Origin of the sequence: Luteimonas sp. RC10 (assembly GCF_014192745.1) — a bacterium.
In the GTDB taxonomy this organism is placed as follows: domain Bacteria; phylum Pseudomonadota; class Gammaproteobacteria; order Xanthomonadales; family Xanthomonadaceae; genus Luteimonas.
Genome location: NZ_JACHYJ010000010.1, coordinates 1 through 55,057, shown reverse-complemented (window position 1 = coordinate 55,057; position 55,057 = coordinate 1). Strand labels below are relative to the sequence as shown.

General features: G+C 69.5%; 57 protein-coding genes (1 of these 57 cut by a window edge). 19 read left to right on the top strand and 38 right to left on the bottom strand.

Translation table 11 applies throughout. From position 1 onward, the window contains the following. Both FHW73_RS16350 and FHW73_RS16345 read right to left on the bottom strand, forming a co-directional pair. On the bottom strand, window positions 1–580 hold the 5' portion of the coding sequence (locus tag FHW73_RS16350; RefSeq protein ID WP_183427825.1) for an ABC transporter permease. Its footprint begins 203 nt before the window's first position; 580 of the gene's 783 nt are visible here — the first part of the coding sequence; its start codon is at window positions 578–580; its stop codon lies off the left edge, out of view. Then, window positions 577–1,518, bottom strand: a complete 942-nt coding sequence (locus FHW73_RS16345) for an ABC transporter ATP-binding protein (RefSeq protein WP_255493064.1) — start codon at window positions 1,516–1,518, stop codon at window positions 577–579. The genes FHW73_RS16350 and FHW73_RS16345 overlap by 4 nt, the downstream gene beginning before the upstream one ends. 228 nt (window positions 1,519–1,746) lie before the next feature. Between FHW73_RS16345 and FHW73_RS16340 the strand changes: the two genes are divergently transcribed. The 5 genes from FHW73_RS16340 to FHW73_RS16320 all read left to right on the top strand — a co-directional run bounded on the left by FHW73_RS16340 (window position 1,747) and on the right by FHW73_RS16320 (window position 6,779). Then, on the top strand, window positions 1,747–2,976 hold the full coding sequence (locus FHW73_RS16340) for an efflux RND transporter periplasmic adaptor subunit (protein ID WP_183427824.1): 1,230 nt from the start codon (window positions 1,747–1,749) through the stop codon (window positions 2,974–2,976). A 93-nt stretch (window positions 2,977–3,069) separates the two neighbouring features. After that, window positions 3,070–3,765, top strand: a complete 696-nt coding sequence (locus tag FHW73_RS16335; RefSeq protein WP_183427823.1) for an ABC transporter ATP-binding protein — start codon at window positions 3,070–3,072, stop codon at window positions 3,763–3,765. Window positions 3,766–3,971: 206 nt separating this feature from the next. Continuing rightward, window positions 3,972–5,138 carry an ABC transporter permease gene (locus FHW73_RS16330; RefSeq protein ID WP_183427822.1) on the top strand — a complete coding sequence of 389 codons (1,167 nt, stop codon included), beginning with the start codon at window positions 3,972–3,974 and terminating at the stop codon, window positions 5,136–5,138. A 10-nt stretch (window positions 5,139–5,148) separates the two neighbouring features. Then, entirely contained in the window at window positions 5,149–6,477 is a 1,329-nt protein-coding gene (locus FHW73_RS16325) for an ABC transporter permease (RefSeq protein ID WP_183427821.1), read from the top strand. Continuing rightward, window positions 6,474–6,779: a hypothetical protein gene (locus tag FHW73_RS16320; protein ID WP_183427820.1), complete on the top strand. Its 306-nt coding sequence runs from the start codon at window positions 6,474–6,476 to the stop codon at window positions 6,777–6,779. The genes FHW73_RS16325 and FHW73_RS16320 overlap by 4 nt, the downstream gene beginning before the upstream one ends. 25 nt (window positions 6,780–6,804) lie before the next feature. On the opposite strand, the gene FHW73_RS16315 is transcribed toward FHW73_RS16320, so the two are convergent. The 16 genes from FHW73_RS16315 to FHW73_RS16240 form a co-directional block, all read right to left on the bottom strand. Then, the gene (locus FHW73_RS16315; RefSeq protein WP_183427819.1) at window positions 6,805–7,464 is read right to left on the bottom strand and encodes an NTP transferase domain-containing protein; all 660 of its coding nucleotides are present in this window, start codon (window positions 7,462–7,464) and stop codon (window positions 6,805–6,807) included. Window positions 7,465–7,523: 59 nt separating this feature from the next. After that, window positions 7,524–8,435: an EamA family transporter RarD gene (rarD, locus tag FHW73_RS16310; protein ID WP_183427818.1), complete on the bottom strand. Its 912-nt coding sequence runs from the start codon at window positions 8,433–8,435 to the stop codon at window positions 7,524–7,526. Continuing rightward, on the bottom strand, window positions 8,432–9,355 hold the full coding sequence (gene yedA / locus FHW73_RS16305; RefSeq protein ID WP_183427817.1) for a drug/metabolite exporter YedA: 924 nt from the start codon (window positions 9,353–9,355) through the stop codon (window positions 8,432–8,434). Before yedA ends, rarD begins: the two co-directional genes overlap by 4 nt. Window positions 9,356–9,684: 329 nt before the next feature. After that, window positions 9,685–11,874 (bottom strand): carboxy terminal-processing peptidase, encoded by a 2,190-nt coding sequence (locus tag FHW73_RS16300; RefSeq protein ID WP_183427816.1) that lies wholly within the window; start codon window positions 11,872–11,874, stop codon window positions 9,685–9,687. A 200-nt stretch (window positions 11,875–12,074) separates the two neighbouring features. Beyond that, the gene (gene lipA / locus FHW73_RS16295) at window positions 12,075–13,079 is read right to left on the bottom strand and encodes a lipoyl synthase (protein WP_183427815.1); all 1,005 of its coding nucleotides are present in this window, start codon (window positions 13,077–13,079) and stop codon (window positions 12,075–12,077) included. Between the two features lie 81 nt (window positions 13,080–13,160). Further along, complete coding sequence (lipB, locus tag FHW73_RS16290; protein WP_183427814.1) at window positions 13,161–13,844, bottom strand: lipoyl(octanoyl) transferase LipB; 684 nt, start codon at window positions 13,842–13,844, stop codon at window positions 13,161–13,163. Beyond that, window positions 13,841–14,308 carry a BLUF domain-containing protein gene (locus FHW73_RS16285; RefSeq protein ID WP_183427813.1) on the bottom strand — a complete coding sequence of 156 codons (468 nt, stop codon included), beginning with the start codon at window positions 14,306–14,308 and terminating at the stop codon, window positions 13,841–13,843. Before FHW73_RS16285 ends, lipB begins: the two co-directional genes overlap by 4 nt. A gap of 34 nt (window positions 14,309–14,342) precedes the next feature. Further along, window positions 14,343–14,621, bottom strand: coding sequence for a DUF493 family protein (locus FHW73_RS16280; protein WP_183427812.1), 279 nt, complete (start codon window positions 14,619–14,621; stop codon window positions 14,343–14,345). 178 nt (window positions 14,622–14,799) lie between these two features. After that, entirely contained in the window at window positions 14,800–16,020 is a 1,221-nt protein-coding gene (locus FHW73_RS16275; RefSeq protein WP_183427877.1) for a D-alanyl-D-alanine carboxypeptidase family protein, read from the bottom strand. A gap of 84 nt (window positions 16,021–16,104) precedes the next feature. After that, window positions 16,105–17,370: a septal ring lytic transglycosylase RlpA family protein gene (locus tag FHW73_RS16270; protein ID WP_183427876.1), complete on the bottom strand. Its 1,266-nt coding sequence runs from the start codon at window positions 17,368–17,370 to the stop codon at window positions 16,105–16,107. Window positions 17,371–17,402: 32 nt separating this feature from the next. Beyond that, on the bottom strand, window positions 17,403–18,533 hold the full coding sequence (gene mltB, locus FHW73_RS16265) for a lytic murein transglycosylase B (protein WP_183427811.1): 1,131 nt from the start codon (window positions 18,531–18,533) through the stop codon (window positions 17,403–17,405). Between the two features lie 66 nt (window positions 18,534–18,599). Then, a complete protein-coding gene (gene rodA / locus FHW73_RS16260; protein ID WP_183427810.1) occupies window positions 18,600–19,709 on the bottom strand; it encodes a rod shape-determining protein RodA in 1,110 nt (369 codons plus the stop codon). Beyond that, entirely contained in the window at window positions 19,706–21,724 is a 2,019-nt protein-coding gene (gene mrdA / locus FHW73_RS16255; RefSeq protein ID WP_183427809.1) for a penicillin-binding protein 2, read from the bottom strand. The genes rodA and mrdA overlap by 4 nt, the downstream gene beginning before the upstream one ends. 6 nt (window positions 21,725–21,730) lie before the next feature. Continuing rightward, window positions 21,731–22,210, bottom strand: coding sequence for a rod shape-determining protein MreD (mreD, locus tag FHW73_RS16250; RefSeq protein WP_183427808.1), 480 nt, complete (start codon window positions 22,208–22,210; stop codon window positions 21,731–21,733). Next, window positions 22,207–23,229: a rod shape-determining protein MreC gene (mreC, locus tag FHW73_RS16245; RefSeq protein ID WP_183427807.1), complete on the bottom strand. Its 1,023-nt coding sequence runs from the start codon at window positions 23,227–23,229 to the stop codon at window positions 22,207–22,209. Before mreC ends, mreD begins: the two co-directional genes overlap by 4 nt. 157 nt (window positions 23,230–23,386) lie before the next feature. Next, the gene (locus FHW73_RS16240; RefSeq protein WP_183427806.1) at window positions 23,387–24,427 is read right to left on the bottom strand and encodes a rod shape-determining protein; all 1,041 of its coding nucleotides are present in this window, start codon (window positions 24,425–24,427) and stop codon (window positions 23,387–23,389) included. A 241-nt stretch (window positions 24,428–24,668) separates the two neighbouring features. Here FHW73_RS16240 and FHW73_RS16235 point away from each other — a divergent pair, with 241 nt between their 5' ends. Continuing rightward, window positions 24,669–25,616 (top strand): carbohydrate kinase family protein, encoded by a 948-nt coding sequence (locus FHW73_RS16235; protein ID WP_183427805.1) that lies wholly within the window; start codon window positions 24,669–24,671, stop codon window positions 25,614–25,616. A 75-nt stretch (window positions 25,617–25,691) separates the two neighbouring features. Here FHW73_RS16235 and FHW73_RS16230 read toward each other — a convergent pair whose 3' ends face one another. Next, window positions 25,692–26,459 (bottom strand): hypothetical protein, encoded by a 768-nt coding sequence (locus tag FHW73_RS16230; protein WP_221187613.1) that lies wholly within the window; start codon window positions 26,457–26,459, stop codon window positions 25,692–25,694. A 216-nt stretch (window positions 26,460–26,675) separates the two neighbouring features. Beyond that, a complete protein-coding gene (locus tag FHW73_RS16225) occupies window positions 26,676–27,236 on the bottom strand; it encodes an NAD(P)H-dependent oxidoreductase (RefSeq protein WP_183427875.1) in 561 nt (186 codons plus the stop codon). A 512-nt stretch (window positions 27,237–27,748) separates the two neighbouring features. On the opposite strand from FHW73_RS16225, the gene FHW73_RS16220 reads away from it, so the two are divergent. The 3 genes from FHW73_RS16220 (at window position 27,749) to FHW73_RS16210 (ending at window position 31,042) form a co-directional block, all read left to right on the top strand. After that, window positions 27,749–28,858 carry a GGDEF domain-containing protein gene (locus tag FHW73_RS16220; RefSeq protein ID WP_345776205.1) on the top strand — a complete coding sequence of 370 codons (1,110 nt, stop codon included), beginning with the start codon at window positions 27,749–27,751 and terminating at the stop codon, window positions 28,856–28,858. Window positions 28,859–28,963: 105 nt separating this feature from the next. Continuing rightward, window positions 28,964–30,448 carry an MATE family efflux transporter gene (locus FHW73_RS16215; protein ID WP_183427803.1) on the top strand — a complete coding sequence of 495 codons (1,485 nt, stop codon included), beginning with the start codon at window positions 28,964–28,966 and terminating at the stop codon, window positions 30,446–30,448. A 93-nt stretch (window positions 30,449–30,541) separates the two neighbouring features. Next, on the top strand, window positions 30,542–31,042 hold the full coding sequence (locus FHW73_RS16210) for a hypothetical protein (protein WP_183427802.1): 501 nt from the start codon (window positions 30,542–30,544) through the stop codon (window positions 31,040–31,042). A 7-nt stretch (window positions 31,043–31,049) separates the two neighbouring features. Here the strand turns inward: FHW73_RS16210 and FHW73_RS16205 are convergent, their stop codons facing one another. The 5 genes from FHW73_RS16205 to FHW73_RS16185 form a co-directional block, all read right to left on the bottom strand. Further along, on the bottom strand, window positions 31,050–31,298 hold the full coding sequence (locus FHW73_RS16205; protein ID WP_183427801.1) for a hypothetical protein: 249 nt from the start codon (window positions 31,296–31,298) through the stop codon (window positions 31,050–31,052). Window positions 31,299–31,335: 37 nt separating this feature from the next. Beyond that, the gene (locus FHW73_RS16200; RefSeq protein WP_183427800.1) at window positions 31,336–32,070 is read right to left on the bottom strand and encodes a hypothetical protein; all 735 of its coding nucleotides are present in this window, start codon (window positions 32,068–32,070) and stop codon (window positions 31,336–31,338) included. A gap of 194 nt (window positions 32,071–32,264) precedes the next feature. Beyond that, window positions 32,265–32,906, bottom strand: a complete 642-nt coding sequence (locus FHW73_RS16195; protein WP_183427799.1) for a DsbA family protein — start codon at window positions 32,904–32,906, stop codon at window positions 32,265–32,267. 50 nt (window positions 32,907–32,956) lie between these two features. Then, entirely contained in the window at window positions 32,957–33,601 is a 645-nt protein-coding gene (locus FHW73_RS16190) for an NAD(P)H-binding protein (protein ID WP_183427798.1), read from the bottom strand. 92 nt (window positions 33,602–33,693) lie between these two features. After that, entirely contained in the window at window positions 33,694–34,314 is a 621-nt protein-coding gene (locus FHW73_RS16185) for an NAD(P)H-dependent oxidoreductase (protein ID WP_183427797.1), read from the bottom strand. 81 nt (window positions 34,315–34,395) lie between these two features. Between FHW73_RS16185 and FHW73_RS16180 the strand changes: the two genes are divergently transcribed. Continuing rightward, on the top strand, window positions 34,396–34,791 hold the full coding sequence (locus tag FHW73_RS16180) for a helix-turn-helix domain-containing protein (protein ID WP_183427796.1): 396 nt from the start codon (window positions 34,396–34,398) through the stop codon (window positions 34,789–34,791). A 184-nt stretch (window positions 34,792–34,975) separates the two neighbouring features. Here FHW73_RS16180 and FHW73_RS16175 read toward each other — a convergent pair whose 3' ends face one another. Continuing rightward, window positions 34,976–36,970, bottom strand: coding sequence for a M1 family metallopeptidase (locus tag FHW73_RS16175; RefSeq protein ID WP_345776204.1), 1,995 nt, complete (start codon window positions 36,968–36,970; stop codon window positions 34,976–34,978). A 113-nt stretch (window positions 36,971–37,083) separates the two neighbouring features. On the opposite strand from FHW73_RS16175, the gene nfi reads away from it, so the two are divergent. Continuing rightward, window positions 37,084–37,779 carry a deoxyribonuclease V gene (nfi, locus tag FHW73_RS16170; RefSeq protein WP_183427794.1) on the top strand — a complete coding sequence of 232 codons (696 nt, stop codon included), beginning with the start codon at window positions 37,084–37,086 and terminating at the stop codon, window positions 37,777–37,779. A gap of 90 nt (window positions 37,780–37,869) precedes the next feature. On the opposite strand, the gene ubiE is transcribed toward nfi, so the two are convergent. Together ubiE and FHW73_RS16160 are read right to left on the bottom strand one after the other, a co-directional pair. After that, on the bottom strand, window positions 37,870–38,631 hold the full coding sequence (gene ubiE, locus FHW73_RS16165; RefSeq protein WP_183427793.1) for a bifunctional demethylmenaquinone methyltransferase/2-methoxy-6-polyprenyl-1,4-benzoquinol methylase UbiE: 762 nt from the start codon (window positions 38,629–38,631) through the stop codon (window positions 37,870–37,872). Between the two features lie 7 nt (window positions 38,632–38,638). Beyond that, window positions 38,639–40,183, bottom strand: coding sequence for a TerC family protein (locus FHW73_RS16160; protein WP_183427792.1), 1,545 nt, complete (start codon window positions 40,181–40,183; stop codon window positions 38,639–38,641). A gap of 138 nt (window positions 40,184–40,321) precedes the next feature. Between FHW73_RS16160 and FHW73_RS16155 the strand changes: the two genes are divergently transcribed. Continuing rightward, window positions 40,322–40,777: a nucleoside deaminase gene (locus tag FHW73_RS16155; RefSeq protein WP_183427791.1), complete on the top strand. Its 456-nt coding sequence runs from the start codon at window positions 40,322–40,324 to the stop codon at window positions 40,775–40,777. 24 nt (window positions 40,778–40,801) lie between these two features. Here FHW73_RS16155 and FHW73_RS16150 read toward each other — a convergent pair whose 3' ends face one another. Continuing rightward, window positions 40,802–41,962, bottom strand: a complete 1,161-nt coding sequence (locus FHW73_RS16150) for a DUF1176 domain-containing protein (protein WP_183427790.1) — start codon at window positions 41,960–41,962, stop codon at window positions 40,802–40,804. Window positions 41,963–42,124: 162 nt separating this feature from the next. On the opposite strand from FHW73_RS16150, the gene FHW73_RS16145 reads away from it, so the two are divergent. Both FHW73_RS16145 and FHW73_RS16140 read left to right on the top strand, forming a co-directional pair. Then, entirely contained in the window at window positions 42,125–43,816 is a 1,692-nt protein-coding gene (locus FHW73_RS16145; RefSeq protein ID WP_183427789.1) for an MFS transporter, read from the top strand. Then, entirely contained in the window at window positions 43,813–44,934 is a 1,122-nt protein-coding gene (locus tag FHW73_RS16140) for an HlyD family secretion protein (protein ID WP_183427788.1), read from the top strand. Before FHW73_RS16145 ends, FHW73_RS16140 begins: the two co-directional genes overlap by 4 nt. Before the next feature lie 103 nt (window positions 44,935–45,037). On the opposite strand, the gene FHW73_RS16135 is transcribed toward FHW73_RS16140, so the two are convergent. The 4 genes from FHW73_RS16135 to hslV form a co-directional block, all read right to left on the bottom strand. After that, on the bottom strand, window positions 45,038–45,673 hold the full coding sequence (locus FHW73_RS16135) for an AAA family ATPase (protein WP_183427787.1): 636 nt from the start codon (window positions 45,671–45,673) through the stop codon (window positions 45,038–45,040). A 128-nt stretch (window positions 45,674–45,801) separates the two neighbouring features. Next, window positions 45,802–46,158 (bottom strand): type II toxin-antitoxin system prevent-host-death family antitoxin, encoded by a 357-nt coding sequence (locus FHW73_RS16130; RefSeq protein WP_183427786.1) that lies wholly within the window; start codon window positions 46,156–46,158, stop codon window positions 45,802–45,804. A gap of 209 nt (window positions 46,159–46,367) precedes the next feature. Continuing rightward, window positions 46,368–47,753 carry an ATP-dependent protease ATPase subunit HslU gene (gene hslU / locus FHW73_RS16125; protein ID WP_183427785.1) on the bottom strand — a complete coding sequence of 462 codons (1,386 nt, stop codon included), beginning with the start codon at window positions 47,751–47,753 and terminating at the stop codon, window positions 46,368–46,370. Between the two features lie 99 nt (window positions 47,754–47,852). Further along, window positions 47,853–48,404 (bottom strand): ATP-dependent protease subunit HslV, encoded by a 552-nt coding sequence (gene hslV / locus FHW73_RS16120; protein WP_047135539.1) that lies wholly within the window; start codon window positions 48,402–48,404, stop codon window positions 47,853–47,855. Window positions 48,405–48,621: 217 nt separating this feature from the next. On the opposite strand from hslV, the gene FHW73_RS16115 reads away from it, so the two are divergent. Continuing rightward, entirely contained in the window at window positions 48,622–48,822 is a 201-nt protein-coding gene (locus tag FHW73_RS16115) for a DUF3079 domain-containing protein (protein ID WP_183427784.1), read from the top strand. A 74-nt stretch (window positions 48,823–48,896) separates the two neighbouring features. Here the strand turns inward: FHW73_RS16115 and xerC are convergent, their stop codons facing one another. The 4 genes from xerC to FHW73_RS16095 are packed head-to-tail and all read right to left on the bottom strand — an operon-like array spanning window position 48,897 to window position 51,625. Beyond that, window positions 48,897–49,799: a tyrosine recombinase XerC gene (gene xerC, locus FHW73_RS16110; RefSeq protein ID WP_183427783.1), complete on the bottom strand. Its 903-nt coding sequence runs from the start codon at window positions 49,797–49,799 to the stop codon at window positions 48,897–48,899. A gap of 8 nt (window positions 49,800–49,807) precedes the next feature. Next, window positions 49,808–50,479, bottom strand: coding sequence for a DUF484 family protein (locus tag FHW73_RS16105; RefSeq protein ID WP_183427782.1), 672 nt, complete (start codon window positions 50,477–50,479; stop codon window positions 49,808–49,810). Beyond that, window positions 50,476–51,321 (bottom strand): diaminopimelate epimerase, encoded by an 846-nt coding sequence (dapF, locus tag FHW73_RS16100; protein WP_183427781.1) that lies wholly within the window; start codon window positions 51,319–51,321, stop codon window positions 50,476–50,478. Before dapF ends, FHW73_RS16105 begins: the two co-directional genes overlap by 4 nt. Before the next feature lie 40 nt (window positions 51,322–51,361). Further along, window positions 51,362–51,625 carry a hypothetical protein gene (locus FHW73_RS16095; protein WP_183427780.1) on the bottom strand — a complete coding sequence of 88 codons (264 nt, stop codon included), beginning with the start codon at window positions 51,623–51,625 and terminating at the stop codon, window positions 51,362–51,364. Window positions 51,626–51,784: 159 nt separating this feature from the next. Between FHW73_RS16095 and FHW73_RS16090 the strand changes: the two genes are divergently transcribed. Beyond that, window positions 51,785–52,894 (top strand): DNA/RNA non-specific endonuclease, encoded by a 1,110-nt coding sequence (locus tag FHW73_RS16090; protein ID WP_183427779.1) that lies wholly within the window; start codon window positions 51,785–51,787, stop codon window positions 52,892–52,894. A gap of 25 nt (window positions 52,895–52,919) precedes the next feature. Further along, complete coding sequence (locus tag FHW73_RS16085) at window positions 52,920–53,354, top strand: hypothetical protein (RefSeq protein WP_183427778.1); 435 nt, start codon at window positions 52,920–52,922, stop codon at window positions 53,352–53,354. Window positions 53,355–53,382: 28 nt separating this feature from the next. On the opposite strand, the gene FHW73_RS16080 is transcribed toward FHW73_RS16085, so the two are convergent. Beyond that, window positions 53,383–53,778, bottom strand: a complete 396-nt coding sequence (locus FHW73_RS16080; protein WP_183427777.1) for a YbaN family protein — start codon at window positions 53,776–53,778, stop codon at window positions 53,383–53,385. Window positions 53,779–53,887: 109 nt separating this feature from the next. On the opposite strand from FHW73_RS16080, the gene queD reads away from it, so the two are divergent. After that, window positions 53,888–54,244 carry a 6-carboxytetrahydropterin synthase QueD gene (queD, locus tag FHW73_RS16075; RefSeq protein WP_183427776.1) on the top strand — a complete coding sequence of 119 codons (357 nt, stop codon included), beginning with the start codon at window positions 53,888–53,890 and terminating at the stop codon, window positions 54,242–54,244. 213 nt (window positions 54,245–54,457) lie between these two features. Beyond that, on the top strand, window positions 54,458–54,865 hold the full coding sequence (locus FHW73_RS16070; protein ID WP_183427775.1) for a phasin family protein: 408 nt from the start codon (window positions 54,458–54,460) through the stop codon (window positions 54,863–54,865). Window positions 54,866–55,057 lie beyond the last annotated feature (192 nt).

Below are 55,057 nucleotides of genomic sequence, written 5' to 3'. Positions count from 1 at the left end.
CCGACAGGAAGGCCATCGGCAGGAACAGCACGTTCGCCCAGGCCGGCGCGGCATTAGCGCTGGCGACGCTGCCCAGCAGCAGGCCGATCGCGCAGAACGGCAGCGCGCCGAGCACGGTGACGGTCCACAGTTGCGCCCATTGCGCCGGCGCCAGCGATACACCGCCGAACGCCGTCGCCAGCGCCGCCAGCTCCAGCACGATGACCAGCGAGAACAGCAGCGCGATCGCGGCACGCGCCACCAGCCAGGCGCCGCCGGGGGCCGGCAGCGCACGCTGCAACGCGAAGAACCCGCGCTCGCGGTCGATCGCCAGCGTCACCGAACACCCGAACAGGCCCGCGCCCATCGCACCGAACACGCCGTACGTCGCCAGCAGATAGCGGGCGGCCTCGGCACTGCCCCGGTTGCCGCCGAGCACGAGTCCGAACATCGCGTAGAACGCGGCAGGAAACAGCAAGGTGGGCAGCACGTACATCGGCTCGCGCAGCAGCCGCAGCAGTTCGCAGCGCACCGTCTGCGCCACTGCGCGTACGACCCGGGCCCGCCCGGCCGACGCGCCGATCCGTGTCTGCGCGCTCATGCGCCTGCTCCCGCCAGGGGCTGCCCAGGTCCAGCCGTCAGCGCCTCGGCCAGGTCCGCGCGGCGGACCTCGAGCCCGCCGGCCTGCGGATCGGCCTGCAGCAGTCTGCGCACCACCGCGTCGGCATCGTCGGTCACGATCGCCAAACGCCCTGCCGTCCGGGCCACCGATACCACACCCGGCCAGGTCGCGATCTCGCCTTCCGGCAGCGCGCTGTCGCAGGCCACGTGCCGTTGCGCGACCCGCGCCCGCACCGCATCGACGCTGCCGGTGACACAGACACACCCGGCGGCCAGTACCACGACGCGATCGGCCAACGCCTCGGCCTCGGCCATGTCGTGCGTGGTCAGCAACACGCCCGCCCCGCCGGCCACCAGGGCGCGGACCGCCTGCCAGACCTGCCGTCGAGCGTCATAGTCCAGACCGGTCGTCGGTTCGTCGAGGAACAGCAATTGCGGACGGCCGCACAGCGCGAGCGCGAACTGCACACGGCGTTGCTGCCCGCCCGACAGTCGACCATAGCGCCGCGACAGCAGCCCCTCGAGCCCGGCCAGGGCGACGCAGTCCGGCAGGCTGCGCGGCGCCGGATACCAGCTGCGCACCAGTGCCAGCAGTTCGCCGACCTGCAGCCGTTCCGGCAATTGCGCCTGTTGCAGCATCACGCCGATCCGCCATCGTGCGTCCGGGTCGGTGGGCGGGCGGCCGAACAACCGGGCCTCGCCCCGGTCGGCAGGTTGCAGGCCGAGCAGAACGTCGAGGGTCGTGGACTTGCCCGCACCGTTGACCCCGAGCAGCGCGGTGACCTGGCCGGGCGGCACCGCCAGGTCCACGCCATCGAGCACACGGACGCGCCCGCGGGTGCGCACGACACCGCGCAAACGCGCGAGCGGCTCGGCGGCGGCGGGTGTGGGCGAGTGGGCGATCGCAGGCATGGACATCATCGCGTCTCCTTCGGGCCGGGAGCCGCCAGTCTTGGCGCTGGACCCGCGTGGCAGCAGGCGCAAACGTCAGTACGATCGCCTGACAGCTGTCACGTGCTCCCGGGCTATGGGCGGCGGCAGACTGTGCCGATGCGGCGCACCCGCCCACCGGCCTTGGCCGCCGGCAGATTGGAAACCCTCGTCCCCCGCGGTCACACTGGCCGCAGTTCTCCCGTCCAGGCTTCGATGAACACGAACGCAGACCTGCTCAAGGAACTCCGCATCGACCGCAGCGCCCCGCCGCCGCCGTCGCGTCGCCGCCTGTGGATCGGGCTGGGCATCGCCGCTGTGGTCGCGATCGTCCTGCTGCTCGCAGCCTGGCTGCTGGCGCCGCGCGCGATCGAGGTCGAGACCACGGTGGTGGCCGCGCCCAGCGCGCCGGGCAGCGCCGGCGGCTCGGTGCTTGATGCCAGCGGCTACGTCGTCGCCCGCCGGATGGCGACCGTCTCGGCCAAGATCACCGGCCGCGTGCGCGAAGTGCGGATCGAGGAAGGCCAGCACGTGCAGGCCGACGAGATCCTCGCCACCCTCGATCCGATCGACGCCGATGCCCGGCGCGATCTGTCGGCCGCGCAGCTCGAGGCCGCGCGCAGCCAGGTCGCCGGCGTGCAGGCGCAGCTGACCGAGGCCGCCGCCAATGCCGAGCGTCTGCAGGCGCTGGTCGGCCAGCAACTGGTGTCCAAGGCGCAGTACGAACAGGCGGTCGCCCAGCGCGATGCCCTGCGTGCGCAGCTGGCCACCGCGCGCCGCAACGCCAACGTCGCCGACGAGCAGTTGCGGATCTCCACGATCGGCGTCGACGACACCCTGGTCCGCGCACCGTTCGCCGGCGTGGTCATCGCCAAGGCCGCGCAGCCGGGCGAAATCGTCTCGCCGTTGTCGGCCGGCGGTGGCTTCACCCGCACCGGCATCGGCACCATCGTCGACATGGACTCGCTCGAGGTCGAAGTCGATGTCGGCGAGTCGTACATCGGCCGGGTGTCGCCGGGCATGCCGGTCGAGACCACGCTCAACGCCTATCCCGACTGGAAGATCCCCGGCAGCGTGATCGCGATCGTGCCGACCGCCGACCGCGGCAAGGCGACGGTGAAGGTACGCATCGCGCTCGACGCCAAGGACGCGCGCATCGTGCCGGACATGGGCGCGACGGTGAGCTTCCTCGAACAGGCGCGCCCGACCCAGGACGCCGATGGGCCGCGGCGGTCGCGTGTGCCGGCGACCGTGCTGGCCGAGCGCGACGGTGCCCAGGTGGTGTTCGTGGTCGACGGCGACGTCGTGCGCCAGCGCGCCGTCGAACCGGGCCAGCGCATCGGCGGCAATGTCGAGATCGCATCCGGGGTGACGCCCGGCGAGGTGCTGGTGGTCGATGCCCCCGACGCACTCGCCGACGGCAGCCGCGTCCGGGTCAAGGGCTGATCCACTGCAACGCGCGTTCGCGCGGATGGCGCGATCGGTCACAACACGCTGCGCCCACTGCGCAGCACCGCAGGTCCAGATCACGAAAGGGGAATGACGATGGCACTGGTGTCGATCCGCAATCTCACCAAGTCCTACCAGCGCGGCCCCGAGCGGGTCGAGGTGCTGCACGGCGTCGATCTCGATATCGCCGAAGGCGATTTCGTCGCGCTGATGGGCCCCTCGGGCTCGGGCAAGACCACGCTGCTGAATCTGATCGGCGGGCTCGACACGCCCACCGGCGGCGAGATCGCCGTCAACGGCGAACGCATCGACCGCATGGGCGGCGGACAACTGTCGAGTTGGCGCAGCCGCAACGTCGGCTACGTGTTCCAGTTCTACAACCTGATGCCGGCACTGAGCGCGCAGAAGAACGTCGAGCTGCCGCTGCTGCTGACCAGACTCTCGGGCGCGCAGCGCAAGCGCAACGCGCAGATCGCATTGACCCTGGTCGGGCTGTCGGACCGCACCTCGCACAAGCCCAACGAGCTGTCGGGCGGCCAGCAACAGCGCGTGGCGATCGCGCGCGCGATCGTCTCCGACCCGACGCTGCTGATCTGCGACGAGCCCACCGGCGATCTCGACCGGCAATCGGCCGAGGACATCCTGGGCCTGCTGCAGACGCTCAACCGCGAACACGGCAAGACCATCGTCATGGTCACCCACGACCCGAAGGCCGCCGAGTACGCCAGCCACACGCTGCATCTGGACAAGGGCACGCTGGTCGACGAACACGCGGCAGCGGCGTGATCTGAAAGCCCTCCCCCGCCTGCGGGGGAGGGTTGGGTGGGGGCAACGATCAATTCGACGAAGAACACGCGCACGCATTGTGCGGCACGCACTTCTCCGCGATCCGAGGCCTCGCCCCCATCCCGGCCTTCCCCCGCGTGCGGGGGAAGGAGAAGCGCCGACTCGCTGCGATACCGAATTCCTGAACTCCACCGGCAGGACATCCCATGAAATACCTGCATCTGGTCTGGGCCGCGCTGATGCGCCGCAAGACCCGCACCGCGCTCACCGTGGCGTCGATCGTCGCCGCCTTCCTGCTGTTCGGCCTGCTCGACGGCATCCGGGTGGCGTTCGCGCAGCTGGGCAAGAACGCCGACGGCGCGCAGCGCCTGCAGACCGCATCGCGGCTGTCGTTCATCGAGACGCTGCCCAAGGCACTGGGCAAGCGCATCGAACTGGTCGACAACATCGAGGCGGTCACCTACGCCAGTTGGTTCGGCGGTACCTACCAGGGGCCGCGCAACCAGATCTTCAGCTTCGCGGTCGCACCCAACTACCTCGACCTGTACCCCGAGATCGAGGTCGCACAGGCCGAGCGCGATGCGTTCGCGAACACGCGCACCGGCATCCTGGTCGGCGAGAAGCTGATGCAACGCTTCGACTGGAAGGTCGGCGACCGCATCCCGCTGCAATCGTCGATCTTCCCCAACAGCGACGGCTCGATGAACTGGTCGTTCGACATCGTCGGCGTGCTGCGCAATCGCGGCGGCAAGCAGGGCGGATTCAACGACCAGATGCTGCTGATGCACTACGACTACTACGCCGAGTCCACGCCGTACGTGGACAACGAGGTGGGCTGGTATGTCAGCCGGGTATCGGACGTGCGCCGCGCCGATCGCGCGGCCAAGGCGATCGATGCGCTGTCGGCCAACTCGCCCCACGAAACCCGCACGATGACCGAAGGCGCGGCGATCGCCTCGCAGCTCAAGCAGATGGCCGACATCGGCATGATCGTCAGCGCGATCATGGGCGCGGTGTTCTTCACCCTGTTGCTGCTGACCGGCAACACGATGGCGCAGGCGGTGCGCGAACGCACCTCGGAACTGGCGGTGCTCAAGACCATCGGCTTTTCCAGCCCCAGTGTGCTGATGCTGGTGCTGGCCGAATCGATGGTGCTGGTGGTCTTTGGCGGCGTGCTCGGCCTGGGCCTGGCGGCGGCGGCCAGCGCGGTGCTCAACCTCGTGGCCGGCGACATGATCCGCCTGCCGGGGATCGAATGGCGCAGCTGGCTTCTGGGGCTGGGCCTGATGGCCGCGATCGGCCTGGTCGTCGGCGCGCTGCCGGCGCTGCGCGCGATGCGCCTGAACATCGTCGATGCCCTCGCGGGCCGCTGAGGAGACCGCCATGCATCCGTTGCTCAAAACCCTGTTGCAGAACGCCGGTCTGGTCGCGGCCCTGGTCGTCGCGCTTGTCGTCTGGATCCTGGCGCCGTGGTATGTGCTGCTCGCCGCCGCGCTCGCGGTTGCGCTGTGGATGATGCTCAGCCACGGCGGGCGCCAGGCGGCGTCGGTCAGCCAGGTCGGCATCAGCACGCTCGGCCAGCGACTGGGCGCCTCGTCAGTCGTGGTGATCGGGATCGCCGGCGTGGTCGCCGTCCTGGTCGCCCTGCTGTCGATGGCCGAGGGCTACCGGCAGACCGTCGGCGGCACCGGCGATGCCACCAATGCGATCGTGCTGCGCGGCGGCTCGGTCGCCGAGGTGATGTCCACCCTCGACCGCGCGACGATCAGCACGGTCGTGCAAGCGCCGCAGATCGCCCGCAGCGCCGACGGTCGGCCGCTGGCCTCGCCCGAGCTGGTCGTCGCCGCGACGCTGCCGCTCCGCGGTGGCGCGCCGGACGAGGACGGCAGCGTGCAGTTCCGTGGCGTCGGCGACATGGCCTTCCAGGTACGGCCGAAGCTGCGGATCGTCGAGGGCCGGATGTTCGAGACCGGCAAGCGCGAGCTGGTGGTCGGCAAGGGCGCACGCAAGCAGTTCGCCGGGCTCGATCCGGGGCAGTCGGTCCGACTGGGCAGCGACACCTGGCAGGTGGTCGGTGCGTTCGAGGCGGGCGATGCGACCGACTCGGAGATCTGGGCCGATGCCGAGGTCGTCGCCACCACCTACCGCCGCGGTTCGACGCGTGCATCGATCACTGCGCGGTTGACCGATCCGGGTGCCTTCAACGCCTTCAAGGCCGGCCTCGATGCCGATCCGCGCACCCAGGTCGAGGTCAGTACCACGCTGGACTACTTCGCCAAGCAGTCGGAGGGCATGTCCAAGGTGCTGCGCGTCATCGGCATCGTGGTGGGCTCGATCATGGCGGTCGGCGCGGTGTTCGGCGCGCTCAACACGATGTTCGCCACGGTCGCGGCGCGCGCGCGCGAGATCGCGACGCTGCGCGCGATCGGCTTCCGCGGCCTGCCGGTCGTGGTCGCGGTCATGCTCGAAACGATGTTGCTGGCCTTGCTGGGCGGACTGCTCGGCGGCGCGATCGCCTGGCTGCTGTTCGACGGCTACGGTGCCTCGACGCTTGCCGGCGGCGTCGGTCAGATGACCTTCGAGTTCCGGGTCACGCCTGCGCTGTTGTGGGGCGGGCTGAAGTGGGCGTTGGCGATCGGCTTCGTCGGCGGCCTGTTCCCGGCAGTACGCGCGGCGCAACTGCCGGTGACCACCGCGCTGCGCGCCGGATGAGCGGCAGCGACCCGACTACGCTGTCGAATGCGGACCTGCTGCGCGAGATCCAGGCGCTGCAGGCCCGCGCGTTCGAGCGTTATGAGGACGCAGCGCTGCAGGCCGAGGCCGCCCCTGACCGCGCCGAGGCCATCTATGCCCGCGCCGAGCGCGAGACCGCGCCATGGATCGAGCGTGCCAATGCGCTCAACGCCGAACGCATCGCGCGCTACCGGCGACGCGCGGCGCGCTGGCGTCAGGCCGCGATCGCGGTGGCGATCGTCGGCAGCGCCGTCGTCGCCTGGCTGGTGGCGACGCGCTAGTACGGCATCGCGCGACGGGGCGCACTCAGCGGTCGCGGTCCAGCAGGCCGTCGGCCTGCGCCTGCCGGACAGCCTCAGGCGTGTCGAGATCGCGCTGCAACGCCGGCGCCTCCAGCCGGAACAGCGCGGCCTGTGGCAGCGCCGCAAGCAACCCGCCAAAGCCCCGATCGCCGCGCAGCGCTTCCACCTGCGCGAACAACGCCGGCGACAGCACCGCCGGAATGCCCGGACGATCGCCGTGCAGTGTCGCCGCGCAGCGCGACGGCGCCGTCGCCGCGCCGTCGAGCAGCGCACGCAGATGCGTCGCCTCGAGCGCCGGCTGATCGACAGCAACCACCAGCACCGGCCCGGCATGCCCCTGCAGCGCACGCGCCGCCGCGGCCAGGCTCGCGGCAAGCCCCGTGTGCCAAGCGGGCACATCGCAGCGCTCGCCGGGGGCGGACGTCAGGGCGGCGGCGACCGCGTCGCGATGCCCGCCCAGCATCACCACCAACCGGTCGGGCGCGGTGCCTGCCGCGAGCCGCACCGCACGGGCGACCAGCGGCTCGCCCGCACGACACAGCAGTTGCTTGGGAAAGCCCAGCCGCGTGCTACCGCCGGCGGCGAGCACGACGGCGGCATGGCCGGCCGGTTTGCGCGGAACGGCGGCAGGGCCCGTGACTGCAGTCGTATCGGAACAGGACATCGCGTCACTGTGCCAGAGGTCGCGCCTCGGACGCCGGACGCAAGCCAGGGCCCGCGCAGTCAGGCCTGCTGCGCAACAATGCGCCGACGCGCCTGCAGGTAACCGTCGACCGCGAACACCGCCAATCCCGCCCAGATGAAGGCGAAGCCGGCAGCGCGGTCAGCGCCGAACGGCTCGCCGAAGAAGAACACGCCCAGCAGCAGCTGCAGCGTCGGGCCGATGTACTGCATCAGCCCGACCACCGTCAGCGGCACGCGCCGCACGGCATAGGCGAAGCAGATCAGCGGGATCGCGGTCAGCGCGCCGCCCATCACCAGCAGCACGTCGGTGACGCCGCCCCAGCGCAACGAGAAGAAGCCGCCACCGCCGCGCAGTTCCAGCCAGGCCAGCGCGAGCAGCGCCGGCCCGAACACGAACAGGTTCTCCACCCCCAGGCCCTTGACCGCCTCGACTGCCGCGAACTTGCGGATCAGGCCGTACAGCGCGAACGAGCCGGCCAGGCATAGCGCGATCCACGGAAAGCTGCCGTAGTTGAAGGTCAGCCACAGCACACCGCAGGCCGCCAGCACCACAGCGATCCACTGCGGACGCGACAGCCGCTCGCGCAGGAACAGCACGCCGATGACCACGTTGAGCAACGGGTTGATGAAGTAGCCCAGGCTTGCCTCGACCACGTGGCCGCTGTTGACCGCCCACACGTACAGGCTCCAGTTGCCGGCGATCAACACACCCGACAGCGCCAGCATGCCGGCCAGGCGCGGCTGGGCGATGGTCTCGCGCAGCCAACCGCGTCCATGGCGCAGCGTCAGCCACGCGGCCACGAGGATCGCGCACCAGATCGCCCGGTGCAGCACGATCTGCAGCGACGGCACCTCGCGCAGCAGATGCCAGTACATCGGCATCAGCCCCCAGATCACGAAGGCCGCGGCGGCGATCCAGGTGCCGCGACGGGCCTGCACCGCGTCGTTCATGCCTCGTCTCCAGCTGCGACCGGCGCGGGCGCCTTGCGCGCGCGGCCCAGCGTGATCGCCACCACCGCCGCCAGGATCACCGCCATCGCGCCCAGATCGTGCGCAGTGAACCGCTCGGCGGCCAGCCAGGCGCCGAGCACCACGGCGATCGCTGGATTGACGTAGGCGTAGCTGCTGGCCAGCGTCGGGCGCACGTTGTGCAGCAGCCACACGTAGGCGGTGAAGCCGACGATCGAGCCGAACGACGCCAGGTAGGCGAGCGCGAGGTGGCCCTTGGGCGTCGGCGGCACGTCCAGCCGTTCACCCAGCAACAGGCCCGTGGCAAGGATCAGCACGCCGCCGGCGAGCATCTGCGCGGCCGCGGCCATGAACGGCGACGGCAGGTCACGGCCGCGGCTCCAGACCGAGCCGAAGGCCCAGGCCAGCGGCGCGATCAGCAGCGCGATCAGCCCGGCGGGCGTCGAGGTCAGCGAACTGCCGGCGTTGAGCCACAGCACGCCGACGAAACCGATCGCCAGGCCCGCCCATTCGATCGGGCCGGGCCGCTCGCCGCGCATGACCGAGAACAGCGCCACCCAAATCGGCACCGACGCCACCGCGACCGCAGCCAGTCCCGACGACACGCTCTGCTCGGCGATGCAGACCATGCCATTGCCCAGGCCCAGCAGCAGCACGCCCATCACGATCACGTTCGGCCACTGGGCGCGCGTGGGCGCCGGCACACCGCGCAGGCGCAGCACCGCGTACATCAGCGCACCGGCGGCGATGAAGCGCGTACCGGCCATCAGCAGCGGCGGATAGCCACCTTCGAGCGCGAAGCGGATCGCCAGATAGGTCGAGCCCCAGACCAGATAGACGGCCGTCAACGCCAGGCCGATGGCCAATACCGACGCCGGACGCGCACTGGACGCGTTGCTCATGGGGGCAGTTCCGAGAAAGGGGGAAGACCCGCATCAGCGGGCCGCAGATTCTACGCCCGGCGCCCGTTGCATGGCTGGAATGGCGGTGTTGCAGGGCGTGATGCCAACCTCTGCACGCACCAGCAGCGCCCGGTCACTGGACCTGTGCATCCGGTGCACCGACGGCGACAGGCATCCGCCTGTCGCGGCTTACGCGCCAATGCACGCGTCGTGGGACGCGTTCTCCATCGCGGCGTCGTTTCGCACGGGCAACCCGCTGCCAGCGCCGGAGCAAAAAAAACCGCCGCGACAGGGCGCGGCGGCTTTCTGGAACCGGTTGCGAGCGTGGCTCAGCGCGCCCAGCGGCCAGGGCCGGTCGATTCGGGCAGCACCGAGGCCGAGAGCTTGCGGTCGTTGTTGAGCAGCCGCACGGCATCGGCCAGGATCGCCGAGGCCTCGCGCAGCAACGGGTCCGGACGCTCCTCGGCCGCCTTCTCCAGACGGGCCTGCTGCGCGATCGCACGCTCGCTCGCCTGCAGGCCGTCGTCGTCGGAGTCCTCGGCCAGCGGATCGAGCTCCAGGCCCAGCGCCTTGCGCTCTTCCTGGCGCTGCGCGCGCTTGGCGGTCTGGCGATCGCGCTCGGCGCGCCGCTCAGCCTCGTTGAGCGAGACCCACTTCTTCTCGCGCTCGGCCCGGAACTCGGCGATGTCCTCGGCCCACCACTGGAATTCCTTGTCGGTGGCGACGCGGGTGTCGTGGAGCTGTTCGAGCTGCGGCAGCAGTTCGCCGAAGTTGCCGTACTGGGTGTGCGGCACGGCGGCGATACGCGACCACGGCAGGGCGTTGTCGTAGGTGCTCTCGCCGAACTCGGTGGCATCCACCGTCACCGGGAAGTGGATGTCCGGCTCGACACCCTTGTTCTGGGTGCTGCTGCCACCCGGCAGGAAGAACTGCGCGATCGTCAGCTTGACCTGCCCGTAGCGCTTGTTCTCGTTGGCCGGCCACCGGTCCAGATCAACCAGGTTCTGCACCGTGCCCTTGCCGAACGTGGTCTCGCCGATGATCAGGCCCCGCCCGTAGTCCTGGATGGCGCCGGCGACGATTTCCGAGGCCGAGGCCGAACCGCGGTTGATCAGCACCGCCAGCGGGCCGTCCCAGGCGACGCCGGGATCGCGATCGGCCTGCACGCCGACACGGCCGCCCGACTCGCGCACCTGCACCACCGGGCCCTGGTCGATGAACAGACCGGTCAGTTCGACCGCCTCGTTCAACGATCCACCGCCGTTGTTGCGCAGGTCCAGCACCACGCCGTCGACCTTCTCTTGCTTGAACTGCTCGAGCAGGCGGGCCACATCGCGCGTCGCCGACGCGTACTCGCCGTTGCGGCTGCGACGCCCTTCGAAGTCCTGATAGAACGCCGGCAGCTTGATCACGCCGATGCGCTTGTCGACACCGCCCTCAGTCGCCGGCAGCGTCAGCGTCTCGGCCTTCGCGGCCTGCTCTTCCAGGCGCACGCGGGCGCGGGTGAGCGTGATGCGCACCGGCTCGCTGTCGAGCGTGGCCTCGGCGGGGATCACATCCAGGCGCACCTGGGTGTCCTTGGGGCCCTTGATCTTCTCGACCACGTCGTCGATGCGCCAGCCGATCACGTCCTCCATCGGCCCGTTGGTGCCCTGGCCGACGCCGACGATGCGATCGCCGGGCTTGAAGCGGTTGCTCAGCGCCGCCGGGCCACCGGCGATGACCTCGCGGATCACCACCACATCGTCCTGCTTCTGCAGCTGCGCACCGATGCCTTCGAGCGACAGCGACATGCTCTGGTTGAACAGACGCGCGGCGCGCGGGTTGAAGTAGTCGGTGTGCGGATCGATGACGCCGGTGTAGGCGTTGAGGAAGCTGCTGAACGCGTCCTCGTCGTTGTACGCGGCGACCGTGTTCGCCTGGTTGAGATAGCGCCGATCGAGCGTCTTGCGGATCTCGTCAGGCTGCTTGCCGGCCAGCTTCAGGCGCAGCCAGTCGTTGCGCACCGACTGCCGCCACAGCGCGTCGAGCTCGGCGCCGTCGGCCGCCCACGCAGCGTCCTTGCGGTCGTATTCCCAGCGGTCGTTACCGCTGAAGTCGAAAATGTCCTGCGACAGCAGGTTGCGGGCCTGCGCGGTGCGCTCGGCGACGCGGGTCTTGAACAGTGCGAAGATCTCCAGCGCCGGCGCGATGTCGCCGTCGCGCACCGCCGCGCCCATCTTCGGCCGCAACGCCTCGAAGCGCGTGATGTCCTGCTGGGTGAAGAAGACCTTGCCCGGATCCAGATTCTCGAAGTACCGGTCGAAGATCTCGCTTGACATGCCCGCATCGAGCGGACGCGGCCGGTAGGCGTAGCGACTGTCGGACAGCAACCCGTAGACGAGCTTGGACGCCGCGACCTGGTCCACGTTCGGCGTCGCCGGGACCTCGGCGATGGCGTCGGGCCTGGCCATCAGCGCCAACGGCACCGCCAGCGCCAGGGCGATCAGTGAGCCGGAAACGACACGGGAAGCTTTCATTCGGTGTCCTGCGCTGCGGGTTCGGGAAATCATGGACAGGTCGTCGAGCCTGTCGCGTGAATAGACGTGATGACAGTGCCGAAAGTTGCATGTCCGATGCAAGCCGGACGCGCGATTCGTTGTGTTGCGGACACGCTGCGCCCCGCCGGGGGCCGGCGTTCACCCGTTCGTCAGGCTCGGCGCCGCGAGCCGGGCATGGCTCAGGCGGCGACGCCGGCTTCCATCGCCTGGCGATCGGCGTGGTAGGACGAGCGCACCAGCGGGCCGGAGGCGACGTGGCTGAAACCCAGCGCCATGCCGTAATCCTCGAGGGCCTTGAACTCGTCGGGGGTCCAGTAGCGCAGCACGGGATGGTGGTGCGCGGAGGGCTGCAGATACTGCCCGATGGTGACCATGTCCACGTCGTGCGCGCGCAGGTCGCGCAGCGTGCCCTGCACCTGCTCCATGGTCTCGCCCAGGCCGAGCATGATGCCCGACTTGGTCGACACGTCCGGGTGCTGGGCCTTGAACTTCTGCAGCAGGGTCAGCGACCACTGGTAGTCGGCGCCGGGCCGGACATTGCGATACAGGTCCGGCACGGTCTCCACATTGTGGTTGAACACGTCCGGCGGATCGGTCCGCAGGATCTCCAGCGCGCGCTCCATGCGGCCCTTGCCGCGGAAGTCGGGCGTGAGGATCTCGATGCGGATGTGCGGCGACTGCGCGCGGACTTCGCGGATGCAGTCGACGAAATGCTGGGCCCCGCCGTCGCGCAGGTCGTCGCGGTCGACCGAGGTGATCACCACGTACTTCAGCCCCATGTCGGCGATCGTGTTCGCCAGGTTCCGCGGCTCCGAAGCATCCGGCGGCTTGGGCCGGCCGTGGGCGACGTCGCAGAAGGAGCAACGGCGGGTGCAGACCTCGCCCAGGATCATGAACGTCGCGGTGCCGTGGCCGAAGCACTCATGGATGTTCGGGCAGCTGGCTTCTTCGCAGACCGTGACCAGCCGGTTCTCGCGCAGCTTCGACTTGAGCGCAGCGACCGCGCCGTTGGACGGGATGCGCACGCGGATCCACGAGGGCTTGCGCAGCACCGGCGCCTGCGCGAACTGCACCGGCGAACGGGCGATCTTGTCGCCAGCCACCTGCTTGACGCCGGTCTCCAGCGATGCCGGCGGCGCGGACACCACCTGCAGCGGAATCGATTTGTCGGCGGTCTGGGTCATGGCGAAGGCATTGCGCGGATCGGACCGCCATTGTAGGCCCCTGCCCCCGCAGTGTCTGCCGCAGGCAGGAGACGCTGCGTGTCAGCGGGGCAGCGGCACGGCCTCGGGAAGCGCCGGAGCCGGCGCGTCCGACAGAACCAGGCCGAACTGCTGCGCCAAATGCGCCAGCAACACCGGCGCGACCGCGTCGGTCGAGGCACTGCCGCCCAGATCGGCCAGCGAGACCACCTGCAGGCCCTGGTAGCCGCAGGGATTGATCCGCTGGAACGGTTCGAGGTCCATCGCGACGTTGAATGCAAGGCCATGGAAGGTGCGACCGCGCCGGACGCGGATGCCGAGCGCGGCGATCTTGGCGCCGGCGACATAGACGCCGGGCGCGCCTTCGCGGCGCACCGCCTCGATGTTCCAGTCGGCCAACGTGTCGATGACCGCCTGCTCGATCCGGCAGACGTACTCGCGCACGCCGACCTTCAGCCGCGGCAGATCCAGCAGCGGGTAGACCACCAGTTGGCCGGGGCCGTGATAGGTCACCTGTCCGCCGCGGTCGACCTGGACGACCGGAATGTCGCCCGGCGCCAGTACGTGCTCGGGCTTGCCGGCCTGGCCGAGAGTGAACACCGGGTCGTGCTCGACGACCCACAGCTCATCGTCGGTGCTCGCGTCGCGGGCATCGGTGAAGCGCTGCATGGCCTGCCAGACCGGGATATAGGCCTGGCGCCCGAGCCGGCGCACGGACGCAGGCAGCGGCGACGACGCGTCGGTCATGCCCACCCTCCCGCGAACGCCGGCACCAGCCCGCCCCGCGGCACGGACGCCCCGTCCAGGAACGCGCACAGGGTCCTGGCAACCGGGTCGTCGCCGGCCCGCTCGAGTTGGGCCAGCGCGCGGTGGTCGGTCTGGAGCTCGGCGAACGCCAGCGCCTCGCCGTCTTCGGGCGGCGCCTCGGCCCAGGCCATCGGGCAGTCCGGCAGCAGCGGCGCGGCGCGCTCGGCGCGCACCAGCAGGCGGACTTCGCAATGCCGGGGATCGGCAGCGATCCGTGAAAACAGCGCATCGACCACGGGGGCCGGGCCCTCCAGCAATTGCATGAACAAGCCGTCGCGCAGTGCCAGCAGGCCGCCGACGCCGCGCGGCGCATTGGCCTGGCGGGCGTGCTGCAACAACGCGCGCATGTCGGACGCGGTGAACTCGTACAGCTGCCCGCTGCGATAGAGCAACTGCCGGTTCACGCGCGGGACGCCCTGCACCTGGATTGCGAGTGGGTCACAGCGTCCACTTGACCTCGGGATGCGCGCGCAAGGCCTCGTGCGCCGCGTCGTACTGCGCACGCGTCTCGGCGCGGATGCTCAGGCGCACCGACACGTAGCGCCCACCGCTCGAGGCGCGGGTGTTCACCGTCTCGTGCAGCACGGCCACGCCGGCATCGCCGAGCAGTCGCGGCAGTTCGGTCTCCAGGCCGGCATCGGCGGCGCCCATCGCGGTGAGTTCGAACACGCCCGGGAACTGGAAGCCGTGCTCGGGATTGTCTGATTTGATGTCCATCGACGGATTATCGGGGCTGCTGGGGCCGAACCCAAGCGATGGCGGTGCGAGCCCCGCCCGCAAAACCGGGGTCAGAGTGCAATTTCGCGTAGCGAAATTGCACTCTGACCCCGGTTTTATCCGGCTTCGAAGCCAAAAAAGGCCGGCATTTGCCGGCCTCTTTAGCGATCAAGTGGACTCAGGAGTTCCACCACATCAGGAATTCGTGCCACAGCCGCTTGAAGAAGCCGGCCTCCTCGACTGCCTCGAGCGCGACCAGCGGACGCTGCGCAATAACCTTGCCGTCGAGGACGACGCGCACCGTGCCGATCTGCTGGCCCTTCTCGATCGGCGCGACCAGGGTCTCGGGGATGTCCATCGACGGCTTGAGCTGCGCGTACTTGCCGCGCGGCATGCTGACCAGCATCGGCTCGGCCACGCCCAACTGCACCTCGTCGGCCTTGCCCTTCCAGACCTTCTGCGTGGAGACCGCCTTCTGGGCGTCGTAGACCGCGTGGGTCTCGAAGAAGCGGAACCCCCAGTTGAGCAACGCCAGCGAATCGGTGGCGCGCTGGGCCTCGCTCGTCGAGCCCATGACGACCGAGATCAGCCGCTGGTCGCCGCGCAGCGCCGAGGCCATCAGGCAATAGCCGGCGCCGGAGTGGTGACCGGTCTTGATGCCGTCCACGCTGTCGTCGCGCCACAGCAGCCGGTTGCGGTTGTGCTGGGTGATCGGCCCGACCGTGAATTCCTTGATCTTGTTGTGCGCGTATTCCTCGGGATAGTCGCGCACCATCGCGCGGCCCAGGATCGCCAGGTCGTGCGCGGTCGAGTAATGCTCCGGGCCGGACAGGCCGGTGGCATTGGTGAAGTGGGTGTTCTTCATGCCGATGCGTTCGGCATAGGCGTTCATCAGCTGGGCGAACGCCTCCTCGCTGCCGGCCACGTGCTCGGCCAGCGCGATCGCGGCGTCGTTGCCCGACTGCACGACCATGCCGATCTCCATGTCCAGCAGCGGCGCGCGCTGGTTCACCGGAAAGCCGCTGTAGCTGCCGTCGGTGCCCGCGCCGCCCTTGCGCCAGGCGTTCTCGCTCATCAGCACCTGATCGTCCGGCTTGACCTTGCCGGCCGCCATCTCGGCGGCGATCACGTAGCTGGTCATCACCTTGGTGATGCTGGCCGGCTCCACGCGCTGGTCGGCATTCTCGCCAGCCAGGACCTGACCGGTCGCATAGTCCATCAGCACCCAGGCCGTACCGGTCACCTCCGGCGGCGGCGGTGTGGGCAGCGCATCGCTGAGGGCAGCGCCTCCCTCGCCGGCGGCGGCCGGCGCAGGCGCCGGTGCAGGTGTCGGCCGCGGCGCGGGGTCCTGGGCGACCGCAAGGCCGACCACCGCGGTGGCCATGGCGGCCAGCAGCATGCGCGAAACGACGACAGGCACTTTCATCTGCAACGGAACTCCGGAATGCCCGCCGCGACGGCAGGCGGGGAAAATGGGAAATACTCAGTCGCGCACGACGGTCGGCGCACCGAAGCCGAGCCCGGCGACACGTGAGGTCATCTCGGCGACACGCGCGGCCTCGACCGGGCCCACGCGCAGGCGCCAGACCGGCTTGCCGGCGGCGGTGCCGTCCTCGAGCTGGGCTGCACCGATGCCGGCGCCACGCAGCGTGGCGAGCGCCCGTTCGGCATTGGCCCGGGCACCGAACGCCGCGACCTGCAGCGTGACGCCGCCCGACACCGGCGCTGCGGCCGCATGCGTGGGCGCGGGCGTCGGCGCAGCGGTGGCCGGGACCGGCGCTGCTGCGGGCACGGTCGCGGCCGCAACGGCGCCGTTGATCGGAACCTGGCGTCCGTTCTCGAGCTTGAGCCCGCGCGCGGCGAGCCAGGCATCGAAATCGTCGGCGGTCATGACCTTGCCGTTCTGATACATGTTGAACCGCCCGTCCGCCGCGCTGGGCTGCGGCAGCGGCGCGGGGCGCTCGCCGGCACGCGCGCTGGCGATCGGCAGGGCCTCGACGATGGCATCGATCGTGCTCGCCGCCTGCGGCGCTGCCGGGCGCGGCGTGGCCGTAGCGACCGTGGCAGCGGGTGCGGCCGTGGGCGCCTGTGCAACGGCGCGGTAGTCGTGGCGTGCGTTCTCGCCCGGGCTCAGCGCGCGGACTTCGACCCGGCCGGTGCCGGCCGGATGGATGCCGATCTTCACCGCGGCGGCATAGCTCAGGTCGACGACGCGACCGTCATGGAACGGGCCGCGATCGTTGACCCGCACCACCACCGACTGTCCGGTGTCGAGGTTGGTCACCCGCGCAAAGCTGGGCAGCGGCAGCGACTTGTGCGCCGCGGTGAACGCGTACATGTCATAGACCTCGCGATTGGAGGTCAGCCGGCCATGGAACTTGGCGCCGTAGTACGAGGCGGTGCCGGTCTCAACGAATTCGCTGTGGTCGTCGAGCACGCGGTAGGTCTTTCCGAGCACCTGGTAGGGGCTGCGGTTGCCGATCTCCGAACGCGGCAGGTCGACGACCTCCGGCTCGGGAATCGCATCGACGTTGGGCAGGTAGTCGGGCAGGCTGTCGGGGACACCGGGCTTGTAAAGGCCGCCTGCGGTGTAGTGCCCGCGGGTCCGGGGATCCTCCTGCGCCGGCGCGTACGGCGACACCCGACGTGCGCCATGCGCAGACGATGCGGCACTCGCCGGCGTGCCGACCCGCTCGCCGCCGGAGGCGGCCACTGGCTTCTTGGGCGCGCCCGCGCAGCCGGCGAGCATCAGCAGGGCGGCCGCCGGCAGCAGCCAGCGGATCACGGACCGACCCCCGCCCGGATCGCCTGCGCCAGCTGGTGCACCGACAGCGAGTACATCGGCGAGCGGTTGTAGCGGGTGATCACGTAGAAGTTGCGGTAGGCCAGCCAGTACTCGGCGCCCGCCTCGCCGTCCAGCGACAGCAGCGTGCCGCCCTCGGCGGTGGGCTCGCCGGGGAGCGGCGTGTAGCCGCGCGCGGCAAGATCGGCCAGCGGATACACCGGCTCCCAGTTCTCGGGCTTGAAGTCGGCGGCGCCATCGGCGCGCTGCGCGCGCGCGACCACCGGCCCGCCGCGCTGCCAACCGTGTACGACGAAGTAGTTGGCGATCGAGGCGAACACGTCGGGCTTGTGGGTCAACAGGTCGCGACGGCCGTCGCCATCACCGTCCTTGGCCCACAGCCGGTAGCTCGACGGCATGAACTGCCCCATGCCCATCGCGCCGGCATAGCTGCCCTTGAGCTCGCCGATCTCAAGCTGCGGCTCGGCCTTCTGCAACGCGAACAGCTGCGCCAGTTCGCCAGCGAAGAACGGCGCGCGCGGCGGGTAATCGAACGCCAGAGTGTAGAGCGCGTCGAGCACTTTCCAGTTGCCGGTCACCCGACCGTAGCTGGTTTCCACGCCGATGATCGCGACGATGTACTCGGCCGGCACGCCGCTGTCGGCGGCCACGCGCTCGAGCGCTTCGCGGTTGTCGCGATAGAACGCCACGCCGCCATCGATGCGCGCGGGGTTGATGAAGATCGGCCGGTAATCGCGCCAGGGCCGCACGGCCTCGGCCGGGCGGCTGATCGCATCGAGGATCTTCTGCTGGACCTGGGCCTGCGCCAGCGCGGCGCGGATGCGCGCCGGATCGACCCCGTAGGTCGTGGCCGTATACTGGACGAAATTCTCCACGCGCTGGGCGCGCGGGATCGCCGGGTCGGTCACCGATGGCGGCGCGACCGGCCGTTCCGGCGGCTGCGGCACCGAAGGCAGCAGCGCACCTTCCGGGCGTCCGGGCTCGGCCAGCGGCGTGACCGCGTGATAGTCGTCGGCCTGGGCATCGGCGTGATTGGCAGGCGTCGCGCAGGCCGCCAATGCGAATGGCAGCGCGGCCAGGGAGAGTCGGAAGAACGGGCGTCGGCTCATCGGCGGCGAGGGTAGCACGCGTGCACGCAACGCCAACACTGCATCGCCGCCATCGTTGTGACGCGGTCAGCGTCGCCGCAGGCCGCTCGCCTGCACCGCCATCACCACGCCGAAGCCGGCAAGCAGCGACACCGCGGCGGTCCCGCCGAAACTGAGCAGCGGCATCGGCACCCCGACCACCGGCAGCAGGCCCGAGATCATGCCGCCGTTGACGACCACGTACACCGACATCGCCAGGCCCAGGCTGCCGACCAGCAGCCGCGAGAAGCCGTCGCGCGCCTGGCTGGCGATCCACAGGCAGCGACCGATCACGAACAGGTAGAGCGCCAGTACGACCACGACCCCGAGCCAGCCGAACTCCTCGCTGAGCACCGCGAACACGAAGTCGGTCGTGTGCTCGGGCACGTAGTTGAGATGGGATTGCGAACCGTCGCCCCAGCCCTGCCCGGTCAAGCCGCCCGAGCCGATGGCGATCCGCGACTGGATGATGTTCCAGCCCGTGCCCAGCGGGTCAGACTCGGGATCGAGGAAGGTCAGGATGCGGTCCTTCTGGTAGGGCTGCAGGTACCAGAACCAGGCCGCGGGCGCGCCCACCGCGGCGACCGCGGCGCCGCCGACGAACCACCACCACGACAGGCCCGCCAGGTACAGCGCGAACGCGCCGCCCGAGGCGACCAGGACCGCGGTGCCCAGATCGGGCTGCAGCAGCACCAGGCCGGTGGGCAAGCCGATGATCGCGGCCGCAACCGCGATCGCGCCCAGTCGCGGCGGCGTGGGCTGCTGTCCCAGCCACCAAGCCGCCATCATCGGCAGCGAGAGCTTCATCAACTCGGCCGGCTGCACATAGAACACGCCCAGGTTGAGCCAGTGCTGGCCGCTGCGCCCGGTGCCCAAGAACAGCACCGCGATCAACGGCAGCAGCGAGGCGGCATAGGCCAGCGGCGTGAAGCGTCGCAACTGCACGGCCGGAATCCGCGACAGCAGCCACATCGCGCCCAGACCCACGGCGTAGCGCCCGGCCTGGGAGCCGACCATCGCCATGTTCTTGCCGCTGGCGCTGTGCAGCACCGCCAGCCCGATGCCCATCAGCGCCACCAGCGCCGCCAGCAACGGCCAGTCGAGCGTACGCGTGAAGCGCAGCCACAGGTCCAGCAACCAGCGCAGGATCACCTTCATCGCCGCGCCTCCGCCGGCGCAGGCGCAGGCGCAGGCAACGCAACTGCGCCCGGCGGCACCGTGCGCACGCCGTCGACGACGCCCTCGAACGAGACCTCGCGTGCCGGTGTGGCGCCAGGCGCGGCGGCGACGACCGCGGCCGGGGCCCCGGTCACCGGATCCACTTCGACCTCCGGCATCGTGCCCAGCAGCCAGGCATCGAAGATCCGGCGCGCGATCGGCGCGGCCGCTGTGCCGCCGTAACCGCCATGCTCGACGGTCACCGCGACGGCGATGGTCGGATCCTCGGCCGGCGCATAGCCGACGAACAAGGCCTGGTGGCGCAGGTGGTAAGGCAGCGCACGCGGATCGAGGCTGGCGTTGCCGCGGCGGCTCACGCGCTGCGCGGTACCGGTCTTGCCGGCCATGCGGTACTGCGCGCCGCGCGCCATCGCGGTTGCCGACCCGCGGCCATGGATCGTGTTCATCATCCCCTCCTGCACGGCGCGCAGGTGGTCGGGGCGATCGGTGATGCGCTCACCCGGCGGGCGCGCGATCGGCCGCCACGGCGCATCGAAGCCGTCGCGGCGCTCGGCCGCCAGGTGCAAGGTGTTGAGCACGCCGCCGTTGGCGATCGCAGACGTGCCGCGCGCCAGTTGCAGCGCGGTCGCGATCCAATAGCCCTGACCGATGCCGGCGATGACTGTTTCGCCCGCGTACCAGGGCTCCTTGCTGCGCTGGGCCTTGTAGCGCGGCGACGGCACCACGCCGGGGTTCTCGCCCAGCAGGTCGATGCCGGTGGGCCGACCGAAGCCGTAGCGCGTCATGTACTGGTCGAAGCGCTCGATGCCCATCTCGTAGGCGAGCTGGTAGTAGTAATAGTTGACCGACCGGGAGATCGAATCGCGCAGGTCGGTCCAGCCGCCACCGCGTCCGGCGTCGCGGTAACCGCGCCGCTGGCCGGGGATGAAGAACTCGCCGGTGGAGAACACCCGGTACTCGGGCGTGCGCAGGCCGCTGTCGAGGCCGGCGAGCGCGACCAGGGGCTTGATCGTCGAGCCCGGCGGGCCGCCACCGAGCACGTTGCGGTTGAACAGCGGCCGCGCCGGATCGTCCATCAGCCGACGGTAGTCGGTATGCGAGATGCCGTTGACGAACAGGTTGGGATCGAAGCTCGGCAGGCTGACCATGCCCAGGATCAGGCCGGTCTTGGGCTCGACCGCGACCGCCGAGCCGTGCAGGCCGCCGAAGGCGAGCACCATCGCGCGCTGCAGCTCGGCATCGATGCTCAGCCGCAGATCGGTGCCCGCGGTCGCCGGCACCAGGCCGAGCCGGCGCAGCGCGCGGCCCTCCACGTTGGTCTCGACCTGTTCGTAGCCGATCTTGCCGCGCAACTGCTCGTCGTAGTACCGCTCCAGCCCGGTCCGCCCGGTCTGCGGGAACAGCAGATGCGCCTGGCCGTAGCGCTCGATGTCGCTGTCGTCGGTGCGGCCGACATAGCCGACCACGTGCGCGAACAGGTCGCCGTAAGGGTAGTGGCGGTTGAGATAGGGCACGACTTCCACGCCCGGGAAGCGCCAGCGGTCGATCGCAAAGCGCGCCATCTCGTCCTCGCTGATGCGCAGCTTCAGCGTCACCGGCCGGAACCCGCGCTGCGCCTTGCGCTCGCGCTCGAAGCGCGCGATGTCGTCGGGCGACAGGGCGATGATGCGCGACAGGTCGGCGACCAGTTGCCGGGGGTCGCCGGCCTCCTCGGGCGTGACATCGAGCCGGTAGGCCTGCTCGTTGCTGGCCAGGATGCGGCCTTGCCGGTCGTAGATCAGCCCGCGACCCGGCACCACCGGACGCGGCTTGATGCGATTGGCCTCCGAGCGTTTGGCGTAGACCTCATGGTCGATCACCTGCAGCTTGAAGTACCAGCCGGCGAGCACCGCGAGCGCGGCCACGACCAGCACGAAGCCCAGCAATGCACGACGCGCGAACGCCGCGGCCTCGGCGGCGTTGTTGCGGACATTCGAACGACGACGCCCGGCCATATGCGGTCAGGTCCGGCGCCCGAAGCGCAGTGCGTCCATGACCAGGTACAGCGGCGCCCACAGCAGCATGCCCAGCAGCGGTGCGATCCAGTACGTCCAGGGCAGCTGCGGCAGGCCCAGGGCGCCGTGGATCGCGGCACTGACGATGCGGTCGTTGAGCAGCAGCCCGCCGACCGCGGCCGCCTGCTGGGCGACCGGGAAAAAGCGCAGCTGCGAGCGGAAGCGCTGCAGGATGAAGCTCATCACCACCAGTCGCAGCGCTTGCTCGCCCAGCAGACCGCCGAACGCGAGATCGGAGATCAGGCCGACCGAGAACGCCAGGCCCAGGCCCGCGCGGTCGGGGTCCTCGATCACCCAGTAGGCGACCACCAGCGCCAGCCAGAACGGGCGCAGCGGCTGCAGGCCGGCCGGCAGCGGCAGCAGGCCGAGCAGCATCGCGGCCAGCAGGCTCACCGGCAGCAACCAGCGTTTGCGACGGCGGATCATGGCGTGGGCCTCTGGACAGGCGGTGCGGGCTCGGTCGCGGCCGGCGTCGCCGCGGCTGCGCCGTCCACCGCGCCAGTCTGCGCACCGTCTGTGGCGGCCTCGGCAGCGGCGGCTTCCGCCCTGGCGCGCGCTGCGGCCTCGCGCTCGGCCGCGGCCGCATCCAGGTCGGCGGTGGTCACCGGCACAACCTCGTCGCGCAGCAGCAACACGTCGCGGCCGCGGTCGAACTGCGCGGCCGGTGTCAGGCGGCCGATCAGGAATGCGCGGCTGTCGTCGGGCTCGAGCGAGGCGATCGTGCCGACCGGGAACCCCGGCGGGAACCGGCCGCCCAGCCCCGAGGTGACCAGCGCATCGCCGACCTGGACATCGGCCGACAGCGGCACGTTGCGCAGCAGCAGCGCATCGGCATGCCCGCTGCCGTAGGCGACCAGGCGCACGCCATTCCGCGCCACGACCACCGGCACCGCATGTTCGAGATCGGTCACCAGCAGCACGGTCGCGGTGGTGGACGTCGTCGCGATGACCTGCCCGAGCAGGCCGCCGGCGTCGATGACGCTCTGTCCGGTGCGCACGCCGTTGCGGGTCCCCGCATCGAGCAGCAGCCGCTGCCGCGTCGGATCCTGGTCGACGTCGAGGACCGGCGCCAGTTGCACGTCCAGATTGCCCTGCCCGACCGCGCCGAGCAGGCGCCGCAGGCGGGCGTTCTCGGTCGCCTCGACCCGCAGGCGGGCCTGGCGGGCGTTGAGTACCAGCAGTTCGTTGCGCAGCCGGCGGTTGTCCTCGGCCAGTTGGGAGCGGGTCGCCGCGTCGTTGCGCATGCTCGTGCCCAGACGCGAGGGCAGGCCGGCCAGCCACCACAGCGGCTGGACGATGACCGCCGCCTGGTGCCTGGCCTCCGACAGCCAGCTACCGCGGTGGTCCATGACGATCAGCACGCACGACAGCGCCAGGTAGGCCAGCAGCCGCAGCGTGCCGGACACGTCGCCAGATCGGGGAGCCGGTGAGCTGGAAGACGACATCGGGCGTGTTGTCCTGATGGGAGTCGATCGTCAGTCCCGCGGCGACGGGACGCCAGCGACCTGGGACCGGGCGGACGGCGGGGCGGGCCCCTCATGCCTGCAGCGAGGACGGGACACCAGCTCCTCGACCGCCGGCACTGCCGATGGCGCCGCGCGGTCAGTCGGCGAAGAACTCGTTGCCGTGCAGGTCCAGCAATTCCAGCGCCCGGCCGCCGCCCCGCGCGACGCAGGTCAGCGGGTCCTCGGCGACCTGCACGTGCAGGCCGGTGGCCTCGCTGATCAGGCGGTCGAGGTCGCGCAGCAGCGCGCCGCCGCCGGTCAGCACGATGCCACGCTCGGCGACGTCGGCGCACAGCTCGGGCGGCGTCTGCTCGAGCGCCTGCTTGACCGCCTCGACAATGCCCGACAGCGGCTCGCGCAGCGCGTCGAGCACCTCGTTGGAGCTGATCGTGATGACCTTGGGCACGCCCTCGGCCAGGTGCCGGCCGGAGACCTCGATCTCGACCACGGGCTCCTGCTGGTAGGCGCAGCCGATCTCGAGCTTGATCCGCTCTGCGGTCGCATCGCCGATCAGCATGCCGTGGTTGCGGCGCACGTAGTTGATGATCGACTCGTCGAACCGGTCGCCGCCGATGCGGGCCGACTGCGAGTAGACGATGCCGTTGAGCGCGATGACCGCGACCTCGGTGGTGCCGCCGCCGACGTCGACCACCATCGAGCCGCGCGCCTCGGTCACCGGCATGCCGGCACCGATCGCAGCCGCCATCGGCTCTTCGATCAGCGACACCTCGCGGGCACCGGCCTCGAGCGCCGAATCCTTGATCGCACGCTTCTCGACCTGGGTCGAGCCGGCGGGCACGCAGATCAGCACGCGGGGGCTCGGGCGCAGGAAACGCGACTTGTGCACCTTCTTGATGAAGTGCTTGAGCATCTCCTCGGTGTAGGTGAAGTCGGCGATGACGCCGTCCTTCATCGGGCGATGCGTGGTGATGTTGCCCGGCGTCCGGCCGAGCATCTGCTTGGCCTCGGCGCCGACCGCCGCGACCACCTTCTGGCCGGCGGTCCGGTCCTGGCGCACGGCCACGACCGACGGCTCATTGAGCACGATGCCCTGGCCGCGGACGAAGATCAGCGTGTTGGCGGTGCCCAGGTCGATGGACAGGTCGTTGGAAAACAGGCCGCGGAACTTCTTGAACATCGGAAAAGGGCGTCCGTCAGAGGGGGCGACACAAGCGCGCTAGCCTAGCAAAAAAGCCGGTCACCCGCGGCGCCCCGAACGCCCCGTATGGCGCCCGTCCAGACAGCCCGATCGCGCTTCCCGCAGGGCGTTCCCCCGCGGCGGCGCCGGCCTGGGCCGCCCCTGGCCGGCCCGCATCGGGCCCGGCGTGCGCCGGGTTAACGTAAACTAACCGGCCTTCGACGATGACGAGTTGCGCGCGATGTCTGCATTGATCTGCGGTTCCCTGGCCTACGACACCATCATGGTGTTTCCGGACCAGTTCAAGAACCACATCCTTCCGGACAAAGTGCACATCCTGAACGTCTCGTTTCTGGTGCCGCGCATGCGCCGCGAGTTCGGCGGCTGCGCCGGCAACATCGCCTACAACCTGAAGCTGCTCGGCGGCCACCCGATCCCGATGGGCACCGTGGGCCAGGATTTCGGCCCTTATCGCGAATGGTTCACCGAACTGGGCATCACGCTCGACTATGTGCGCGAGATCCCCGAGCTGTTCACGCCCCAGGCGTTCATCACCACCGACCACGACAACAACCAAATCACCGCCTTCCACCCGGGCGCGATGATGCGCAGCCACGAGAACCACGTGAAGGACGTGCCCGGGGTGACCATCGGCCTGGTCGGTCCCGACGGCCGCGAGGGCATGCTGCAGAACGCACGCGAGTTCGCCGAGGCCGGCACTCCGTTCGTCTTCGACCCGGGCCAGGCGATGCCGCTGTTCAACGGCGACGAGCTGCGCCAGTTCATCGAGCTGGCGGACTATGTGATCGTCAACGACTACGAGTCCAACCTGCTGCAGGAGCGCACCGGCTGGGACGAGACGGTCATCGCCGGCAAGGTGCGCGCCTACATCTGCACGCGCGGCCCCAAGGGCGTGGTGATCCATGCCGAGGGCCAGAGCCACGACGTGCCGCCCGCGCACGAGCGCCGCGTGACCGACCCGACCGGCTGCGGCGATGCCTTCCGCGCCGGCCTGCTGTTCGGCATCGACAAGGGCTACGACTGGCTGACCATCGGCCGCATCGGCAACCTGATGGGCGCGCTGAAGGTCGAGCATCCCGGTACCCAGAACCAGCGCTTCGACTACGAAGAGTTCTCGCTGCAGTTCCGGCAGCAGTTCGGCTACTCGCTGGAGAGCAAGGGCGGCTGAGCCCGGAGGCGCCGCGCGGCGGCGTAGAGCGCCCCGCAAACCTCGCCTCGCCGCGCTTGCGGTCGCCGCGTCCGATCAGTCCGCGCTTGCGGGCGCGTCGGACGCGGACGGCTGCCAGTAGCTGCTGAAGTGCGGATGCTGGTAGACCTTGGGGATCCGGACACGCACCGGCGAGCGCAAGACCCGGCCCGGCGTGTCGGTCGCGACAATCGCCTGCTGCTGTGGAAACAGGAACACGCACAGCCCATCGAGGGCGGTATCGAATCGGATCGGATGGCGCCGGCCATCGATCATCGCGTCCGGCTGGTCGGCGTACTCGATCGGCTGGATGCGCCCGCGATCCAGGCACTGCCCATCATGGTTCATCCAGAATGCCTCGTGCCTTTCGGCATCCGTCGGATCGATGACCGAGGTCTCGGTCAGATCAAAGTTGATGCGCATGTCGCGCGCGCCTGTGGCCTCCGGTGTCCGCACCCAGACCAGCAACGATGTCGGGCGATAGCCGTCGATATGGGGTACCGGCAGGCGCAGCACACCACGTGCATCGGGCGCGACGCCACGCACGTCCAGATTGCGCCAACGCGTCCCGCGCAGGCCAGCGGCACGGTTCTTGGCATACGACACCGACACCGGCGGACGGCCATGCGGTTGCCGCCCCAGCGTCACGCCTGGCGGCAGCGTGACCACAATCTGACCGTAGCCGGGCATCGCCAGGTAGGCGTCCGATTCCACCGTGCGCACCTGATGATCGAGTTGCGGACTGCCGAAACCGTCGTTGAACGTCGACACGTTCTGTGGAAATTCGAGGATGGAACTGCACCCGGACATCACCCCCAGCAGCATGGCGGCGCCTGGAAGACACCGCCGCGAGGCACGACGCAGAGGGTTCACTTCGAATCGCATTGCCGACGGTCACCTTTACGGGCTGCCTGCATGACAAAGGCAGCCGTGCAGCGGCGTGAAGCGTACCGGAATCGGCCACGGGCGACGTCAGCTGCTCCCGAGCGCCGTTCAAAACTTGCGCCAGGACACCAGGCAGGGCACCGGCGCTGTGCTCCCCTAGGGCGATGACCCGCCGTGACACGCGATCCATGCCAGGTAGGCGTCCAGCCAGCTCTGCATGAAGTCGCGGCTGGCCGCACCGAAGCCGCCATCCTCGTCGAAAACTCCATCCTTGGCATGCAGAAAGACCTCCGGCTGTCCGAGGGTCGGCATGTCGAGATAGGCGAGGATGTTGCGCAGATGCTGCTGGGCAAGCGCGGAGCCGATGCTGCCGATCGAGGCCCCGACCACACCAGCCGGCTTGCCGGCCCACACGCTCTGGCCGTAGGGCCGCGAGCCATGGTCGATGGCATTTTTCAGCACGCCGGGCACCGATCGGTTGTACTCGGGCGTCACGAACAGCACCGCGTCGGCGCCGCGCACCGCGTCGCGCAGGCGCACGACGGCTGGCGCGGGCGCATCGTCGTCGTCCTGGTTGTAGAGCGGCAGATCGCCGATCTCCACATGCACGAACGCGGCGCGGTCCGCCGCGAGGCGTTCCAGGGCGTGGGCCAGGCGACGGTTGATCGACGCCTTGCGCAGGCTGCCGACGAGCACGGCGATTCTGGGTGCGGGCATGGTGGCGAACTCCTTGTGGATGAAAGGGCACGACTGGGCATCGGCGACCGATGCCTCCACACCATGCACCACGCAGGCGGGGATCAGGATGAAACGAACAACTGGCCAGGCGCCCACCCGCCAGGCAGGCCAAGCGAAGCGTCGACAACCGGCCAGCGGCACCGTGCGCAACCAAGGCCAGCCCTTCGCGCACCGTCAGGACGCCGACGCAGGCTCAAGTTCACCGCTGCCCAGCCGCTGGTACTAAGCTGTCGCCGTCCAATCGGCCGGGGCAGGACTGCCCGTCCTGACATCCAGACGCGCGCGCCGAAGGGGGAACTTCGGCGTCCCATTCAGCGGATGCGGCGCGCAGACCTGCGGCCAGTCTTCGCCCTTGTTCCGACTTCGAGCGCCTTATGATCGCCAAGCTTCTCGTCGGCATGCTGTGTGCCTACCTGTTGAGCTTTTCAGTGTTGTTCCTGCTCATCGGCAGGCGCCTGGGCCGCGACAAGATGGGGACAGATGCGTTCGCCGTGGGCAACCTGATCCTCGGTGCTGCCTACGTGCTGCAGTTGCTCGAAGGGTCGGTGGGGCGCAGCTGGATGGGCGTGGTCAATCACGCGCTCACGCTCGGCGCGCTGCTGGCCTACAGCGTGGGCGGTCTGCGCTTCTTCGACCGACCGACACCGCTGGTTCGGCCGTTGGCCGCGCTCGTGCTGGGCTATGCAGCCGTGCAGATCCTGGTGGCGTGGGCCTGGGGACCGGTCGCCCGCTACGCACTGCTGTCAGCGGCCTGCGCCCTGTGGTTCGGCGGCATGGTGGTCGTGCTGGTCGCGGGCCTGCGGACGTTCGCGCGCGATCTCCGCGCCGAGGCGCTGCTGCTGGCCGGGCTGATCGGCGGCATCGGTGTGCTGAATGCGATCAAACTGACCAAGTTGCTGGCCGGCGGCCTGGCGACGCTGCACATGGATGGCCACTTCCAGGTGGCCTTCTATGTCTACATGTGTTCGCTGGCGACCATCATTCCGCCATTTATCGTCTGGCTGGTGCTGCGTCGCCTGACCGACCGGCTTGGCGACATGGCAGCGCGCGATCCACTGACGCAGTTGCTCAACCGCCGCGGCTTGAGCGAAGCGCTCAAGCTGCAACCGCCGCATCCGAACGGTGCTCGCCTGCTGCTGATCGATCTCGATCACTTCAAGCGCATCAACGACCGATACGGTCACCACACGGGCGACGCCGTGCTCTGCGCCATCAGCGATGTCCTGCGCGGGGCCGTCCGCACGGAGGATCTGGTGTGCCGGATGGGCGGGGAAGAGTTCGCCGTCGTCTGTCCAGGCGCCGACGAGGCCACCGCGGGCTGCGTGGCCGAGCGCATCCGCCAGACCGTGGCGTCGACGATCCTGCGCCAGGCACCGGATGGCGAGGCCTTGCACTGCACCGTCACTGTGGGCATCTCCGGACGCTTCGACGACGAAGCCTCGCTGGAGCAGGCGATGCAGGTAGCGGACGCGGCGCTCTATCGCGGCAAGCACGCGGGGCGCAACCGGGTGGAATGGGGCGACACGGCCACAAACCAGAACCGGGGTCAGCGTGCAATTTCTGAAGTGCCAGCGCTTGCCGGGGTCACTTGTGATCCCTGACTGGCGACGAGTCTCACTGAACGTGACCGCCCATTCGCGCGCACGCCGCTCCGCGCCGACGGCGCCCTCACTGCATCACGATCCCGGGCCAGCTTGAATGCGCCGATGTCCCGACGCCAAGCCGCCCCCGCCAACGACCACCCGCGCGACCTGACCCGCGGTCCGATCGCCACCACGCTGCTGGTCTTCGCCCTGCCGATCCTCGGCGGCAATGCCTTGCAGTCGCTCAACGGCTCGGTCAACGCGATCTGGATCGGCCGGTTCCTGGGCGAGGATGCGATCGCGGCCATCGCCAATGCCAACAACATCCTGTTCTTCCTGCTCGGCGCGGTGTTCGGCGTCGGCATGGCGGCGACGATCCTGGTCGCGCAGGCCATCGGCCGCGACGATCTCACCGCGGCCAAGCGCGCCATCGGCACCAGCGCGACGTTCTTTCTGAGCGTGTCGGTGCTCGTCGCGCTCGCCGGCCTGCCGCTCTCGGGCCCGGTGCTCGAATGGATGGGCACGCCGGCCTCGGCGCTGCCGCATGCCGAGGCCTACCTGCGGATCATCTTTCTGGCGGTGCCGTTCCTGTACGCGCTGGCGTTCCTGTCGGCGATCCTGCGCGGCGCCGGTGACTCGCGCACACCGTTTCTGTTCCTGCTGCTGGTGGTCGCATTGGACATCGTGCTGGTGCCGCTGCTGCTGTTCGGCGTGGGCCCGTTGCCGGAGATGGGCATGGCCGGCGCGGCGGCTGCGAACCTGGTCGCCAACGCGCTGGGGCTGGTGGCGATGCTGGCCTGGCTGCGGCATCGCCGCCATCGGCTGTGGATCAGCCGTCACGAGCGCGCGCTGTACCGCCCCGACTGGACGATCGTCCGCGCGCTGCTCGCCAAGGGTCTGCCGATGGGCCTGCAGATGGTGATGCTGTCGGCGGCGATGATCGCAATGATCGCGATGGTGAACGCGCACGGCATCGAGACCACTGCCGCCTACGGTGCCGCGCTGCAACTGTGGACCTATGTGCAGATGCCAGCGATGGCGATCGGTGCTGCGTGCTCGACGATGGCGGCGCAGAACGTCGGCGCCGGCCATTGGGACCGCGTGGGCCAGGTCGCCAAGACCGGCGTGGCGATCAATTTCCTGATGACCGGCATGCTGATCGCGGTGCTGATCGGTCTCGACCGCCACGCGCTGGCGCTGTTCCTGCCCGAGGGCAGCGCGGCGCTGGAGGCCGCGCGCCACCTCAATCGCGTGGCGATCTGGTCGTTCCTGTTTTTCGGCGTGACCTTCGTGCTGTTCGGCGTGGTGCGCTCGACCGGCGCGGTGCTGCCGCCGCTGGTGATCCTGGGCGCGACCCTGTGGGGCGTGCGCGTGCCATTCGCCACCTGGCTGCAGCCCACGCTCGGCGCCGATGCGATCTGGTGGAGCTTTCCGGCCAGCGCGCTGGTGGCGATGCTGCTGGCGGTCGGCTATTACCGCTGGGGCGGCTGGCGTGCGGCGCGCATGCTTGCCGATGAACAGGTCGCGATCCCGGCCGAAGTCCCGGCCCCGCCACCGGCACCGGTCGCCGGCGTCCCACCCTGCCGGCCGCATAAGGCGGTCGACTGAGGTGCTGAACGGCCCGGCCGCAAGGCGCATTGACGCCGGCGTACGCCCGGCCGCTGTAGGAAGGACGTCCGCCCCGCTTTCTGGAAGACGCTCATGCGCCCCGCTCCCTTGCTGGCCCTCGTGCTCGTCTGCGCCGGCGTCACGCCCCCCGCCCTGGCGCAACAGCTGCGCAACCCGGCCGATCCCCCGCCTGCCGCGGTCGCGCGGCCCGCAGCACCCGCGCCTGCCCCGCAGCAGTTGCGCCCGCCGGCGCCTCCGCCGCCGGCAGCCACGCTGCGCGCGCCGCAGCCGACGCGGCAACTCTCCAACGATGTCACCCGCCCGGTCACGCCCACCCCGGCGCTGTCGCAGCGCGAACGCTGTCTGCAGACCGCGCAGCGTTCCGTGCAGCCGGTGTCCGATCAGCGGGTCGCCGCCGCCCAGCGCGGGCTGGCCGCCACCCAGGCACAGCGCGCGGCGACGGGCGCTGTGGGTGCCGATCCGACTGACCGCTCGGGCCTGCGCGCGCAGCAGGAGGGCCAGCAGCGCGCGATCGCCCGCGAACGCGACGCGGCCGCCCAGCAATTGCGGGTCGCGCAGGCCAACTGCAACTGAAGGAGCCTCAGGCAGCGGGCACGTCGTTCGGCGCGTTCGCCGCCGCGCGGGCCAGCCAATCGGGCAGCGCGCGCCGGCCGATGCCCTGCGCCCTCGCCTGCTGCAACTGCGCCAGCATGTAGGCGCGGCGCGCAGGGTCGTCGCCGGCGAACGACAGCGCCAGGTCGCGGTCCATCCAGCGCCGGAACACGACGAACAGGGCGACGTGCAGCGCCAGCGCCAGGGCGCTGACCGCAATGACGATGGCCACGTCCATTACAGCGGGCGTTTCCGCGCGATGAGCCGCAGATGGCTCACTGCCAGCCCGGCATCCGCGCCCGGTCGAGCCCACCGACTTCGAACACCGCGGTGCGGGTGCCGCCGGCCTTGACCGGGAATGCGATCGATAGCGTGTTCGCGCCATCGAGCAAGCGCCACAGCGCCTTCTCGTCGTCAATGAACATCGCGATCGCCTCATCGGTCTGCGGGCGGTTGGCGGCCATGCGGCGCGGCGTGGCCTCGTCCACCGCGACCTCGACCCGACAGCTGGGATAGCAGTCGAAATCCCCCGCTTCCAGCACGAGGTAGCTGCTGCGTCCCCACGACGGATGGTCGCGGAAGATCAGCCGCACGGGCTTGGCGCCGCTGCCGTCAACGTCGACCGGCTCGCGTGCATAGATCGCTGCCGACACCTGCTGCCCGCCGTCCGCGGGCCGGGTGTCATAGCTCCACAGTGCGGCGGTCCGCGCCTGCTCGCGCACCGCGTCGCCGCGGCTGCGGACCTCGTCGAACTTCGCACGCACACGGCCGGCGGCCTCCGTCTGGGGGTAGCGCGACAGCAGGACGTCGGCCTGGGCCTTGGCCAGCGCCCAGTTCTCGGCAGCGACGGCGGCCTCGAAGTCGCGCTCGCCGGCGACCGCCTGCTGCTCGTCGGCCTGCGCCTGGGCCTGGGCCTGCGCGGCGGCCTGCGCCTCACGGTCCTGACAACCGGCAAGCGCCAGCGACGCGACGAACAGGACGACAGCGAACGGGCGGGCAACGGCAGACATGGGCAGGCTCTCGAATTTCGACGGGCGCGACGCCAGCGCGGCGCGCATCGCACCAGCGTAGCAGGCGTCCATGCAGCGCGGCGCTCTGCGGTGCCCGTCCGCGGACACGCCACGATGGCGCATCCGCCCAAGCCGATCATCGGATGTCAGGAAATCCCGGGCCTGCATGTGCTGCTAAGGCGGCCCGATCGCCTTCAGGCAGACCCGGCGATACCCGCGGCCTCACGGATCGCCGATGCGATCTCGTCTTCGCTGCGCCCTCCAGTAATGGCAATCCGTCCGCCAAAGACAAAGTGAGGGACTGAGCGGACCCCGGCTTCTGCCGCTTGGCGCGCCGCCTGCTCGACCCGTCGGTGTTGCGCGGGGTCGAGCGCAATCGCACGGGCCTCCTCGCGCTCGAACCGATACGCCATTGCAATCTCAGCGAGGACATCGGCGTCCGAGATGGCCTTCGCTTCCAGGAAGTACGCCTCGGTGATCGCGACCGCGAGCGGATGCTGCGTCCCTCGTCCTCGCGCCGCGAGAATCAGCCCGTGGGCCGGCTGCGTCCGGTAAGTCCAGAGTTGGCGGCTCAGGTCCAGAGCGAGACCCGATGCCCGCGCTTCCGCCTCAGGCCGGGCGAACGACGCCTTGGGGTCGGTGATGCCGTAGCGCGAACGCAGGAGATCGGGAATATAGAGACCCTGCGCGGGAGCGTCGGGAAGCAGCAGGACCGGATGTTGCCGGATATCCACGTCCAGCCCGGCAAACCGCTCTGCCAGCACCTTGTCGAGGCGGTGATGCCCGATGATGCACCACGGACAGCTGATCTCGGTATAGAGATCGATCTTCAACATGATGTCAGCCTTCTCGTGATGCGTGCCGACAGCCTGAGGCGCCGTCGGCTTCAGACGTGATCCGCGATCCCAGGGGCAGCCCGCACGAACGCCTTGGCTGCGACCTGATCGACCAGAAATCTGGCAAGGTTTGCGCGCGACAGTTTCATGCCGAGCCGGGTTTTGCCGTACCAGCCGACCGCCACTCGATCCGTTGCAGGCCCATCTTCGAGAAAAGGAATCCGAACCAGGGTCCAATCCAGGGGCGAGCGACTCACCAGTGCAGCGGTTGCCTTGATGTCGTCATAGGCATTGTGCGCCAGCAGCTTGAACATCGTCGCCAATCCGCGCGACTTCAGATCGAAGCCATCCTTCGGGTCACGGTAGCTGGCCGTCGAAATCTGTATGAGCCGGTGCACACCCAGCGCTTCCATGACAGACATGATCGTGCGCACGCCGTGCATGACCGGCCGCTTCTCTTTCGATCTCTGCTTGTTCGGCCCCAGCGCGCTGATCACTGCGCCTGCGCCTGCGATGCATGCCTTGATCGCGTCGCGATTGCCGAGGTCACCGACAACGACTGCGACCCGGCCCTCGAAGGCCGAGAGCTTGCCGGCGTCCCGCGTATAGACGGACAGCGCATATCCTTGCCGAAGCGCCTCCTCGATCACGTATCTTCCGGTCGGACCGGTTCCTCCGAACAGCGCAATCTTCATGTCATCGTCCTGCCGTCTTCTCGCTGGGCGCCCTGCGCTTGCTGCTCAGATGCATGCGCGTGCAAACAGCCTGGGCGGTCGTCGGACCGGCTTCATGCGGCCTGATCCAGGACCGCCTGCACGTGCGCTTGGGCAGCGTCGATGGCGGCCTTGGCCGCCTCGGGCCCGAAGACGGTGCCCTCCACGCGGACGACTTCGACGTCGGTCAGGCCGATGAAGCCCAACAGATGCCGCAGATAGCCGGTCTGGAAGTCGAAGGCGGCCCAGTCGCCCTGGGAGAAGACACCGCCTGCGGCAGTGACGAGATAGACCTTCTTGCCGGCCAGCAATCCTTGTGGCGTGCCGGCTGCACCGTAGCCAAAGGTAACGCCAGGCCAGGTGATATGGTCGAACCAGGCCTTGAGCTGCGACGACGGACCGAAATTGATCATGCCCGAGCCCAGCACGAGCACGTCGGCCGCACTCACCTCATCCACCAACTGCTGCGCGAATCCGACCGCCTCGACCTGCTCGGGCGTACGCGCCTCGGGCGCCGCCACGCGGCCGTGAATATAGGCCTGGGTGATATGCGGCGGTGGGTGGCGCGAAAGATCGCGCGTCACAAGCGTGCCGCGCAGCCGAGTCTTCAGGCCTTCGGCGATCTCGGTCGCAAAGCGGGTGGAAAGGCCTTCGGAGCCACGGGGGCTCGAAGTCACCAGGAGGATGTTGGCCACGATGGCTCCGAATGTGCGTAGTGAACTATTGTTCCTAAGGACATTAAGATCACTGCCAATCGTCCGCAAGAAGGCACGCCCATGACACTGAGTGAACCGGATTTTCCTACCCCCAGCCAAGGTGACGACTGCCGCGTGGTTCGGGAGATCCTCGATCTGATCGGCGACAAGTGGACCCTGTACATCATCGCGACGCTCAAAGATGGGCCTGTCAGATTCAATGAACTGCGGCGTCGGATCGACGGCATCTCACAACGGATGCTGACGATCAACTTGCGCGGACTCGAACGCGACGGGCTGGTCAAGCGAACCCTGTTTCCCACGATTCCGCCGCGCGTCGACTACGAGTTGACCGACATGGGGCGGACACTTCTTGCGCCCGTCATGACGCTTGTCATGTGGGCGAATCGCAATCGGGAGACCATCGAGCGCGCGCGCATCAGGTTCGACGAAAGCCAGGGCGCGCAAGCCAGCTGAGCCAACGCGACGCGCTCAGACCGCCAAGCCATTTCAGCGGATACGGTCGCTGCAGTCACGATGGGGCGGACTCACGCGCCCACCACAGTTGCCCAACCAGCGGATTGCCTGGGTGAGTGCGGCTTCATGGCACCCAGAACGCACGCGGCCGCCCGAAGGCGGCCGCGTGGGACGGCGCGGGCCGTCAGTGGGTCGCAGGTGCAGCCTCGTCGACCGCAGGCGCGGCCGGTTCGGCGGCCGGGGCCGGTTTGGCCTCGGCGATCACCTTCTCCACCGAGCCGGTCGTGATCGGGTGATAGCCCGGACGCGCCTTGGCGAAGATCTCCTTGGCCAGCGCCAGGCCGGACTCGGTCTGCACCAGCGCGTCGTAGATCGGCATGATCAGCTTGCGGCGGCCGACGCGTGCGGTGAACTCGGCCAGTGCCGCATTCGCCTCGCTGTAGCCGCTGCGCACAGCCAGCGGATACCAGCGCATCGCGATCTCGCCGTTGCCGGTACCGGTGAAGTGGTAGGCGCCGTCGAGCTGGGCCATCTGCTCATGGGTCAGCGTCGCCGGCAGGCTGTCGAGGAAATGCAGCCACTCCTGCGTCGACCAGGCATCGGTGATCTGGCGCGGCGGCAGCTGCGCGCTGCCCAGCCAGGCCAGCCTTGCGGAGTCGACGATGCCGAAGTTGCGCGACATCACCTGCGGCGCCGAGGCCGGAATGCCCGGGCCGTAGACCCACTCCTGGATCTCGGCGTCGGTGACCGTGCCCGGATACTTGTCGAACAGATGCTCCTTCGCGTACGCGAGGAACTGCTCGGTGGTGATGCTCTGGAACGCGAAATGATCGAAGTAGCCGCGCAGGAACGCGTCGAACGGCTCACGGCCGAAGCGCTGCTCGAGGAACTGCAGGAACCAGGCGCCCTTGTCGTAGGCGACTGCGCTCAGCGCGTCGTCGGCGTCGAGCACCGTGCCCGGCTTCACCGCCAGCGCCTGCACCGGCTCGGGCATCGAGACGATGCTTTCCTTGAGCGCGTTGCGGGCGATCACGAACTCCATGTCGCTGGTCTCCTTGCCGTAGACCGATTCGACGATGCGGTTCTCCACGTAGCTGGTGAAGCCCTCGTTGAGCCAGCCGTGCTTGGCGCTGGCGAATGTCACCAGGTTGCCCGACCAGCTGTGCGCGAGCTCGTGGGCGACCAGCGAGACCAGCGACTTGTCGCCGACGATGACGGTCGGCGTGATGAACGACAGGCGCGGATTCTCCATACCGCCGTAGGGGAACGACGGCGGCAGGATCAGCAGGTCGTAGCGCTCCCAGCGGTACGGCCCGTAGAGCTGCTCGGTGGTGGCGATCATCTTCTCGGTGTCGGCGAACTCGGCGACCGCGCGGTCGATCGTCGCAGGCTCGGCCCAGATGCCGCTGCGCTCGGAGATCGGCTTGAACACCAGGTCGCCGGCGGCGATCGCCATCAGATAGGACGGGATCTTCTGCGGCATCTTGAACGTGTAGTCGCCATCGCGCTGGGCGGCCGGATCGTTGTCCGCGCTCATCAGCACCATCACGTCAGGACGCGAGGTCACGTGCGCGCTGTAGGTATAGCGGATCGCCGGCGTGTCCTGCAGCGGCACCCACGAGCGGGCATGGATCTGCTGCGACTGGCTGAACATGAAGGGCAGCTTCTTGCCCTCGGTCATTTCCGGCGTCAGCCACTGCAGGCCCGAGGCGTCGGGCGAGGTGGTGTAGGTCACGCGGATCCGAGCATTGCGGTCGGGGGCCTGGATCGTCAGCTTGCTGCCGAGGGTGGCGTCGGCATCGGCCAGCGCGTACTGCAGCGACTGCCACTGTCCGCCGGCCTCGCCTTCGACCTTGTCGATCGTCAGCGCGCGTGTGTCGAGCACCAGCTCGGTCGCCGCCGGGTCCTTCCACTGCAGCGTGTAGGTCGCGGTGCCGGCGATGGTGCGGGCATCGAAGTCGAGCGCCAGGTCCAGCGCCAGATCCTCGGTGACGACCTTGTCGGGTTCGGCATAGGAATGTTCGTCGCGGTCGGCGGCCTCGGCCGGCGGCTTCTCGCTGGCCGGCGGTGCCGGCGCGGTGCCGGCGTCGGGCTTGCAGCCGCCGATCACCAGGGCCGACAGGGACAGCAGCAGCACAGAGGCCAGCTGCGGGAAACGGAACGGGGGAATTCGGATCACGGAACGTCTCGCGGCGGAAGAACCGACTCGCAGTCTACTCCGTCGCCCCGGATGGCCTGCCGATGCCCTGGGTCTGCACGCCCAGGCGACCGGAGGCATCGCACCATGCGCGCATGAACCAGGCCCCTTTCGACGACTGGGACGGCAGCCCCGCCCAGGCGCGTGCCCTGCAATCGCGCCTGGCCGCGCAGGTCGTGCTGGAGGACCGGCTGCCGACGTGCGTCCGCTGGCTTGCCGGCTTCGACGTCGGGTTCGAGGAGGCCGGCGACATCACCCGCGCCGCGGTGGTGCTGCTCGATGCGCAGTCGCTGCAGCCGGTCGAGACCCATATCGCCCGCCTGCCGACCCGTATGCCTTATGTGCCCGGGCTGCTGAGCTTCCGCGAGCTGCCAGCGCTGCTCGCCGCACTCGCGCAGCTGTCGCAGACGCCCGACCTGGTGTTCGTGGACGGCCAGGGCATCGCGCATCCGCGGCGCCTGGGGATCGCCGCGCACTTCGGCGTGACCACCGGCCTTGCCAGCATCGGCGTGGCCAAGAAGCGGCTGGCCGGGCAGTTCGAACCGCCCGGTGATGCGCCTGGCGACCGGTCGCCGCTGCGCGACCGCGGCGCGCACATCGGCTGGGCGCTGCGCAGCCGCGCACGCTGCAATCCGCTGATCGTCTCCCCCGGGCACCGGGTCTGCGTCGACGGCGCGCTGGACTGGACGCTGCGCTGCCTGCGTGGCTACCGGCTGCCCGAGCCGACCCGGCTGGCCGACCGACTCGCATCACGGCGCGGCGCCATCGACGTCGCCCCGACGTTGTTCTGACGCGCTGCTTCAAGGCGCGCGGTTCGCAGGCACGTCGGCGCGCCGGCGTGCTGGGCTGTCCCGGGCCGGCGCAACGCCGGCGGCAGTGTGTCAGGCCTTGAAGCCGTCGTGGATCGCGACGATGCCGGCCGACAGGTTGCGGTAGCGGCACCGCACGAAACCGGCCGCGTCCATCATCGACTTGAGCTCGTCCTGCGGCGGATGCTTGCGGATCGACTCGGCCAGGTAGCGGTAACTGTCGGCGTCGCCGGCGAACAGCCGCCCCAGCCGCGGCAGCACCTGGAACGAGTGGAAGTCGTAGAGCGGCCGGAACCACTCGGGCTTGACCTGGGAGAACTCCAGCACGCGCGCCTGGCCGCCGACGCGCAGCACGCGATGCATCTCGCGCAGCGCCGCGTCCTTGTCGGTCACGTTGCGCAGCCCGAAGGCGATCGTGACCAGGTCGAAGCTGTTGTCGGGGAACGGCAGCGTCTCGGCGTTGCACTGCACGTACTCGAAGCCGCGCACCTGCCCGCGATCGGTCATGCGGTCGCGGCCGGTGCGCAGCATCGCCGCATTGATATCGCCGAGCACCAGTTCGCCCGATTCGCCGACCCGGCTCTTGAGCAGGGCTGCGATGTCGCCGGTGCCGCCGGCCAGGTCGAGCACGCGGTCGCCGCGGCGCACCTGCGCGGTCGCAACGAAATAGCGCTTCCACACCCGGTGGATGCCCAGGCTCATCAGGTCGTTCATCAGGTCGTAGTTGCCTGCGACCGAGGAGAACACCTGGCCGACCAGCTTCTGCTTCTCGCCGGTGGGGACGTCGCGGAAGCCGAAATGGGTGGTGCCGGGTCTGGAGGATTCGTCGCTCATGGGCCGATTATCCCTCATTCGGAGCCGGCGCGATCCGCAGGCGTCCGACCCGGCGCCGTTCCAGCGATTCGACCCGCAGCACATGGCCATCGATGGTCACCTCGTCGCCTTCGGCCGGCATCCGGTCGAGTGCGTGGACCACCAGCCCGGACAGGGTCACATAGGTCGGGCTGGTCGGCAGGCTCAGACCGGTGGCCAGCGCCAGGTCCTGCATCGACATCGAGCCGTCGACCAGCCAGGCGCCGTCCTCGCCGCGCACCGCGCCGTAGTCGGCGTCCTGGGTGTCGGCCAGGTCGCCGGCGATCGTGGCCAGCAGGTCGTTCGCGGTGACCATGCCTTCGATGCTGCCGTACTCGTCGACGACGACCGCGATCGGGATCGGATGGGCGCGGATCTGTTCGAGCACGCGCAACGTCGACGTGCCCTCGGGCACGACCAGCGGCTCGCGGACGAACTCGGTCACGTTCAGTGCCCGGCCCTGCAGCACGCTCGACAGCAGGTCGCTGCTCTGCACCACGCCCAGCAGGCGGTCCAACTCGCCGTCGCAGACCGGCAGGCGGGTGTGTGGCGACTGCACCAGGCGTTCGGTCGCATGTCCCAGCCCGCGCGTGGCGTCGATCCACTCGATGTCGCCACGCACCGTCATCACGCTCGACACCGGCCGCTCGGCCAGGGTCAGCACGCTGCGGATCATGTCGTGCTCGGCCGCCTCAAGGCGCTCGCCATCGGGCGCCTGCTCGGCCGGCTCGCTGACGCCCTCGCTCGCCGTGTCCGGACGCGCGCCGAGCAGACGCAGTACCGCATCGGCGGTGCGCTGGCGGAACGGCAGCTGGCGCACGTGGCGCTCGCGGTTGTAGCGCGACCACTGATTGAATGCCTCGATCAGGATCGAGAACACGATCGCCGCGTACAGATAGCCCTTCGGAATCTTGAAGCCCAGGCCCTCGGCGACGAGGCTGAAGCCGATCATCAGCAGGAAGCCCAGGCACAGCACCACGACCGTCGGATGGCGGCTGACGAAGCGCGTCAGCGGCTTGCTGGCCAGCATCATCACCGCCATCGCGATGATCACTGCGGCGTACATCACGCCCAGGTGCTCGACCATGCCGACCGCGGTGATCACCGAGTCGAGCGAGAACACCGCATCGAGTACAACGATCTGCGCGACCACGACGCCGAACGCCGCGTAGGCCTTCTTGCCGCCACTGTCGTGCTCCCGGCCCTCGAGCCGCTCGTGCAGCTCCATCGTCGCCTTGAACAGCAGGAACAGGCCGCCGACAAGCAGGATCAGGTCGCGCCCGGAGAACGGGTTGCCCCAGACCGAGAACAACGGCGCAGTCAGCTTCATGATCCACGCCAGCAACGCCAGCAGTACCAGGCGCATCAGCAGCGCCAGGGTCAGGCCGATGATCCGCGCCTTGTCGCGCTGCTCGGGTGGCAGCTTGTCGGCGAGGATGGCGATGAACACCAGGTTGTCGATGCCCAGGATGATCTCGAGGACCACCAGGGTCGCCAGACCCATCCAAATCGTCGGGTCGGCCAGCCATTCCATAGGTGTTCTTGCATCGCGCGTGGGGAGGAGCGCGGATTCTGCCACGCGAATGTTAAGAATTTGCCGCGACCCCGCCTCCGCTCGACCGCACCGCGCGGGCACGTCAGACTGCAGGCCCCGCGCTGCCACGACCGCCGCATGATCGCCACGCCCGACTATCGCGCCCTGCTCGACACCGCCATCGCCGAAGCCCGCCAGGGCCTGGCCGAGGGCGGCATCCCGATCGGCGCGGCGCTCTACCACCGCGACGGCCGGCTGCTGGGCTGCGGCCACAACCGCCGCGTGCAGGAGGATGACCCGTCCGTGCACGGCGAGACCGATGCCTTCCGCAAGGCCGGCCGCCAGCGCAGCTACCGCGACACGATCATGGTGACCACGCTGGCGCCGTGCTGGTACTGCAGCGGCCTGGTCCGCCAGTTCGGCATCGGCACCGTCGTCGTCGGCGAGTCGGTCACCTTCCAGGGCGGCATCGACTGGCTGCGCGAGCACGGCGTCGAGGTGATCGACCTGCACAGCCAGGACTGCATCGACCTGCTCGGCGGCTTCATCGCCCAGCACCCACAGGTCTGGAACGAAGACATCGGCGAGGACTGACGCGCTCCCGCGGCAACGACGTGCTCAGCGTGCCGTCTCGGTGCGCCACAGCGTCGGGAAATCGCCGGGCGCCGCGCCCCCGCAGCGGCGCAGCTCGGCATAGTGCGCCAACCGGAATGCCTGCCCGTCGTAGCGCCACTGCGCCGCCTCGCCGCAATCGGCGAGCCCGCGCCCCTTGGCGAAATGCGACAGCGTCGCGGTGTCGGGCGCGTAGTCGGCGTTGGTCAGCAGCGCGAAGCTGACGTCATCGAGCCCGGTCGGGCCCGGCGGCACGATGCGCGCCGCGCTGCTGCCGTCGCGCGCAACGCGGAATGCCAGGCTCGAGGTCTGGTAGGCACCGCTCAGGCACGCGACGAAGACCAGTGCGTGCTCGGCGTCGAGCGGATACGCCGCGTCCTGGTCACGGATGTCGAAGCCCTCACGCGGCGGATTGCAATCGGCCTCACGCAACGCGTCGGCCGCCTGCGCGCGGACTGCGGCGGTCAGCCGTGTGGCGTCCTGCGGCGACAACGCCGGCGGCGGCGCCGCTGCACGCAACCTCGGCAGCGCCGGTGCGCCGGGCACGGCCGCCGAATCGCGCTCGCCGGGTCGCGCCCAGGCGCCGGGCGTGTCCAGTCGCTGCTGGTGCTCGTCGATCAGCAACAACGCCGCGCGCAGGCCCGACAGCGACAACGCGGGCGCGTCCTCGCCGCTGCCGGCTGACAGCCGCGCGCCGTCACCGACCAGCGCGATGAACGCCGCGATGTCGGTCGGGGCGTCGAGCGTCAGCGCATCGCGGTCGTCATCGCGGCGCCACGGCAGCGAGGCCAGCTCAGGCACCGCCACGCCGTCGAGCCGCAGCGCTTGGGGCTCGGGCGCGCCCTCCGACGTGCCCAGCCGCAGCTGTTGCGCGCCATCGCCGCCCGGCGCGCGCGCCAGCCGCAGCACCAGACCGAACGCCCCGTCATTCACGCCGATCGCCTCGCAGGCCAGGCCGTTGTCGCAGGCCACGGTGAAGTCGCGCAGTTGCCGATACAGCGGCGCGACCTCACTGTGTGTGGCGTCCGCCGTCGCGTCCGCATCGTGCGCGACGGTCGATGGCGCAGTGGACGGCGCCGCAGCGGTCGCATCCGGCGTTGTTGGCGGTGCCGATTCCGAGCACGCGGCCAGCAGCACGGCACAGGCAAACACGAGAGGACGGGCCATGGACATCGCGGCACTCTTGCGGATGAAAGCGCCATTGTCCCCCGCGCCGATCGGCACGGCATCGACGCGGCCATCACACGGACTCTGAGGCGTTTGGCCCGCAACGCTCCGGTGCGTGCGGCGTCTTGCCGGCCTACCGGGTACGGCTCCAGACTGCGTGCCATGTCGCGCGTTCCGCCGCCTGCTCCGTCCTCCGCGTCGCGATCGCCCGGCGCCGACCGCTACGCACCGCGTGCGTGGGCGCCGCACGAGCGGCCGATGATGCCGGGATCGCCATCGACCCCGCTGCATTCCACACCGATGCGCGTCGCCTACGGCGTCGTGGGCTTCGTGATCGCGATCACCGGCGGCCTGGGCAATGCGCTGGTCACCGCCAACCTGCTCGATCTGCAGGGGGCGCTCGGCGCTTACGCCGCGCAGGTCGCGTGGTTGCCGGCGGCGTATGTGATGACCAACGTGTCGATGAACATCCTGCTGGTGAAGTTCCGGCAGCAGTTCGGCCTGCGGCTGTTCACCGAAGCGTTCCTGGTGCTGTACGCGTTGATCACGCTGGCGCATCTGTTCGTCAACGATCTGGGCTCGGCGATCGCGGTCCGCGCCGGCCACGGCATCGCCGGCGCGGCGCTCAACACCCTCGGCCTGTACTACATGCTGCAGGCCTTCCCGCAGAAGCACCGGCTGCGCGGCCTGGTGCTGGGATTGGGCATCGCGCAGTTGGCACTGCCGCTGGCACGGGTATTCTCGACCGACCTGCTCGAGTTCGGCGAGTGGCGCGGTCTGTACCTGTTCGAACTGGGCCTGGCACTGCTGGCGCTGGGCTGCGTGCTGCTGCTCAAGCTGCCTCCCGGCGATCGCCATAAAGCGTTCGAGCCGCTGGACTTCCTCACCTTCGGCCTGTTCGCGCCCGGGGTCGCGCTGCTGACCGCAGTGTTGGCGCAGGGCCGCATCGGCTGGTGGACCGAAACCGCATGGCTGGGCTGGGCGCTCGCGGCTTCAGTCGCGCTGGTGACCGCCGCCATCGCGATCGAGCATTTCCGCGCACGTCCGCTGCTCAACACGCGATGGCTGGCCACCGGTGCGATGCTGCGGCTGGCGCTGGCGATCGTGCTGATCCGCATCGTGTTGTCGGAACAGGCGACCGGCGCGGTCGGCTTCCTGCAGGCACTGGGCCTGGGCAATGCGCAGATGCACACGCTGTTCATGATCGTGCTGGCCGGCAGTGTCGCCGGGCTGATCGCCAGTGCGGCGACGATCAATCCGGCCAAGACCTGGCAACCGGTACTGGTGTCACTGCTGCTGATGATGGCCGGCGCGCTGATGGACGCGCAGGCGACCAATGCCACCCGGCCCGAGCAGATGTACCTCAGCCAGTTCCTGCTCGCGTTCGGCAGCACCTTCTTCCTCGGGCCGATGATGATCGCCGGCATCGGCCCGGTGATCAGCCAGCCGCGCAACCTGATCAGCTTCGTCGTGCTGTTCGGCATGACCCAGAACCTCGGCGGCCTGCTCGGCTCGGCCGTGCTGGGCACGTTCCAGACCATGCGCGAGAAGTTCCATTCCAGCGTGCTCAACGAGCACTTGAGCCTGCTCGATCCCCAGGTCGCCGCGCGCGTGCATGCAACCGCCCAGGGCTACGCGCCGACTGTCACCGATCCGGCATTGCGCGACGCACTCGCACTGCGCGCGCTGGGGGCAGCGGCCAGTCGCGAGGCCAATGTACTGGCGTACAACGATGTCTTCCTGCTGATCGCCTTCATCGCGTTCTGCACGCTGATGTGGATCATCGCTTCCCGAGTGTGGGCGCGCCTGCGCGCGCCTGCGCCGCCCGTCCCCGCGACACCGGACCCCGCATGAGCACCCCTGCCCCCTCGCCTCCCGAGCAACCCGCGGCGCCCTCGCGCCGGCGACGGACGTTGCAGATCGCGGCCTTCGCCGCCGTCGCACTCGCCGGCATCCTGGTGGTGCTCTACGCCTGGCGCCTGCCGCCGTTCGGCAGCAGCGTGCAGAGCACCGAGAATGCGATGGTGCGTGGCCGGGTGACACTGATCGCGCCGCAGGTCACAGGCTATGTGACCCACGTCGCTGTGCAGGACTTCGAGGCGGTCACCCGTGGTCAATTGCTGGTGACGATCGACGACCGCATCTACCGCCAGCGTTACGAACAGGCCCAGGCCAATCTGCGGGTGCAGCAGGCCACGCTGGCCAATGCCACGCAGTCCAGGCGCAGCGCCGAGGCCGGCATCGCGCGCAGCGCCGCCGACATCGCGGCGACGCGCGCGCAGGCCGAGGTCGCCACGATCGACCTGCGTCGGCTCGAACAGCTGGCCGACCAGAAGCTGATTTCCGCGCACGATCGCGATCTTGCGCGCGCCAGCAGCGCGCAGGCCCGCGCCGCCGCCGCCCAGGCTCGCGCGGCCCTGCAGATCTCCGAGCAGGACGCGCGCAGCGTCGACGTCAATCGCGACAGCCTCGAGGCGGCGGTCGCCAGCGCCGAAGCCGCGGTGCGACTGGCAAAGATCGACCTCGACAACACCCGCATCGTCGCGCCCGAGGACGGTCTGCTCGGCCAGGTCACCGTGCGTCAGGGCGCGCTGGTCAATGCCGGGACGCAGTTGATGGCGCTGGTGCCGGCCGACATCTGGGTCGTGGCGAACATGAAGGAAACGCAGATGACCGACATGCGCGTCGGACAACCCGCGACCTTCACCGTCGACGCCCTCGGCGGCGCGCAACTCACCGGGCACGTCGAACGCATCTCACCGGCGACCGGCTCTGAGTTCAGCGTGCTGCCGGCAGACAACGCGACCGGCAACTTCGTCAAGATCGCCCAGCGCATTCCCGTGCGCATCGCGATCGACCACGATCAGCCACTGGCCGAACGCCTGCGCCCCGGCATGTCGGTGGTCGTCTCGGTGGATACCGCGGATGTCGGCGATGCGCCCGACGATGCGTCTCGCACACCGACGCACTGAGCGTGTTCTTCGTCGAACTGATCGTTTGCCCCCACCCAACCCTCCCCCGCGTACGGGGGAGGGCTTCAGATCAAGCCACGCTGCCGCGCTCGACGACGATCCGCTAGGTGCGCCGCTCGTGCGCGACCAGCGCGGCCTCGACCAGCGGCTGCGCCCAGCCCGGCGTCGCGCGCAGGGCGCGAAGATCGTCGGGCGCCGGGTGCACCAGGCGCCCGGCCACCATCTCCAGCACGCGCAACGGATCGGGCACCGCATGGCCGCGCGCGACATCGACGCTGTTGTCGTAGACCTGCAGGTGCGCCAGGTACGGCATCAGCACGACCAGGTTTTCACGCGCCCGTTGCCAACGCGCACGGATGTCGGATCCTGGAATGTCGTGACCGCCGGCGGCGACGCGGGCGCGCACGCGGGCGATGTGCTGGTCGACCGACGACAGGCCGCAGAACCACATCAGCACGTCGTGCGTGCGCGCGGCCCGGGCGATCTTCGCCGGCACGGTGTTGCCGCCGAGCGTGGTTTCGAATGCGTGGTGCCGACCGGCTGCAATGGCCGCATCGAGCCGCCGCATGCCTTCCTGCCACGCTTCGGCATTGGCGTCGCGCTGACTGCAGCCGGTGGTGGCGACGAGTGCGCGCGCGAAGTCATCGGGATTGAACCAGGTCAGGCCGGCGTCGGCGAGCAGGTGCCCGCCGATCGAGCTCTTGCCGGCCCCGTTGACGCCTGCGAGCACGAACAGCACCGGCCGCGGCTTCGCAGTCTCTTCGCCAGCCGTGGCGCCGCGCGTGCGTTCAGCCGTAGTGGATCCGCCCGCGGCGGTCGCACCGCGCGTCCGCAGCGTGCGCCGCGCGCCGGGACGTCCACGCAGACTCAATGCGAGGCGCCGGCCTTGACCTTGCCGCGCAGTGCGGCCGGCTGCGCCATGACCGCGCGCAGTCGGTCGCCGGCATCGTCGGCCTGCAGCGCCGCCAGCCTGGCGTCGAACTTCGCCTGCAGGTCCTCGAGCGCGGAGCGTTGCGGCGCCGCGGCCGCCTCCAGTGCGCGCAGGATCGCGTCGTAGGCCTCGGCCGACAGGATCACCGCTTCGGGCGTGTTGTGGTGGGTCACCACCACCTGGCCATCGCGGGCGACCGACTTCATGACGCCGCGCCAGCCCAGCTTCTTCACATCGGACGCCGGCGTGCGCGGCAGCGCGTCGAGTGCATCGAACTTGGGGGCGACGGACATGGGAACGGCCTCACGATGGACGTGAGGCCAATATACCCATTTTCCCCTTTCGCGGCCGTGAACCCGGCGCGGCGGCAAAACCTGTTCAAGGTCCGTCGCGAGCGCCGCCAAATGGCGCGTGGCGGAGCGCAGGAAGCGCAGCGTACGTGAGCATTCCGAGCACCGCACGCGCGCTATTTGGCAAGCGCAGCAGGACCTTGGACAGGTTCTCAGAGGATGTAACGGCTCAGGTCCTGATCCTGCACCAGCTCGCCCAGATGCGCATCGACATAGGCGCGGTCGATGGTCACCGTGCCGCCCTTGTCGGGCGCCTCGAAGCTCAGCGTGTCGAGCAGACGCTCGAGCACCGTGTGCAAGCGCCGCGCACCGATGTTTTCCTGCCGCTCGTTCACGTGGGCAGCGATCTCGGCCAATCGCTCGACTGCGTCGTCGGCAAACGTCAGGTCCACACCTTCGGTCCGCAGCAGCGCCACGTACTGGCGCGTCAGCGCCGCCTTGGGCTCGGTGAGGATGCGCACGAAATCGTCCTTGGTCAGCGCGGTGAGCTCCACGCGGATCGGGAAGCGGCCCTGCATCTCGGGGATCAGGTCGCTGGGCTTGGCGAGGTGGAACGCGCCCGAGGCGATGAACAGGATGTGGTCGGTCTTCACCGAGCCGTACTTGGTGCTCACCGTGCTGCCCTCGACCAGCGGCAACAGATCGCGCTGCACGCCTTCGCGGCTGACGTCTCCGCCGGTGGTGCCGGCCTCGCTGCGCTTGGCGACCTTGTCGATCTCATCGATGAACACGATGCCGTGCTGTTCGCAGGCCTCGATCGCGGCCTCGCGCACGTCGTCCTCGTTGACGAGCTTGCCGGCTTCCTCCTCGATCAGCTGTGGACGCGCGGCGCGGATCGTCAGTTTGCGCTTCTGGGTCTTGCCGCCACCGAGGTTGGCGAACATCTGCCGCAGTTGCTGGCCCATTTCCTCCATGCCCGGTGGGGTCATGATGTCCATGCCCTGGCCGGCGCTGAGTTCGAGTTCGATCTCGCGCTCGTCGAGCTCGCCGGCGCGCAACTGGCGACGCAGCTTCTGCCGGGTCTCGGACTCCTTCGACGACGGCTCGGCGCCGATGTCGACCGTGGTCTGCTGCGCGCCGAAGCCGAACGGCTGCGACGGCGTCTCGCGCCGCGGCAGCAGCGCGTCGAGGATCCGGTCCTCGGCGCGGTCCTCGGCCTGCGTGCGCACCCGCACCTTGGCCTGTTCGCGATAGAGCTTGACCGCCGTATCGGCGAGGTCGCGGATGATCTGCTCGACGTCCTTGCCGACGTAGCCGACCTCGGTGAACCGCGTCGCCTCGACCTTGACGAACGGCGCATTGGCCAGCGTCGCCAACCGGCGCGCGATCTCGGTCTTGCCGACACCGGTCGGACCGATCATCAGGATGTTCTTGGGCATGACCTCGTTGCGCAGTTCATCGGGCAGCTGCGCCCGGCGCCAACGATTGCGTAGCGCGATCGCGACCGCGCGCTTGGCCGCGTTCTGGCCGACGATGTGGCGGTCGAGTTCCTGCACGATCTCGCGCGGGGTCATGGTGGAAGAGCTGGAATTGGGCATGGGGAATTCGGGCTTCGTAAGAGCGGAGGGGCGCGCGACTCGGGATCGACGGGCGGGATCGGCCGGAGCGCATCCCGATGCCAGATCCCCAATCCCGCCTTAGAGTTCTTCGACGACGACGTTCCGGTTGGTGTAGATGCAGATGTCGCCTGCGATGTGCAGCGCCTCGGTGGCGATCGTGCGGGCGTCCAGGTCGGTGTGGGCCAGCAGCGCGCGCGCAGCCGACAGCGCATAGGAGCCGCCCGAGCCGATCGCGACGATGCCATCCTCGGGCTCGATGATGTCGCCGTTGCCGCTGATGATCAGCGACGTGTCCTTGTCGGCCACCGCCAGCAGCGCCTCGAGCTTTCCGTAACGCCGGTCGGTACGCCAGTCCTTGACCAGCTCGACCGCGGCGCGCACCAGCTGACCGCCGTGCTGCTGCAGCTTGGCCTCGAACAGCTCGAACAGCGTGAACGCGTCGGCCGCCGCACCGGCGAAGCCGGCGAGCACACTGCCGTCGCCAAGCCGGCGCACCTTGCGGGCGTTGCCCTTCATCACGGTGTGGCCGAGCGTGACCTGACCATCGCCGGCGACGACGACCTTGCCGCCCTTGCGGATCGAGACAATCGTCGTGGCGTGGAAGACATTGGGATTCTGGCTGGGGTCCATGCGGCCTCCGTGGATCGAACCCCATCAGTGGGGCGTCCACGCGCCCCATTCAACCCGCGCGTCGACGGTCACCGATCGCAAGACACCCTGGAGCACGATACGAGGCCGGTTGGCGCCATTGGCGCGCGCCAAGCGATCCGGCGCCCCCTTGTCCTGGATCAATGCGCGCGGCCGATGGCCGCGCGATGCTGGCAGCCGGTCCCGACAAGGTGCAGGTATGGCCAAACCGTTTCCGCTGCATCCCAAACACCCCGAGCGCATCTGCTGGGGCTGCGACAAGTACTGCGCGGCCGATGCCTTGGCCTGCGGCAACGGCGCCGGACGCACCCAGCACCCCATCGAGAACGAGGGCGAGGACTGGTACCTCGCCTGGGGCATCGAACCCGAAGCCGACCGGCCGAAACACGCGAAGTGCTGACGCGAAGACCATCACGTCGATAGGTCACGCGCCGCCGTGTCCACAGCCCGCATTCCGCTCGCAACGCTTCGGCGTCAGCCGTCCTCGACGGTGGCGCCGCGCTTGCGCCGCGCCCGCGGATGCGCGGCGTCATAGACCTTGGCCAGGTGCTGGAAGTCGAGGTGGGTGTAGATCTGGGTCGTGGCGATGTCGGCGTGGCCGAGCAGTTCCTGCACACCGCGCAGGTCGCCCGAGGACTCGAGGACGTGGCTGGCGAACGAGTGGCGCAGCAGATGCGGGTGCACGCGTTTGAACAGGCCCTGGCGCTGGGCGAGCAGTCGCAGCCGCATCTGTACCGCGCGCGCGGTGATCGGACCACCGCCGCGACCGGGGAACACCGGTGCGTCGGCACCCGAGGCACTATCGGCGCGCCATGCGCGCAGGGCCGCGATCGCATGCGAGCCGACCGGCACGCTGCGTTGGCGACTGCCCTTGCCCAGCACCGTCACCAGCCCGCCGTCGAGATCGAGGTCGCGCCAGCGCAGCGCGACCAGTTCGGCCAGGCGCAGACCCGACGAATAGAACAGCTCGAGCAGCGCGCGGTCGCGCAGGCCCAGCGGCGCGTCGGTCGACACCTCGACCAGTTGCGTCGCCTCGTCGACATCGAGCACCTGCGGCAGCTTGCGCGCCGCCTTGGGGCCGCGCACGCCAGCCGCAGGATTGGCGACAACGTGGCCATGCCGCAGCAGCCAACGATAGAAGCTGCGACAGGCCGACAGTCGCCGCTGCAGGCTCTTGGCCGACAGGCCGCCGCGGTGGCCGGCGGCAACGAAGGCGCGGATGTCGTCGGGCTGCAAACCGCGCAGGTCGGTGTGCCCGCTGTCCTCGGCCCACGCGGCCAGCGCGGTGAGGTCGCGGCGATAGGCGTCGAGCGTGTGCGCCGACATGCGCCGCTCGACCTGCAGGTGCGCCAGGAACGCCTCGACGTCGGCCGACATCGCCGCGCTCAGCCGGCGTAGCGCTTCATCGCCGCCGCGAACGCCTCGCCCATCATGTGCAGGAACAGCGTGCCCATGCCCGGATAGAAGCGGTTGGGGTCGCGGCTGCCCACAGCGATCAGGCCGACGCCTTCGATCGGCAGCAACGCGCTCGAATGCACCTCGTCCACGCGCGGCCCGTACAGCAGCGACTGCTTGTCGGGGTGCAGGCGGCCGCACAGCGGGGTCTCGTCCTTGAGGCAGTCGACGAAAGGCTGCAGGCGGCGGTCGTCGCGCGCGACGATCTGCAGCCAGTCCTCGTCGAGCCCGGCGACCGGCGCAAACAGCACCAGGCGGACCAGATCGCCGTTGAAATCCTCGGCCAGCGTCGCGGCCAGCGCGCGCACCGTCGAGGCGGCGTCGGGCTGACGCATCAGCGCCAGGGTCAGCTGGTGGGTGCGCACCGCCAGGCGTTCGTTCTCCTGCGAAATCGCATACAGCTCGCGCAGGCGCTTGGACAGCTCGCGGTTCTTGTCACGCAGCACTTCGAGTTGGTAGCTGGCCAACGACGCAGCCGGGCCGTCGTCGCGCGGGACGACCAGCGTCAGCGCCAGGTCCGGAAACTGCTGCAGGAACTTGGGCTGCCGCCGCAGCCAGGCGGCCACTTCGTGCGCGCCGAGTGTCTCGGTGGTTTCGCTCATGCGCTCCACTCCCCTTCAAAAACGAATGCGGCCGGGCCGGCCATCGTCAGCGTGGCCGCATCCTCGGGCCAGGCAATGCGCAGCGTGCCGCCGGGCAACGATACGTCGGCGCAGCGCGCAATGCGACCGCGACGCGCCAGGACCGCGACCGCCGCGCAGGCGCCACTGCCGCAGGCGCGGGTTTCGCCGACCCCACGCTCGAACACGCGCAGCGCGATCCGGTCCGGAGCCAACACCTGCGCAAAACCGACGTTGACCGACTCGGGAAACCAGCGTGAGGCCTGCAGGGCCGTACCGATGCGCGCCACCGGTGCGGCCTGCAGGTCGTCGACCTCGATCACCGCATGCGGATTGCCCATCGACGCCGCTCCGAAGGCGACCGACGTGCCGTCATCGAGCACGCCCGTGTACAGCGGCACGGCGTCGAAGCCGACGAGCGGCACAGCGTCCGGCGCGAACGCCGGCACGCCCATCGCGATCCGGAAGTGCGCGCCATCGCGATCGACCGCATGCAGGCCGGCGGGGCTTTCAAGCACGAAACCGCCGGCCCCCGCCGCACCGTCGCGCACCAGCCAGGCGGCCACGCAGCGCGCGCCGTTGCCGCACTGCTGCGACGATGAGCCATCGGCATTCCAGATGCGATAGCGGGCCACAGCCTCGGCCGCCTGCGGAGCCTCGATGGTCAGGATCTGGTCGCAGCCCACGCCGACGTGCCGATCGGCGAGCGCACGGCACTGCTCGGCATCCGGCGGCGGCGTGCCGTCGCGCAGGTCGAGCACGACGAAATCGTTGCCGGCGCCATGCATCTTCGAAAAGCGCAGCGGCAGGGAAGACGCGGACATCATCGGCACCGGTCCCTCGACTCGACGGGGCCGCGCCCGGTCACGGCGTCCCGGTCGCGGGCGGTACGTCGAGGATCACCGGCACCGCGGGCGCGGGGCGGTCCTGCGTCGCGTCGGCGCTGTCCGCATCGTCCTGCACCGCGTCGGTGTCGGCGTCGCGTTGCGCGCGCGTCGGCACCGAGGATTTGATCAGGAAGCGGCCGGCGTCCTCCGGCGGCACCTGGGAGGGCATCAGCAGGTCGGCCTTGTTGCCGCAGGCGGCCAGCAGCAGGGCGGTCAGCACGATCGGAAGACGGTTGCTCATCGGCGAAGTGTACAGGCGCCAAGCCCGGCGGTCCGCCCGAACGCGCGGCTGGCGGCCCCCAGGATGCGCACGTTCATGGACGCATTAGGGTCGGCCCCAGATTGTCCGTCCCTGTGGTGCCGCCCAGACTGCGAGGGTCACGCGCCACAGGATCGCACGATGGGCATGCTCGAAGGGCTGGGCAACGCCGCCTCGCAAGTGGGGGGCGTATTCAAGGGCGCCGGCGAGGTGCTCTGGGAAACCGGCGAAGGGGTGGTCACGCTGGGCGCGAACGCCTTGAAGACCGGCTATGACCTTGGCCCGGCGGGCTGGCTGGCCGACGGCGCATCGGCGCTCTACACGCAGGCGACCGGCGACACGCTCGATGTCCCCGACTGGCTGCCATCCGCCGAACGCGGCGGCGAGCGCATGGAAGCCGCGGCCGACCTGGTCTCCACGATCGCGCGCAATCCGGGCCTGTTGGTCGATGCGGTCGTCGACCCGATCGTCGACGACTGGCAGGCCGGACGCTACGGCGAGGCGATCGGCCGCGGCGCCGCCGAGCTGGTGCTCACGGTCGCCGGCACCAAGGGTGTCGACAAGGCCGCCAAGGGCGCCAGGGCAGCCGATGCCGCCGGCGACGTCGCCGATGCCGCGCGCGCGGCCGAGCACGCCCAGGGCCTCGGTGACGCCGGGCGCGCTGCCGCCCGCGGCAGCGAGACGGCGGACCTCGCCGACGTCCTCGCCCGCGCCGACACCGGCCGCACCGTCGGCGGGCGCCCGCTGTTGCAGTTCGACACGATGGACGACTTCAATGTCGCCGCGAATGCCGCGCGCCCCGACACGGTGTATGAGTTCGGCGACTACCGCTGGAGCACCGACGAGGCCGGCCGCGTGGTCAAGGCCGAAGGCAGCGTGTCGCTCGAACCCGCGGGCCGCAACGATCCCGGCCTGCAGCGCCAGATCGGGCATGAGGGCTATCCCACCGACGTGGGCTTCCACCTGATCGCCGACTCGTTCGCCGGCCCAACCAACCGGCTCAACGTCGTGCCCGGCAACGGCAAGCCGTTGCCCGACGGCACCAAGAACCTCAACACCGGCGCCTACGGCCACCAGTTCGAAGGCCAGATCCGCGCTCTCAAACAGGAAAATCCGGAGCTGGATGTGCAGATCCGGGTCGAGCCCTACTACGACGCCGGCAACACGACATCGCGGCCCGACGGCTTCGTCGCCGCCTACCGGCAGGAAGGCGGGAAGTGGGTGGAGTTCGATTTCGATAACATCCACTGATCCTTAGAGTCCCGCCCGGAATCCCATGCTCGACGCCATTGCCATCCAGCAAGCCCAGGAACGGGTCGTGCGCGAAGTCGCCGCCTGCGTCACCGATGTGATGGAAGGCGAATGGGGCGCGCGCGAGTGGAAGCGGATCGGCCTGCATGCCGAAATCGACACCGAAGGCGGCCGCAGGATCAGTTCACAGACCTCCGCGATCGCGGCCGCCCCCGCGCAGCCGCTCGAGGATGTCGACTTCCGCCTCTCGCGCGCCGCCAAGGAAGCGCTGGTGGCGCTGCGCGAGACCATGCGCGAGGAGCGCGGTGCGTGGTCGAGCGTGCTATTGACGATCGAGCCCAGCGGCCGGTTCTCGTTCGATTTCTCCTACGAGCCACCGCGGCGACTGGCGGGCGACCTGCTCTACTCACCGCTCGACGGGTTCCTGGACCGCTACAAGGCCGAGACCGGCGCGCGCTGAGCGCACTGCCGCAGCGCACGCCTGTGCGTCACGCCGCCGGCGGTTCGGGGCGCAGCCACAGCCAGGTGCCGACGACCGCCATACAGCCGATCGGCAGCGCGGTCATCCACCAGCGATGGGCCGGGATCCACCACACCAGCGCGATCAGGATCGCCGACGAGGCCAGCATCGTCACCGTCGCCAGCCACTTCGCGCGGCGGCTGACCGCGCGATGCGCCTGCCAGTCGCGGATCGACGGCCCGAAACGCGGGTGCGCCAGCAGCCACCGATGCAGGCGCTCGGACCCGCGCGAAGCGGCCCAGGCCGCGATCAGGATGAACACCGTGGTCGGCAGGCCCGGCACGAAGATGCCCAGGATGCCGAGGCCAAGGCTGGCGTAGGCCAGCAGCCACCAGGCCCAGCGGAAGCGCGCGCGACGATGCATGTCCGCATTCTATGCGCGGCCGCACGGCGCCGCGTGTCCACGGACGCTGTGCAGCCTGCCCCGCCACGCCGCGATTGCCGCGCCGCCGGCCACCCTCGACAATGCCGTCATGGATATCTTCAAGGTCTTCTCCGTCGAGGCGGCGCATCGCCTGCCCAACGTGCCGCCCGGGCACAAATGCGCGCGGCTGCACGGCCACTCGTTCCAGATCGAGATCCACGTCTCGGGCGAGCCGGGCGAGCACTCGGGGTGGATCATGGATTTCGGCGACCTCAAGGCTGCGTTCGCGCCGCTCTACGCCCAGCTCGACCACCACTACCTCAATGACATCCCCGGGCTCGAGAACCCGACCAGCGAGCGCTTGGCGATCTGGATCTGGGAGCGGCTCAAGCCGACCCTGCCGGCCTTGAGCGCGATCGTGATCCGCGAGACCTGCACCTCGGGCTGTCGCTACACCGGTCCCTGAGCCCAGGAAGGCCCCTGGCGACCCAGCCCCTGCATCGGCGATGGGCATCCTGCGCCCGGGGCTGGCGACGCGCCGTCCGCGCCCAAGTCGTTGATCCGCCTACGAAACTGAATGCACTGCGACCGTTCGTCGGCTCGATGTTGCAATGCAGCATGGGCGCGCTATGCTGCACTGCACAAACCCGGCAGCCGCCGGCCCACGCAGGTAACCGCCATGTCCTACCAGTTCAACGAGCAGTTCACCGCCGCGTCGCGCCAGTTCGCCGATGCCGCAGCCCAGATCAACCGCCTGACCCTCGAGAATGTCGAGAAGGTCTTCGGCGTCCACTTCACCACGCTCGGCGAAAACGCCAACGCCACGTTCGCGTTCGTCAACGAAGCGATCGAGGTCCGCGACCTCGACGGCATCAAGGCACTGTGGCCCAAGGGCGCGCAGATCGCCCGCGAGAACGTCGAGCGTCTGGTCAGCGCCGGCCAGGAAGTCATCGGCCGCACCGTGAAGACCAACGAGGCGATCGCCGAACTCGCCAAGTCGCAGCTCGAATCGGCCACCGCCGATGTGCGTGCGCAAGCCGAGACCGTCGCCAAGGCGGCCGCGGGCAAGCCCACCGCCAAGCGTTGACCGCATGCGGGTCCAAAGCCCGCATGGCACCGAACACTCGGGCGATCCCTCCCTCGCCCGGGCCGACCCGGCAGCTCGCGCTGCCGGGTTTTTTTATGGTTCTTCGCGGATTAGCGTGGAGCCATTCTTGTCCGCCGCTACCCTTGAAGCCTGATTTCAGGGCTCAAGGGCAGATGCATGTTGGACCGGAAG

Bases quoted from the DNA above. Each gene is read 5' to 3' on its own strand.
- FHW73_RS16345 (WP_255493064.1), bottom strand. From the start codon at position 1,518: ATGTCCATGCCTGCGATCGCCCACTCGCCCACACCCGCCGCCGCCGAG.
- FHW73_RS16340 (WP_183427824.1), top strand. From the start codon at position 1,747: ATGAACACGAACGCAGACCTGCTCAAGGAACTCCGCATCGACCGCAGC.
- FHW73_RS16335 (WP_183427823.1), top strand. From the start codon at position 3,070: ATGACGATGGCACTGGTGTCGATCCGCAATCTCACCAAGTCCTACCAG.
- FHW73_RS16330 (WP_183427822.1), top strand. From the start codon at position 3,972: ATGAAATACCTGCATCTGGTCTGGGCCGCGCTGATGCGCCGCAAGACC.
- FHW73_RS16325 (WP_183427821.1), top strand. From the start codon at position 5,149: ATGCATCCGTTGCTCAAAACCCTGTTGCAGAACGCCGGTCTGGTCGCG.
- FHW73_RS16320 (WP_183427820.1), top strand. From the start codon at position 6,474: ATGAGCGGCAGCGACCCGACTACGCTGTCGAATGCGGACCTGCTGCGC.
- FHW73_RS16315 (WP_183427819.1), bottom strand. From the start codon at position 7,464: ATGTCCTGTTCCGATACGACTGCAGTCACGGGCCCTGCCGCCGTTCCG.
- rarD (WP_183427818.1), bottom strand. From the start codon at position 8,435: ATGAACGACGCGGTGCAGGCCCGTCGCGGCACCTGGATCGCCGCCGCG.
- yedA (WP_183427817.1), bottom strand. From the start codon at position 9,355: ATGAGCAACGCGTCCAGTGCGCGTCCGGCGTCGGTATTGGCCATCGGC.
- FHW73_RS16300 (WP_183427816.1), bottom strand. From the start codon at position 11,874: ATGAAAGCTTCCCGTGTCGTTTCCGGCTCACTGATCGCCCTGGCGCTG.
- lipA (WP_183427815.1), bottom strand. From the start codon at position 13,079: ATGACCCAGACCGCCGACAAATCGATTCCGCTGCAGGTGGTGTCCGCG.
- lipB (WP_183427814.1), bottom strand. From the start codon at position 13,844: ATGACCGACGCGTCGTCGCCGCTGCCTGCGTCCGTGCGCCGGCTCGGG.
- FHW73_RS16280 (WP_183427812.1), bottom strand. From the start codon at position 14,621: ATGGACATCAAATCAGACAATCCCGAGCACGGCTTCCAGTTCCCGGGC.
- FHW73_RS16275 (WP_183427877.1), bottom strand. From the start codon at position 16,020: ATGCTGCTGGCCGCCATGGCCACCGCGGTGGTCGGCCTTGCGGTCGCC.
- FHW73_RS16270 (WP_183427876.1), bottom strand. From the start codon at position 17,370: ATGCTCGCCGGCTGCGCGGGCGCGCCCAAGAAGCCAGTGGCCGCCTCC.
- mltB (WP_183427811.1), bottom strand. From the start codon at position 18,533: ATGAGCCGACGCCCGTTCTTCCGACTCTCCCTGGCCGCGCTGCCATTC.
- rodA (WP_183427810.1), bottom strand. From the start codon at position 19,709: ATGAAGGTGATCCTGCGCTGGTTGCTGGACCTGTGGCTGCGCTTCACG.
- mrdA (WP_183427809.1), bottom strand. From the start codon at position 21,724: ATGGCCGGGCGTCGTCGTTCGAATGTCCGCAACAACGCCGCCGAGGCC.
- mreD (WP_183427808.1), bottom strand. From the start codon at position 22,210: ATGATCCGCCGTCGCAAACGCTGGTTGCTGCCGGTGAGCCTGCTGGCC.
- mreC (WP_183427807.1), bottom strand. From the start codon at position 23,229: ATGTCGTCTTCCAGCTCACCGGCTCCCCGATCTGGCGACGTGTCCGGC.
- FHW73_RS16240 (WP_183427806.1), bottom strand. From the start codon at position 24,427: ATGTTCAAGAAGTTCCGCGGCCTGTTTTCCAACGACCTGTCCATCGAC.
- FHW73_RS16235 (WP_183427805.1), top strand. From the start codon at position 24,669: ATGTCTGCATTGATCTGCGGTTCCCTGGCCTACGACACCATCATGGTG.
- FHW73_RS16230 (WP_221187613.1), bottom strand. From the start codon at position 26,459: ATGCTGCTGGGGGTGATGTCCGGGTGCAGTTCCATCCTCGAATTTCCA.
- FHW73_RS16225 (WP_183427875.1), bottom strand. From the start codon at position 27,236: ATGCCCGCACCCAGAATCGCCGTGCTCGTCGGCAGCCTGCGCAAGGCG.
- FHW73_RS16215 (WP_183427803.1), top strand. From the start codon at position 28,964: ATGTCCCGACGCCAAGCCGCCCCCGCCAACGACCACCCGCGCGACCTG.
- FHW73_RS16210 (WP_183427802.1), top strand. From the start codon at position 30,542: ATGCGCCCCGCTCCCTTGCTGGCCCTCGTGCTCGTCTGCGCCGGCGTC.
- FHW73_RS16205 (WP_183427801.1), bottom strand. From the start codon at position 31,298: ATGGACGTGGCCATCGTCATTGCGGTCAGCGCCCTGGCGCTGGCGCTG.
- FHW73_RS16200 (WP_183427800.1), bottom strand. From the start codon at position 32,070: ATGTCTGCCGTTGCCCGCCCGTTCGCTGTCGTCCTGTTCGTCGCGTCG.
- FHW73_RS16195 (WP_183427799.1), bottom strand. From the start codon at position 32,906: ATGTTGAAGATCGATCTCTATACCGAGATCAGCTGTCCGTGGTGCATC.
- FHW73_RS16190 (WP_183427798.1), bottom strand. From the start codon at position 33,601: ATGAAGATTGCGCTGTTCGGAGGAACCGGTCCGACCGGAAGATACGTG.
- FHW73_RS16180 (WP_183427796.1), top strand. From the start codon at position 34,396: ATGACACTGAGTGAACCGGATTTTCCTACCCCCAGCCAAGGTGACGAC.
- nfi (WP_183427794.1), top strand. From the start codon at position 37,084: ATGAACCAGGCCCCTTTCGACGACTGGGACGGCAGCCCCGCCCAGGCG.
- ubiE (WP_183427793.1), bottom strand. From the start codon at position 38,631: ATGAGCGACGAATCCTCCAGACCCGGCACCACCCATTTCGGCTTCCGC.
- FHW73_RS16160 (WP_183427792.1), bottom strand. From the start codon at position 40,183: ATGGAATGGCTGGCCGACCCGACGATTTGGATGGGTCTGGCGACCCTG.
- FHW73_RS16155 (WP_183427791.1), top strand. From the start codon at position 40,322: ATGATCGCCACGCCCGACTATCGCGCCCTGCTCGACACCGCCATCGCC.
- FHW73_RS16150 (WP_183427790.1), bottom strand. From the start codon at position 41,962: ATGGCCCGTCCTCTCGTGTTTGCCTGTGCCGTGCTGCTGGCCGCGTGC.
- FHW73_RS16145 (WP_183427789.1), top strand. From the start codon at position 42,125: ATGTCGCGCGTTCCGCCGCCTGCTCCGTCCTCCGCGTCGCGATCGCCC.
- FHW73_RS16140 (WP_183427788.1), top strand. From the start codon at position 43,813: ATGAGCACCCCTGCCCCCTCGCCTCCCGAGCAACCCGCGGCGCCCTCG.
- FHW73_RS16130 (WP_183427786.1), bottom strand. From the start codon at position 46,158: ATGTCCGTCGCCCCCAAGTTCGATGCACTCGACGCGCTGCCGCGCACG.
- hslU (WP_183427785.1), bottom strand. From the start codon at position 47,753: ATGCCCAATTCCAGCTCTTCCACCATGACCCCGCGCGAGATCGTGCAG.
- hslV (WP_047135539.1), bottom strand. From the start codon at position 48,404: ATGGACCCCAGCCAGAATCCCAATGTCTTCCACGCCACGACGATTGTC.
- FHW73_RS16115 (WP_183427784.1), top strand. From the start codon at position 48,622: ATGGCCAAACCGTTTCCGCTGCATCCCAAACACCCCGAGCGCATCTGC.
- xerC (WP_183427783.1), bottom strand. From the start codon at position 49,799: ATGTCGGCCGACGTCGAGGCGTTCCTGGCGCACCTGCAGGTCGAGCGG.
- FHW73_RS16105 (WP_183427782.1), bottom strand. From the start codon at position 50,479: ATGAGCGAAACCACCGAGACACTCGGCGCGCACGAAGTGGCCGCCTGG.
- dapF (WP_183427781.1), bottom strand. From the start codon at position 51,321: ATGTCCGCGTCTTCCCTGCCGCTGCGCTTTTCGAAGATGCATGGCGCC.
- FHW73_RS16095 (WP_183427780.1), bottom strand. From the start codon at position 51,625: ATGAGCAACCGTCTTCCGATCGTGCTGACCGCCCTGCTGCTGGCCGCC.
- FHW73_RS16090 (WP_183427779.1), top strand. From the start codon at position 51,785: ATGGGCATGCTCGAAGGGCTGGGCAACGCCGCCTCGCAAGTGGGGGGC.
- FHW73_RS16085 (WP_183427778.1), top strand. From the start codon at position 52,920: ATGCTCGACGCCATTGCCATCCAGCAAGCCCAGGAACGGGTCGTGCGC.
- FHW73_RS16080 (WP_183427777.1), bottom strand. From the start codon at position 53,778: ATGCATCGTCGCGCGCGCTTCCGCTGGGCCTGGTGGCTGCTGGCCTAC.
- queD (WP_183427776.1), top strand. From the start codon at position 53,888: ATGGATATCTTCAAGGTCTTCTCCGTCGAGGCGGCGCATCGCCTGCCC.
- FHW73_RS16070 (WP_183427775.1), top strand. From the start codon at position 54,458: ATGTCCTACCAGTTCAACGAGCAGTTCACCGCCGCGTCGCGCCAGTTC.